At 56.8% G+C, this 57,671-nt stretch carries 47 protein-coding genes, 1 pseudogene and 3 riboswitches (1 of these 51 running past the window's edge); of the genes and pseudogenes, 11 read left to right on the forward strand and 37 right to left on the reverse strand.

All coding sequences use genetic code 11. From position 1 onward, the window contains the following. Together CE168_RS03705 and CE168_RS03710 are read left to right on the forward strand one after the other, a co-directional pair. Positions 1-304 (forward strand): annotated as a pseudogene (locus CE168_RS03705) (potassium transporter TrkG); the annotation flags it as partial. Between the two features lie 87 nt (positions 305-391). Further along, on the forward strand, positions 392-1,045 hold the full coding sequence (locus CE168_RS03710) for a potassium channel family protein (protein ID WP_033501112.1): 654 nt from the start codon (positions 392-394) through the stop codon (positions 1,043-1,045). Positions 1,046-1,164: 119 nt separating this feature from the next. Here CE168_RS03710 and CE168_RS03715 read toward each other — a convergent pair whose 3' ends face one another. From CE168_RS03715 to CE168_RS03805, 18 genes are all read right to left on the reverse strand, one after another. Continuing rightward, positions 1,165-1,947, reverse strand: a complete 783-nt coding sequence (locus tag CE168_RS03715; RefSeq protein ID WP_180753689.1) for a TlyA family RNA methyltransferase — start codon at positions 1,945-1,947, stop codon at positions 1,165-1,167. A gap of 10 nt (positions 1,948-1,957) precedes the next feature. Continuing rightward, positions 1,958-2,983 (reverse strand): HAD-IIA family hydrolase, encoded by a 1,026-nt coding sequence (locus CE168_RS03720; RefSeq protein ID WP_099571192.1) that lies wholly within the window; start codon positions 2,981-2,983, stop codon positions 1,958-1,960. 14 nt (positions 2,984-2,997) lie between these two features. Continuing rightward, a complete protein-coding gene (locus CE168_RS08995; protein ID WP_180753690.1) occupies positions 2,998-4,863 on the reverse strand; it encodes a helicase in 1,866 nt (621 codons plus the stop codon). A gap of 83 nt (positions 4,864-4,946) precedes the next feature. Next, positions 4,947-6,254, reverse strand: a complete 1,308-nt coding sequence (gene tyrS, locus CE168_RS03735; RefSeq protein ID WP_099571195.1) for a tyrosine--tRNA ligase — start codon at positions 6,252-6,254, stop codon at positions 4,947-4,949. 102 nt (positions 6,255-6,356) lie between these two features. Further along, entirely contained in the window at positions 6,357-7,184 is an 828-nt protein-coding gene (locus CE168_RS03740; protein ID WP_099571487.1) for a putative ABC transporter permease, read from the reverse strand. 10 nt (positions 7,185-7,194) lie between these two features. Next, on the reverse strand, positions 7,195-7,689 hold the full coding sequence (locus CE168_RS03745; protein ID WP_099571488.1) for an HD domain-containing protein: 495 nt from the start codon (positions 7,687-7,689) through the stop codon (positions 7,195-7,197). A 99-nt stretch (positions 7,690-7,788) separates the two neighbouring features. Next, on the reverse strand, positions 7,789-9,276 hold the full coding sequence (argH, locus tag CE168_RS03750) for an argininosuccinate lyase (protein WP_022244997.1): 1,488 nt from the start codon (positions 9,274-9,276) through the stop codon (positions 7,789-7,791). 110 nt (positions 9,277-9,386) lie between these two features. Further along, positions 9,387-10,643: an argininosuccinate synthase gene (locus CE168_RS03755; protein WP_003810287.1), complete on the reverse strand. Its 1,257-nt coding sequence runs from the start codon at positions 10,641-10,643 to the stop codon at positions 9,387-9,389. 77 nt (positions 10,644-10,720) lie between these two features. Next, complete coding sequence (gene argR / locus CE168_RS03760; protein WP_004222349.1) at positions 10,721-11,236, reverse strand: arginine repressor; 516 nt, start codon at positions 11,234-11,236, stop codon at positions 10,721-10,723. Continuing rightward, a complete protein-coding gene (gene argF / locus CE168_RS03765; RefSeq protein WP_099571196.1) occupies positions 11,236-12,204 on the reverse strand; it encodes an ornithine carbamoyltransferase in 969 nt (322 codons plus the stop codon). The genes argR and argF overlap by 1 nt, the downstream gene beginning before the upstream one ends. Before the next feature lie 50 nt (positions 12,205-12,254). Beyond that, positions 12,255-13,550: an acetylornithine transaminase gene (locus tag CE168_RS03770; protein WP_099571197.1), complete on the reverse strand. Its 1,296-nt coding sequence runs from the start codon at positions 13,548-13,550 to the stop codon at positions 12,255-12,257. Further along, positions 13,540-14,496: an acetylglutamate kinase gene (gene argB, locus CE168_RS03775; RefSeq protein WP_065435325.1), complete on the reverse strand. Its 957-nt coding sequence runs from the start codon at positions 14,494-14,496 to the stop codon at positions 13,540-13,542. The genes CE168_RS03770 and argB overlap by 11 nt, the downstream gene beginning before the upstream one ends. A gap of 10 nt (positions 14,497-14,506) precedes the next feature. Continuing rightward, positions 14,507-15,679: a bifunctional glutamate N-acetyltransferase/amino-acid acetyltransferase ArgJ gene (gene argJ, locus CE168_RS03780; protein ID WP_099571198.1), complete on the reverse strand. Its 1,173-nt coding sequence runs from the start codon at positions 15,677-15,679 to the stop codon at positions 14,507-14,509. Continuing rightward, positions 15,676-16,770 carry an N-acetyl-gamma-glutamyl-phosphate reductase gene (gene argC, locus CE168_RS03785; protein ID WP_099571199.1) on the reverse strand — a complete coding sequence of 365 codons (1,095 nt, stop codon included), beginning with the start codon at positions 16,768-16,770 and terminating at the stop codon, positions 15,676-15,678. The genes argJ and argC overlap by 4 nt, the downstream gene beginning before the upstream one ends. Positions 16,771-16,916: 146 nt before the next feature. Further along, on the reverse strand, positions 16,917-17,645 hold the full coding sequence (locus CE168_RS03790) for a DUF4190 domain-containing protein (protein ID WP_180753691.1): 729 nt from the start codon (positions 17,643-17,645) through the stop codon (positions 16,917-16,919). Between the two features lie 24 nt (positions 17,646-17,669). Next, positions 17,670-20,279: a phenylalanine--tRNA ligase subunit beta gene (pheT, locus tag CE168_RS03795; protein ID WP_099571201.1), complete on the reverse strand. Its 2,610-nt coding sequence runs from the start codon at positions 20,277-20,279 to the stop codon at positions 17,670-17,672. A 7-nt stretch (positions 20,280-20,286) separates the two neighbouring features. Beyond that, entirely contained in the window at positions 20,287-21,354 is a 1,068-nt protein-coding gene (pheS, locus tag CE168_RS03800) for a phenylalanine--tRNA ligase subunit alpha (protein ID WP_004222372.1), read from the reverse strand. A 65-nt stretch (positions 21,355-21,419) separates the two neighbouring features. After that, positions 21,420-22,292, reverse strand: coding sequence for a TrmH family RNA methyltransferase (locus CE168_RS03805; protein WP_099571202.1), 873 nt, complete (start codon positions 22,290-22,292; stop codon positions 21,420-21,422). Positions 22,293-22,426: 134 nt separating this feature from the next. Here CE168_RS03805 and CE168_RS09110 point away from each other — a divergent pair, with 134 nt between their 5' ends. Together CE168_RS09110 and CE168_RS03815 are read left to right on the forward strand one after the other, a co-directional pair. Further along, a complete protein-coding gene (locus CE168_RS09110; RefSeq protein WP_236824307.1) occupies positions 22,427-22,711 on the forward strand; it encodes a hypothetical protein in 285 nt (94 codons plus the stop codon). 68 nt (positions 22,712-22,779) lie between these two features. Next, positions 22,780-23,322, forward strand: a complete 543-nt coding sequence (locus CE168_RS03815; RefSeq protein WP_099571203.1) for a TIGR00730 family Rossman fold protein — start codon at positions 22,780-22,782, stop codon at positions 23,320-23,322. A 595-nt stretch (positions 23,323-23,917) separates the two neighbouring features. Here CE168_RS03815 and CE168_RS08915 read toward each other — a convergent pair. Beyond that, positions 23,918-24,097 (reverse strand): hypothetical protein, encoded by a 180-nt coding sequence (locus CE168_RS08915; protein WP_143433385.1) that lies wholly within the window; start codon positions 24,095-24,097, stop codon positions 23,918-23,920. Between the two features lie 386 nt (positions 24,098-24,483). Between CE168_RS08915 and CE168_RS03825 the strand changes: the two genes are divergently transcribed. Together CE168_RS03825 and CE168_RS03830 are read left to right on the forward strand one after the other, a co-directional pair. Continuing rightward, positions 24,484-25,077, forward strand: coding sequence for a uracil-DNA glycosylase family protein (locus CE168_RS03825; RefSeq protein ID WP_099571205.1), 594 nt, complete (start codon positions 24,484-24,486; stop codon positions 25,075-25,077). A 123-nt stretch (positions 25,078-25,200) separates the two neighbouring features. After that, on the forward strand, positions 25,201-25,746 hold the full coding sequence (locus CE168_RS03830) for a DNA methyltransferase (protein ID WP_099571206.1): 546 nt from the start codon (positions 25,201-25,203) through the stop codon (positions 25,744-25,746). Between the two features lie 150 nt (positions 25,747-25,896). Here CE168_RS03830 and glnA read toward each other — a convergent pair whose 3' ends face one another. The 4 genes from glnA to CE168_RS03850 form a co-directional block, all read right to left on the reverse strand. Continuing rightward, positions 25,897-27,333, reverse strand: coding sequence for a type I glutamate--ammonia ligase (glnA, locus tag CE168_RS03835; RefSeq protein WP_055063452.1), 1,437 nt, complete (start codon positions 27,331-27,333; stop codon positions 25,897-25,899). 333 nt (positions 27,334-27,666) lie between these two features. Beyond that, the gene (locus CE168_RS03840; RefSeq protein ID WP_099571207.1) at positions 27,667-28,449 is read right to left on the reverse strand and encodes a DUF4191 domain-containing protein; all 783 of its coding nucleotides are present in this window, start codon (positions 28,447-28,449) and stop codon (positions 27,667-27,669) included. Between the two features lie 103 nt (positions 28,450-28,552). Then, complete coding sequence (locus tag CE168_RS03845) at positions 28,553-30,034, reverse strand: FAD-dependent oxidoreductase (RefSeq protein ID WP_099571208.1); 1,482 nt, start codon at positions 30,032-30,034, stop codon at positions 28,553-28,555. A 111-nt stretch (positions 30,035-30,145) separates the two neighbouring features. Further along, the gene (locus CE168_RS03850; protein ID WP_099571209.1) at positions 30,146-30,748 is read right to left on the reverse strand and encodes a DUF3043 domain-containing protein; all 603 of its coding nucleotides are present in this window, start codon (positions 30,746-30,748) and stop codon (positions 30,146-30,148) included. 150 nt (positions 30,749-30,898) lie between these two features. Here CE168_RS03850 and CE168_RS03855 point away from each other — a divergent pair, with 150 nt between their 5' ends. Continuing rightward, positions 30,899-32,266, forward strand: coding sequence for a dipeptidase (locus tag CE168_RS03855; RefSeq protein ID WP_099571210.1), 1,368 nt, complete (start codon positions 30,899-30,901; stop codon positions 32,264-32,266). A gap of 125 nt (positions 32,267-32,391) precedes the next feature. Here CE168_RS03855 and CE168_RS03860 read toward each other — a convergent pair whose 3' ends face one another. The 6 genes from CE168_RS03860 to CE168_RS03885 form a co-directional block, all read right to left on the reverse strand. Next, the gene (locus CE168_RS03860) at positions 32,392-33,234 is read right to left on the reverse strand and encodes an energy-coupling factor transporter transmembrane component T family protein (protein WP_099571211.1); all 843 of its coding nucleotides are present in this window, start codon (positions 33,232-33,234) and stop codon (positions 32,392-32,394) included. Position 33,235: 1 nt separating this feature from the next. After that, a complete protein-coding gene (locus CE168_RS03865) occupies positions 33,236-34,741 on the reverse strand; it encodes an ABC transporter ATP-binding protein (RefSeq protein WP_099571212.1) in 1,506 nt (501 codons plus the stop codon). Positions 34,742-34,836: 95 nt separating this feature from the next. Beyond that, positions 34,837-35,448 carry an ECF transporter S component gene (locus CE168_RS03870; RefSeq protein WP_099571213.1) on the reverse strand — a complete coding sequence of 204 codons (612 nt, stop codon included), beginning with the start codon at positions 35,446-35,448 and terminating at the stop codon, positions 34,837-34,839. 25 nt (positions 35,449-35,473) lie between these two features. Beyond that, positions 35,474-35,576: riboswitch (TPP riboswitch) on the reverse strand. Between the two features lie 150 nt (positions 35,577-35,726). Further along, the gene (locus tag CE168_RS03875; RefSeq protein ID WP_039198599.1) at positions 35,727-36,848 is read right to left on the reverse strand and encodes an Mrp/NBP35 family ATP-binding protein; all 1,122 of its coding nucleotides are present in this window, start codon (positions 36,846-36,848) and stop codon (positions 35,727-35,729) included. Between the two features lie 93 nt (positions 36,849-36,941). Then, on the reverse strand, positions 36,942-39,617 hold the full coding sequence (gene ligA, locus CE168_RS03880) for an NAD-dependent DNA ligase LigA (RefSeq protein WP_099571214.1): 2,676 nt from the start codon (positions 39,615-39,617) through the stop codon (positions 36,942-36,944). A gap of 129 nt (positions 39,618-39,746) precedes the next feature. Then, on the reverse strand, positions 39,747-43,052 hold the full coding sequence (locus tag CE168_RS03885) for a tetratricopeptide repeat protein (protein WP_236824336.1): 3,306 nt from the start codon (positions 43,050-43,052) through the stop codon (positions 39,747-39,749). 93 nt (positions 43,053-43,145) lie between these two features. On the opposite strand from CE168_RS03885, the gene CE168_RS03890 reads away from it, so the two are divergent. From CE168_RS03890 to CE168_RS03900, 3 genes are all read left to right on the forward strand, one after another. Continuing rightward, on the forward strand, positions 43,146-45,365 hold the full coding sequence (locus CE168_RS03890; protein WP_236824308.1) for a hypothetical protein: 2,220 nt from the start codon (positions 43,146-43,148) through the stop codon (positions 45,363-45,365). Positions 45,366-45,503: 138 nt separating this feature from the next. Further along, positions 45,504-47,165: an aryl-sulfate sulfotransferase gene (locus tag CE168_RS03895; RefSeq protein WP_099571216.1), complete on the forward strand. Its 1,662-nt coding sequence runs from the start codon at positions 45,504-45,506 to the stop codon at positions 47,163-47,165. Between the two features lie 114 nt (positions 47,166-47,279). Continuing rightward, positions 47,280-48,080, forward strand: coding sequence for an ATP-binding cassette domain-containing protein (locus tag CE168_RS03900; protein ID WP_180753693.1), 801 nt, complete (start codon positions 47,280-47,282; stop codon positions 48,078-48,080). A gap of 77 nt (positions 48,081-48,157) precedes the next feature. Here the strand turns inward: CE168_RS03900 and CE168_RS03905 are convergent, their stop codons facing one another. From CE168_RS03905 to CE168_RS03915, 3 genes are all read right to left on the reverse strand, one after another. Continuing rightward, positions 48,158-49,321, reverse strand: a complete 1,164-nt coding sequence (locus CE168_RS03905) for a pyridoxal phosphate-dependent aminotransferase (protein WP_099571490.1) — start codon at positions 49,319-49,321, stop codon at positions 48,158-48,160. Between the two features lie 155 nt (positions 49,322-49,476). Beyond that, entirely contained in the window at positions 49,477-50,244 is a 768-nt protein-coding gene (ppgK, locus tag CE168_RS03910; RefSeq protein WP_003834570.1) for a polyphosphate--glucose phosphotransferase, read from the reverse strand. 243 nt (positions 50,245-50,487) lie between these two features. Further along, the gene (locus tag CE168_RS03915; protein ID WP_080788612.1) at positions 50,488-51,501 is read right to left on the reverse strand and encodes a glycosyltransferase family 2 protein; all 1,014 of its coding nucleotides are present in this window, start codon (positions 51,499-51,501) and stop codon (positions 50,488-50,490) included. Between the two features lie 116 nt (positions 51,502-51,617). Next, positions 51,618-51,728, forward strand: a riboswitch (TPP riboswitch). Between CE168_RS03915 and tenA the strand changes: the two genes are divergently transcribed. Next, positions 51,721-52,488 (forward strand): thiaminase II, encoded by a 768-nt coding sequence (gene tenA, locus CE168_RS03920; RefSeq protein WP_003834566.1) that lies wholly within the window; start codon positions 51,721-51,723, stop codon positions 52,486-52,488. Its footprint overlaps the riboswitch before it by 8 nt. A 125-nt stretch (positions 52,489-52,613) precedes the next feature. Here the strand turns inward: tenA and CE168_RS03925 are convergent, their stop codons facing one another. From CE168_RS03925 to CE168_RS03940, 5 genes are all read right to left on the reverse strand, one after another. Beyond that, on the reverse strand, positions 52,614-52,919 hold the full coding sequence (locus tag CE168_RS03925; RefSeq protein WP_033501017.1) for a YhbY family RNA-binding protein: 306 nt from the start codon (positions 52,917-52,919) through the stop codon (positions 52,614-52,616). A 66-nt stretch (positions 52,920-52,985) separates the two neighbouring features. Further along, on the reverse strand, positions 52,986-53,117 hold the full coding sequence (locus CE168_RS09235; RefSeq protein WP_272896518.1) for a hypothetical protein: 132 nt from the start codon (positions 53,115-53,117) through the stop codon (positions 52,986-52,988). Continuing rightward, entirely contained in the window at positions 53,111-55,495 is a 2,385-nt protein-coding gene (locus tag CE168_RS03930; protein ID WP_099571218.1) for an energy-coupling factor transporter ATPase, read from the reverse strand. The genes CE168_RS09235 and CE168_RS03930 overlap by 7 nt, the downstream gene beginning before the upstream one ends. A 77-nt stretch (positions 55,496-55,572) precedes the next feature. Then, entirely contained in the window at positions 55,573-56,217 is a 645-nt protein-coding gene (locus CE168_RS03935; protein ID WP_154035195.1) for an ECF transporter S component, read from the reverse strand. After that, positions 56,202-56,354: riboswitch (FMN riboswitch) on the reverse strand. Its footprint overlaps the gene before it by 16 nt. 90 nt (positions 56,355-56,444) lie before the next feature. Beyond that, positions 56,445-57,671, reverse strand: partial view of a DEAD/DEAH box helicase gene (locus CE168_RS03940; protein ID WP_236824337.1) — the end only. The gene runs 2,493 nt beyond the window's last position; only the last 1,227 of its 3,720 coding nucleotides appear in the window; the start codon falls outside the window, past its right edge; its stop codon occupies positions 56,445-56,447.

A 57,671-nucleotide genomic window follows, 5' to 3' on the forward strand; every position in this document is an offset into this window, starting at 1 on the left:
GGCGGTTATGACCGCCGTGGCCGTAAGTACGGCATGCCTCATGCTGGTCACCGTGGTGTCGATGGCGCTGATGATCATCACCGACTGCTCGCTGTGCGACGCACTGTTCGATACCTGCTCCGCGTTCGGCCTAGGCGGCTACTCGGTGGGCGTGGCCAGTGAAAGCAGTCCCACGGTGCTATACATTCTCGCCGCCACCATGTTCATCGGGCGTCTCGGACCGCTCACCATCGCCTACGCGATTTCGCGTCCACACAATCTCGAGGCCGTCCGCTACCCCACCGAGCAGATCGTGGTCGGCTGACGATACGGCTTCATATACTTGCAGTTGCCTGCAATCACACATGAATATAGTTTTTTGAAGACGGAATTTCGAAAGGTGTATAACATCATGGCTAACAACACCAGAAGCGTTCTCGTAGTTGGTTTGGGGCGTTTCGGCAGCTCTGTGGCCACCACGCTCGACATGATGGGTCAGGATGTGCTCGCCGTCGACAAAGATGGCGAACTGGTGAACCGTTGGTCTTCGCAGATTCCCACCGTGCAGGCCGACATGACCGATGTGATGGCGTTGGAGCAAATCAACGCATCCGATTTCGACACGGCCGTCGTGGCCATCGGCGACAGCGTCGAAGCTTCCGTCATTACCGCCGGCAATCTGCTCGACGCCGGCATTTCCGACATTTGGGCCAAGTCCGTGTCGAAGGAACACGCCCGCATTTTGCAGCGCATCGGCGCACGCCACATCATCAACGCGGAAACCGATGCAGGCAAACGCGTCGGACATCTTGTGTCCGGCAACTATCTCGACTACATCGAACTTGAAGGCGCATACAACGTCGTCAAAATACATACCCCCGCACACGTGGTCGGCTACACAATCGAAGACGCTCGCGTGCATGAACGTTTCGGCATCACCGTGGTCGGTATCAAATCCCCGGGCAAGGAATTCGAATACGGTTCGAAAGAGCTCATTATGCACCGCAACGACGAGCTCATCATCATGGGCAAGCAGGATCAGATCGACCGGTTCCTACGCGGCTGACATGCTCGTTCCATATGGAAAAATCCGGAATTTCATAATCATGATTTCCGGATTTTCTTTTACTTACCTTATTTGCCTTGCTTACACTGCAGACACGGTTTTCTCAATCAGCCACTGTTTCATTGCATGACCGCGTACAGCAGATATTCGATATTGCCATGCGTGCCTTCAATGGGAGATACCGTTGTGGCGCGCACGTCAAGCCCGTTGCATTCCGCGCATGCCACGACGGATGCCAACGCCTGTTCGCGTAATTCCTGACTTTCGACAATCCCGTTTTTCCCAAGGTTGCCTTTGCCGACCTCGAACTGCGGTTTGACCAGCAGCACGATCTGCGCCTGCGGTGCGGCGATTCTTGCGATCACCGGAATCACATATGTCAGCGAAATAAACGATACGTCGGAAACAATCATTTCCGGACGATACGGCAAATCCTCCGCATACACGTCGCGAATATTGACGCCGCTCATTTCGATAATACGGTCGTCATGCGCGATTTTCGGATCCAATTGCCCATGGCCGACATCCAAAGCGATGACCTGCGCGGCATCATTGCGCAATAGCACGTCGCAGAAACCGCCGGTGGACGCGCCGATATCCAAGCAACGTAATCCTTGCGCGGAACGCAATCCGACGTCGGCGAACCGTTCGAACGCGCCGACAAGCTTGTATGCGCCACGGGAAACGTAGCCGTCTCCCCTATCGGCGGCGATGGCGTCATCGCAACAGACTTTCGTTGACGCCTTGGTGACGGTGACACCGTTCACACTGACTTTGCCGTCCGCGATCAGACGTTGCGCTTTGGAACGACTGTCGGTCAGACCTCGTTCCAACAACGCAACGTCAAGACGAACCACTTGAACGGAATCACTGTTTCGCAATGGTTTTCCAATAATCGGCATGAACTGTTCGTTAGGAAATACGGAGTTCCGGAACGATGATGCTGCTCACGTCGCGTCCGCTGTCAGCAGCGGCCCACATGGCACTGCATGCGGCACGCAACCCGTCGACGCTGGTGACGTCGGTGACATACAGACGATCGCCGTCAACACGAGCCTTCGCATCGCGGCACAGCCATGCGCCCTCATCATGCACCACTTCAGGAGCAGGCTCGTTAAGGCCGCGCAAATCCTTGGCGATGTAGGTTGGGCGAAGATGCGCCGGCGCGAACATGAGTTCGTTCGGATTAGTGACGCCGGTCAACACCGCAAGGGAATCATATCCTCCACGATTGCCCGCCTCGATATCGGTGTCAAGACGGTCTCCAATGGCGAGGCACAGTTCCTTGGCCACCGGATCGTCACCATCATGGGCTGCGAGAACGCGCGCTTCATCATACATGGCGGATTCCGGCTTGCCTGCGGACGAGACCGGTTCCACACCGGTGGCGTTGATCACCGCCATGATCATGGAACCGCATCCCGGGGCGATGCCAAGCTCGCGGGGAATGGTCAGATCACGATTGGTAACGAAATAGGTCGCGCCATGCTCGACTGCATAAGCAATCTGCGCCATCTCATTCCATGACATGTCGGGATACCAGCCTTGAATGGCGGCAACCGGCTGCTCTTCCGCACGATCGACGACCTCAAGTCCCTGCTTGGACGCTTCCTCACGCAGATGTTGGGCGCCAAGCACGAAAACCTTCGAGCCTTCAGGCACGGCACGCGCCACCATTCGTGCGGCGACAACCGACGAGGTGATGACCTGCCATGGTTCGACTTCCAGATCGAACCCTTTCAGCTGGTCCGCCACCACGGACTGCAATCTGGACGAATTGTTGGTGGTGTATTCCACCGTCATGCCCAAGGATTCGGCCTTGCGAATATTCTCGGCGGCATGTTCCACAGGGTTCTTACCACGGTAAACCACACCATCAAGATCGAGCAACGCCAGCTTGTATGTCTCACTGAGCGGCTGATTCGTGGACTTCAGCATGTGGGCCACGCACCTCACTCGTTGTCTTCGGAGGCTTCGGAAGATTCCTCGGCCTCATCTTCGGCGCTGTGGGCTTCGTTTTCCACGATTTCATCCGCTTTGTCGGCTTCGGATGGTTCAGCGTCGGCCTGAGTCGCCGGCTCGTCATCGGATTCCGCGCCAGCTTCCGCCTCCTCGGCCTCAAGCTGGGTTTCATCGCTGGTTTCGCCGTTCTCGTCGATGGCTTCGGATTCGCCTTCCTCATCCTCAGGATCTTCCGGGGCGTACTGCGCGTCATCTTCGGAAATGCCAAGCACATCCATGAGTTCGTCGTTCAGCTCCTGCATATCGTATTCGACAACAAGATCATCGGAAGTCTCATCATCCTCAACATCGGCATACTGCAGTTCGAGCTTGTCAAGCAGACGATCCAATGCGATGGCCTCATCGGTACGACCGGCCTCTTCAAGGAAGTACTGTTCGGCCTGCACCGCACGCATGCGGTATTCGCCGGCCAATCCCTTGGAACGACCCAGCGTATGCACGATCTCAATGGCCTTGTCCCACATCTTCAGATCGCCCAAGGCGCCCGCGTAAACCAGGAACATTTCAGCCTTGGCTTCGCCGCGCAGATACTTGGCGTCGTCGCTCGCTGCCACTTCGATGGCCTTCTTCGGCTCGCCCATGCCACGCTCGCAGTCGGCGATGAACGGCAGGTAATCCAGGAAACCGTTCATGCGGAACGCGGTACGGAACTCGCGTAGTGCAAGCTTATAATCACCCTGACGGTATGCCACGAAGGCGAGCGTCTCACGAGCAAAATCAATGCGGGAAGCCTGACGCGCCACCCACTTGGCGTGTTCGAGAGCCAGTTCCGGATTGCTTTCCTCAAGCGTGTATGCGGCAAGAATGTGCAGACCGATGTTCTCCGCGTGCTCCTTCGACAGTCCACGCAGGCGTTCACGATCGTCGGTGGTGAGCATGCGCCATTCGATACCCTTCGGCATCTTCGGCTCGTCAGGACGACGATGCGTATATGGATTCTGAGAGGGGAAGCTCACCGTACCATCGGAATTGCGGCGTGGCTTGGCCATATACTCGCCACGCTTCTCCTCGCGGTAAGCCATCTTCTCTTCGCGGGTGAACTCGCGGCGTTCCTCACCCTGCTGCTGGTTACGATCCTTGTGGAAGTCGCGGCGCTGGTCGTCACGATGGAAGTCCTTACGATCGCCATCACGGAAATTACGGCGGCCGCCGTCACGACGATCATTGCCACGATGGTCATCGCGGCGGAAGTTGCGGCGCTGGTCGTCACGATGGAAGTCCTTACGATCGCCATCACGACGATCGTCACGATGGAAGTCACGACGCTCGCCATCACGGTAGTTGCGGCGTTCACCGTCACGACGGAAGTCCCTACGTTCACCGTCACGATGGAAATCTCTGCGATCGTTGTCGCGGCGGAAGTTGTGGCGATCGCCGTCACGATGGAAGTCCTTACGATCGCCATCACGACGATCGTCACGACGGAAACCGGAACGCTCGCCATCGCGCTGATAGCGCGGATTGTCTCCACGACCGCCACGATAACCGCGATGATCGTCGCGACGCTCGCCGTCACGGTTGAACTTGCGTGGACCGTTATGGAAGCGGCGCTCCTGACCTTCCCCCTCACCATCACGACGGAAATCGCGGTCGCGGTGGAAATTGCCGCCATTGCCCTTGCGGTATCCGCCCTTATGGTCGTCGTTGTGGAAGCCGCCGGACTTGTGGCCGTAGGACTTGCCGCCATTGCCACGCGGCTTGAATCCCTTGCCGCCGCGATTGCCCGGCCTGCCCGAGCCGTAGGACTTGTGGTTGCCGTAGGACTTGCCGCGCGATCCGCGCTGTTCTTCTGCCATGCTGTTCCTTATATTCCTTGTATTTTTTGAGGGTGGTCTTCGTTTGTTCTTTGCTTACGCTTGTTTGCGCCGTTCGCGATCGCTTACGCGTTTTCGACGACGCCGAGGGCCTTCTTGCCGCGACGAATCAATGCGAAACGGCCATGCAGGAAGTCGTTTTCGTTGAGGATCTGCTCTTCGTCTTCAACACGGGCGTTGTTCAGATACACGCCGCCGGCCTTGATCGTCTTGCGCGCTTCGGAAATCGACTTGAACAGTCCGGCCTTCATGCCGGCTTCCGCCACACGGTCGCCCACCGCAGCCTTGGCGAACTCGCCGTCGATCTTCACGCCGTCAAGAGCGGCTTCAAGCGTGGACTCGTCAATGCCTGCAAGATCGCCGCCACGGCCGAACAACGCGCCGGCGGCCTCAATGGCCTGTCGGGTGGCTTCCTCACCATGCACCAGGCTGGTGACCTCCCAAGCCAAGGTGCGTTGCGCCTCGCGTGCGCCCGGATTGGTCTTGCTTTCCTCCACAAGACGTTCGATCTCCGCCTTCGGCAGGAACGTGAACACCTTCAGCAGGTTCTCCATCTCGCTGTCGGGGCGGTTGAACCAGAACTGGTAGAACTTGTACGGGCTCAGCATAGTGCCATCAAGCCAGACGGCGTTACCTTCGGACTTGCCGAACTTCTTGCCTTGAGCGTCGGTGATGATCGGACTGGTGAACACGTTCACATCCGCGCCACGTACCTTGTGGATCAGGTCAAGACCGGACGTGAGGTTGCCCCACTGGTCGGATCCGCCAAGCTCCAGCACGCACTGGTATTCGTCGAACAGATGCAGGAAGTCGTTGCCCTGCAGCACCTGATAGCTGAACTCGGTGAAGGAAATGCCCTCTTCAGAATTCAGTCGACGGGCAACGGTGTCTTTGGCAAGCATGGTGCCTAAACGGAAGTTCTTGCCGACGTCACGCAGGAAATCGATGACGTTCATGGAGGCGGTCCAATCATAGTTGGATACGAAACGAACCGGATTGCTGCCTTCCACTTCGAGAATGCCGCCGATCTGCGCCTTCAGACGCTCGGCCCAACCAGCCACGACATCCTTCGGGTTCAACGTGCGTTCGCCCGACTGGCGCGGATCGCCGATCAAACCGGTGGCGCCGCCGACCAAAGCAATCGGATGATGACCCGCAGCCTGAAGATGGCGCATATTGATCAGCTGCACCAGATTGCCGATATGCAGGGAAGCTGCGGTCGGATCAAAACCGCAATAATAGGAAATGGGATCTCCATTCAACGCTTCGGCGAGTCGATCCCTGTCAGTGGACTGGGAAATCAACCCGCGCCATTCCAGTTCATCGAGGACGGACTCGAAACCGGCCTCCTTGAAATCGATGACGTGAGCCATAGCTGTGCTTTCTCCCTATTGAATTGCGGATGATACTGCGTTTTACGCATCCTACAGTTTCGCAGAAGATGAAGACAGCCACACTCGGCGTTTTTCGTGGAATTATTTGATGTCGGCATTATTGTGCGATTGCCTGCGACGCAGCATTTCACGTACGGTTTCGATGATCTTGCTGTATTTGGTGGAATCCGTGGAGCGCAAACGCGGGAACGCACTGATCATACGACGCTGCTGTCTGTTCAAAATGGAAGTTGCAGTGGCCTGCATGTTGGCAAGAGCCTCAAACGCCTCCTGGGAGGATTCCGACAGGCCTTGGAACGTACCACGGAATTTATCTCGGAAAGCATCCCTACCCCATTGCAACGAGTCGCCGGCCTTTTCCGCATATGTTTGGACGGTTTCGCTGAACTTCGCAAGATTGTCGGCAAGATCGATGACGCCAAGCACTGTGATGACGGTATCTGTAATAACGATCACAGCGAAAATCGCACACATCCAATGCACGGCCGGCAAAGGAATCATCCGTGTTATACGTTCCACCACCGGCTGGGTGACGTCAGTGATGATCACGCCCGCAAAGCCGAACACCACGGCTCCCAGTAGGCAGATTCGCCCCTGAATGTTGAACCGGTAGTGGCTGTAGTCCCACCATCGGGCGTGGAACAGCTTTTCCATACCCCAAGAGGTAACGTATTCGAGCGTGCATGCGCCAAACGACGAAATGAAGAAAATCACCACGGGGTTATGCAGATCGCGCAACAGCACAATCGCCAAAACCGCGCCGCAACCGTAGATCGGACAAAGCGGACCGTTGAGGAAACCTCGGTTCACCCAACGATGTTCCGAAATGGATACCAGAATCGACTCGTACACCCATCCGACAAATGCATACAGCAGGAACCATAAAAACAGGTATTCCAATGCAATCATGCCATGCATTTCACTTTCCACTCTCCGGATTGCCAAGCGCCGGCTTGTTGAAACGGTCCAGAGAAAACGTCTCCTGCGTGGCGCTGATCTTGTCAGCCACAGTCACCAGATATCCTTCGATATACCTTGGTGGGCAAGGCGTCAGCGGGAACATATGGTTTTCGATGCTGTCGCGTTCCACACGATTGAGGCGGAAATCGCGCATGGCATTGCGCATGGCGGTGCCACCATGAGTGAAACCATGCATGCGATGCACACCATCGTCCCACTCGTGCCAATCATAAAGAAAATAATCATGCAGCAAAGCGGCGCGAATCAGCGAACGCAAATCCACCCTATGCCATAAGTGCAGCCTGTCTGCGATCCATACGGCCAGACAGGCCACACGGATGGAATGCGCGAATGTGGTGACCACGCCATGCTGGTAGCATTCTCTCTCGATCCGCATATGTTCATGGTTAAGGATTTCCCGCCCGTGAATACGGACAAGATGTTGTATCTGCATGCGTGTCAGCAGCACCGCTTTGCCTTGCCTATTCGATTGGTGTCGATTGGTTTTCGTTTCGTCGACTTCGGAATCGTTTGTTTGGGATCCGATTAAAGCTCACTTGAGCAATGATTCCGGCGTCTTGTATGCAGGGCCATCGCTGACGGAGTTCGCGAACGCGCGCAGCTGTTCGATGGCGGTTTTCGCGGAAACGATCTGCTCGCGCACGCGCAGCGGAGACGTGCCTCCCTTGCCGTTACGGGCGGAAACCGAACCTTCGGTGGACAACACCTCACGCACTTCAGGTGCCTTGTCGGCCGGAAGGAATTCCTTGAAGACCTCGACGAAGTCATCGTCGGTCAAATCCCAAAGTTCCTGACCACGGTCTTCGGCGATCTTCACGCATGCGCCAGAAAGCTCATGCGCATGACGGAACGGCACGCCATTCTTGACGAGCCATTCAGCGATGTCGGTGGCAAGGGCGAAGCCGGTCGGAGCTTCCGCTTCGAGGCGCTCCTTGTTGAAGACCATGGTGCCGACCATACCGGTGAAGGCCGGAAGAAGCACTTCCAACGTGTCGACCTGGTCGAACACCGCTTCCTTGTCTTCCTGCAGATCACGCGCATAAGCGGTAGGCAGGCCCTTTAGCGTAGTGAGCAGACCAGCCAGATCGCCGATGAGACGGCCGGACTTGCCTCGTGCGAGTTCCGCGATATCCGGGTTCTTCTTCTGTGGCATGATGGACGAGCCGGTGGAATAGGCGTCATCAAGGCGCACGAACGCGAATTCCTGGGTGTTCCAAATGATGATCTCTTCAGACAGTCGGCTGATGTCGACGCCCGCCATGGCTGCGATGAATGCAAATTCGGCGACCAGATCACGGCTGGCGGTGCCGTCGATGGAGTTCGCGGTCACCTTGGAGAAACCGAGCTCGCGGGCCACGGCCACCGGCTCCAAGCCGAGAGTGTTGCCGGCGAGGGCGCCGGAACCATACGGGCTGGCGTCGATGCGCTTATCCCAATCGGCAAGACGTTCCACGTCGCGCAGCAACGGCCACACGTGGGCCATGAGCTGGTGTGCGAGCAGCACCGGCTGGGCGTGCTGCATGTGGGTGCGGCCCGGCATGACGGTGCGTCCGGCCTTTTCGGCCTGTTCGGTCAGTGTGGCTGCGAGACCAAGCAGCATTTTGGCGATGACGCGACTGTGGCGGCGGAGCCACATGCGAATCAGCGCGGCGATCTGATCGTTGCGGGATCGACCGGCGCGAAGCTTGCCTCCAAGCTCATCTCCGGCGATCTGAAGCAGCCCACGTTCCAATGCGGTGGCCTCGTCCTCATCGTCTTCGATCGGAGCGAACGCACCGGAGTCCACACGGCGCTGCAGTTCGTCGAGAGCGTCTTCCATACGCTGCAATTCATCGGCGGTCAACAGTCCTGCACGTCCAAGCGCACGGGCATGGGCACGTGAGCCTGCGATGTCGTCATCGGCAAGACGCCAATCGAATTGGGTGGACTTGCTTAGTCGCGCGAGTTCCGGAGACGGGCCGGACTTGAAACGGCCGCCCCACAGGGCGAGGTGTTCACCATTGGTTGTGCTCTCGGTCATTGTTACTTCATTCTCCTTGCAGATATGACTGAGGGAGAGAATACCAGTCAGGATGGTCCTAACGGTACGCTCTCCCCCATTATCGAGACGATTCAGCGTAAAAAACTCGCTTACTCGACGCTGTTTTCCGGAACCTCGATGCCATTGCCGAACTTGACGTCGCGGGCTGCGGCCACACGGCTCGGCAGACCATAGATGTCGATGAAGCCGTTGGACGACTTCTGATCGAAGCTATCACCGGAATCGTAAGTGGCCAGATTGTAGTCATACAGCGAGGTGTCAGAACGACGACCGGTCACGACGGCGCGCCCACCGTGCAGGATCATGCGGATTTCGCCGGAAACGTACTTCTGGGTGTCTTCGATGAAGGCGTTCAGGGACTGCGTTGCCGGGGAGAACCACTGCGCATCGTAGACGAGTTCGGCCCAGCGCTTGTCGATATCGCGCTTGATGCGGTGCTGCTCGCGCTCGAGGCAGCAGTTTTCGAGTTCCTGGTGGGCGGTGATCAGTGCGATAGCGCCCGGAGCCTCGTACAGCTCGCGGGACTTGATGCCGACCAGACGGTCCTCAATCAGATCGATACGTCCGATGCCCTGTGCACCTGCGCGACGGTTCATCTCTTCGATAGCCTGCAGCGGGGTGACGTCATGACCGTCGATCTTGACAGGGATGCCCTGCTTGAATTCGATGACGACCTCATCTTCGACCGGCGGGAATGCCGGATCATCGGTGTAGGAATAGCAGTCCTTGGTCGGGCCGTTCCACGGATCCTCGAGGAAGCCGGTTTCGATGGCACGGCCCCACACGTTCTGGTCGATGGAGAACGGGCTCTTCTCGGTCTGCACAATCGGAAGCTTGTGCTCCTTGGCGAAGGCGATTTCGACGTCGCGGGTCAACGACAGGTCGCGGATCGGGCTGATGGCCTTCAACGTCGGGTCGATGGAAGAGATGGACACCTCGAAACGAACCTGATCGTTACCCTTGCCGGTGCAGCCATGGGAAATGGTGTCAGCACCAAACTGGTGTGCGGCACGTACAAGATGCTTGGAGATGAGTGGACGGGAAATGGCGGAAACCAGCGGATACACGCCTTCGTACAGCGCATTGGCCTTCAATGCCTTCATGCAGTATTCATTGGCGAATTCGTCACGGGCGTCGACCACGTAGGCTTCGACGGCGCCGCAGGCAAGCGCGCGCTGCTTGATGGTTTCGAGGCTTTCGCCACCCTGACCGACGTCGAGGGACACGGCCACGACATCCTTGCCGGTGCGTTCCTTTAGGTATGAGATGGCGACGGAGGTATCCAGACCACCGGAATATGCCAAGACGAGACGATTCTGATCGCTCATGGTTTCCCTTTCTAACATCAAACGTTATTCATCAGTATATGCAATGCTCTGTATATTTATGCATATACGGTGCGTCGCGTCCACTATACGGCTATTCAGCCTTTGGACACGACGTCCAACAGCCATTGCGCACGCTGTTTCGCATAATCGTCATCGGCGCAGATCACCATGACGGTATCGTCCCCGGCAATGGTGCCGAGCACGCCATCGATGGGCTGCTTGTCGATCACACTTGCCACATACTGGGCCGCGCCAGACGGCGTGTGGACCACCACCAGATTCCTAGCCGCCGCGACCGAAGTGACCAGTCCCGAAAGCACACGATTCATCTGTTGTTCCGTTTTTGCATCAGGATTGGCCGACGCGCTTTCCTCCGGCTGTCTGCCCAGCGCATAGGCCACGGTTCCGTCAGCCAAACGGGTTTTGGTGGCATGGATCTCGTCAAGATCGCGGCTCAAGGTGGCCTGGGTCACTTCGATGCCCTGATCCGCGAGAATCTGGGACAGCTGCGACTGCGAGGTGACGATGCGCGTCAGCAACGCCTGCTCGATGGCGCTCAATCGAGCGGCCCGTGTGGCAGGACGTTGCAGCGCAGGTGTTTGGTCCGTCATCAGGCCAGCAGGCTTTCATCGCCGCGGGTCTTGCCGGTAAGCCAAGTCAGCAGTGCCTTCTGCGCATGCAGACGGTTGCCGGCCTCGTCCCACACCACGGACTGTGGTCCGTCGATGACTTCGGAGGTGACTTCCTTGCCACGGTATGCCGGCAGGCAATGCTGGAAGATAGCGTCTTCCTTGGCATAAGACATGAGTTCGGCGTTCACCTGATAATCCCAGAACGGCTTGGAACGGATGGCGTATTCCGATTCTTCGCCCATGGAAACCCATGTATCGGTGAACACACAGTCGGCACCGGCGACCGCTTCCTTCGGATCGGTGGTCACCAACACGGAACCGCCGGTTTCGGATGCGATGGCTTCGGCATCGGCAACGATCTGCGGATCCGGCAGATAGCCGTTCGGCCCTGCGACACGCACGTTCATGCCGGCCACGGCGCCACCAAGCAGATAGGAGTTCGACATGTTGTTGGCCGCGTCGCCGAGGTAGGCGATGGTCTGGTTTTTCAGATTGTCGACGCCACCACGATGTTCTGCGATAGTCTGGAAGTCGGCAAGAATCTGGCAGGGATGGAATTCATCCGTCAGAGCGTTCACCACCGGATGGGTGGAATACTTGGCCATTTCCTCCACACGATCCTGGCCAAAGGTGCGCCACACCACGCCATAGGCCATGCGGTCAAGCACGCGTGCGGTGTCGGCGACCGGTTCGCCACGGCCAAGCTGGGAGCCGGACTTGTCGATGACCAGCGGATAGCCGCCCAGTTCGGCAACGCCAATGGAGAAGCTGGAACGGGTTCGGGTACTCGGCTTGTCGAAGATCACCGCGATGCCCTGCGGGCCGGCGAATGGCTGATGGTAGAAACGATCGTTGTGGAATTTGATGGCGAGTTCGAGAACCTGCTTCTGTTCTTCATGGTTGAGATCGTCATCGCGCAACATGTGGCGCAATTCAGGAGTTGCCATTGTTGGCTCCTTTCAAAAGAGTTTCAGTTCGTTGTGATTGCCGGCTATGTTCAGTCGTTGGGAAGATTCGCGGGGATCTTCGCGAGGATGGAGATGGCCTGATCAATATCCTGTTCAGTCACCACCAGCGGAGGAACAAGACGAAGCGCATCTGGCGCCACCGCGTTGACGATCAAGCCGTGCTCCAACGCCCAATTCATCGCCGCATGCGCACATGGATGGACAAGTTCGACCGCATCGAGCAAGCCACGTCCACGCACGGAGACGAAAAGCGGATTGCCGCAAGCCATGATGCCGTCACGCAATTGCTGGCCACGCGCCTCGGCGTTGGACACAAGGCCGTCTTCCTCAATGGTTTCCAACGTGGCCATCGCGGCGGCCGCTCCGAGCGGATTGCCCGCAAAGGTGGAGCCGTGGGAGCCTGGGGTGAACAGTGCGGAAAGCTTGGCGCCGAAGGAGATCATGCCACCCATCGGGAAACCGCCTGCAACGCCCTTGGCGAAGGTTACGATATCCGGAACCACTCCGCCCGAGAGATCCTCACGCTGGAACGCGAACCAGGATCCGGTACGCCCGATACCCGTCTGGACCTCATCGATGATGAGCAGCGCGTTGTTGTCGTCGCACATCTGACGGGCCTTCTTCACATAGCCGGCCCCAAGCGGACGCACGCCAGCCTCACCTTGGATCAGTTCCATGATGACGGCGGCGACAGGTCCCTTGCCGTATTTGCCGGGACCGGTTTCGGCAAACGCGTCATGCAATGCGGCCTCGTCACCAGCTTCGACGAATTCGATATTGGGAACCAGCGGCTCGAACGCTTCTCGGATGGAGGGCTTCCACGTTGCGGACAGCGCGCCCATGGTACGCCCATGGAAGCCGTGGGTCATGGCGATGATACGTGCCGGCTTCCCGCCAATGGCAGGCGATGCGCCCGGCAAGGTGCGTCCATACAGTTTGGCAAGCTTCAATGCCGCCTCGTTGCCTTCCGCTCCGGAGTTGCCGAAATACACATGAGATCCCTCGGGAGCGTCCGCAAGCTCAATGAGCTTCGACGCCAGTTTGATCTGCGGCTCCGTGGCGAAGTAGTTGCTCACATGGGCGGCTTTGGCGGCCTGCTCGCTGACGGCCTTCACCCATTTCGGGTGGGCGTAGCCGAGTGCGTTCACCGCAATGCCCGCAAGGAAGTCGAGGTATTCATTGCCATCGACGTCCCAGACATGCGCGCCTTCTCCGTGGTCCATAACGCGAAGCGGCGTGCCGAACACGTTCATGTGCACTCGGGAGTACTTCCCCAGCCACTTGGCGTCCTCACTGCCGAGGTTTTCCAATTGTTCAGTTGCCATACGAGCTCCTCATTTCAATACCGTCTTCGGGAACGACCATGGTTCCGATGCCATCTGTGGTGAAAATCTCATTCAGGATGGAATGCGGCTTGCGTCCGTCGATGATATGGGCGCGAGGCACACCTCCGTCGATGGCCCTGACGCAGGCCTCCATCTTGGGACGCATGCCGCTTTCCAAATCCGGCAGCATATCGCGTAGGTTCTCCACGCCGATGCGTCCGATCAAAGAGTCCTTGTCTGGCCAATCGGCGTACAAGCCATCCACATCAGTCAACACGACCAGCTTGCTGGCTCCAAGGGCGGCCGCAAGCGCCGCAGCCGCGGAATCGGCGTTCACATTCAACACTTCGGTAGCATCATCCTCATTTGGAGCCACCGAGGAAACAACAGGAATGCGTCCGGCATTGATCAGATCCTCAACCGCGGATGCGTCGACGCTCACCACGTCGCCGACCAAACCAATATCGGTTGGAGAGCCATTGATGATCGGCTTGCGCTGCATGGCGGAAAAGAGCGCACCATCCTCGCCGGAAAGACCGACTGCGAACGGGCCATGGGCGTTGATCAATCCGACAAGTTCACGGGAAACCTTGCCCGTCAAAACCATACGCACCACATCCATGGCCTCCGGCGTGGTGACCCTCAGACCTCCCTTGAATTCCGACTTAATGCCCAAAGCCTTAAGCATGTGCGAGATCTGCGGGCCTCCGCCATGCACCACAACCGGATGCAAGCCGACCTGTCGCAGAAAAACCATATCTTCAGCGAAACAGGCTTTGAGATGATCGTCGATCATCGCATTGCCGCCATATTTGATGACGATGCGCTGTCCGGCGAATTCCTCAAGCCATGGCAGTGCCTCAATCAGCACTTCCGCCTTTTGGTCGGCGCGCAAATCGGTATGCACGTCAAAATGGAATCCAGGTCCTTTGAGTTCCTTGGTCATTACCGTTCAATCAGCTTTCGTAATCTGCATTAATGTGTACGTATTCGTGGGTCAAATCGTCGGTCCAGACAGTTGCTTCCGCATTTCCCGCATGCAAATCTATGTCGATGTGCACCTCGCGCGGAGTCATGTCGACTTCGGATCGGTCGCGTCCGGCTCCGCCGTTCTCACAGATACGCACGCCATTGACATCAACCGTGACTTTAGTGGAATCGTATGGCGCGACTTCCGGCGGCACGGTGCCCAACGAGCTGACGATACGTCCCCAATTCGGGTCATTGCCGGAAATGGCGCATTTAAGCAGGTTGGACGCGGCCACCGCACGACCGCAGGCAAGCGCCGCATCCTCCGTGGTGGCGCCGATCACCTTGACACGGATGTCGTGGCTCGCGCCTTCGCCATCGCCGATGATCTGGCGTGCCAGAGACGCCGTGGCCTGCGCAACGAGATCGTTGAATTCGTCCGGATCGGGTTCGATGCCCGAAGCGCCGGATGCGAGCAGGAGCACCGTATCGTTGGTGGACATGCATCCATCCACATCGATGCGGTTGAACGACATCTCCACTCCGGCATTCAATGCCGCCTGCAACTGGCCGGCGCTCACCACGGCATCCGTAGTGATGACGCACAGCATGGTGGCCAACTGCGGGGCAATCATGCCCGACCCCTTGACCATACCTCCGATATGGAAGCCGTTGGAGCCTTCCAACTCAACGGTTTTCGGCTTGGTGTCGGTGGTCATGATGGCATGGGACGCATCCGCACCGGCCTGAGCGGTATCGGCAAGGGCCGCGAACGCTTTGTCTGCGCCAGAAAGCACATGGTCAAGAGGCAGAAGCTCACCGATCAGGCCCGTGGAGCAGACCGCGATATCACTGTCTTTGGCACCTACAAGCGCCGCGACCTTTTGGGCCGTGGCCTTGGACTGCTCATATCCCGGCTGGCCGGTGCATGCGTTTGCGCCTCCGGAATTAAGGATGACGGCTTTCACATGACCGTCGGCCACGATCTTGCGCGTCCACTGCACGGGAGCTGCGCAGAAACGGTTCGAAGTGAACACTCCGGCAGCCATATCCAGCGGACCGTTATTGACCACAAGAGCCAGATCCTTCTTACCTTCGACTGCGGAAATACCGGCTTCCACGCCAGCCGCGGAAAAACCTTGCGCAAACGTTACGCTCATGGCGCCACTCCAATCTTTGTCAGTCCTGCATCTTCAGGAAGTCCCAGTGCTACATTCAACGACTGCACCGCTTGTCCGGCCGTGCCACGGTTGAGGTTGTCAATTGCCGCGAAGGCCAGCAAACGACTTGCCTTGCGGTCGACGGCCACCTGAATATGGGCCGCGTTCGATCCGATGATGTTGGCGGTGGCCGGCATAACGCCTTCAGGCAAAACAATCATGAAATCCTGATCCGCATATGCGTCAGCCCAAACCTGCCTGATTTCAGCATCCGACATGCTCAATGCTTTATCGGTTAGTTTAGCGGAAACCGAGGCAAGAATGCCACGGGCCATTGGCGCAAGAATAGGAGTGAATCCCAGCGTGAACTCATTTGCCGCAGCTGCGTTCTTTCCTGCAGCATGGGCGAAGTTCTGCAAAATCTCAGGAATATGACGATGAGTGCCGCCGACAGAATACGGTAATGCGGAACCGAATGCCTCAGCTGCAAGCAAATTGACGCGCTTCAGATTCTTCCCTGCGCCGGAGTAGCCGACCACCAGATCGGCAACAATATCCGTCGGCTCAACAAGCCCTTGGGCAATGCCCGGCTGCAGCGCCAATGTGGTTGCGGTCACATTGCATCCCGGACCGGCAATACGCGTGGTTCCTGGAATCACTTCACGTTGGCGCCGGTAAGAACCATCTTCGGATATGCCGGTAATAAGCTCAGGCATGCCGTAAGTCCAGTGCTCATAGAAGTCACCGCCGTAGAACTCATCCCATGCGGTTTTTTCCTCAAGCCTATGGTCGGCCCCCAAGTCCACCACCACGGCATTCGGATCAAGCTGCGAGGCCAATGCGCCGGATGCCCCATGAGGCAGAGCAAGAATGATGACATCGTGCCCATTAAGAACTTCCGGAGTGGTGTCTTCCACCACAAGGTCGGCAAGTTGCGGAATATGCGGCATATGCTTGCCAAGCTTGTCCCCAACGGACGAATGCCCGGTCACGCACGTCACTTCGAAATATGGATGGGCCGCGAGGATACGGAGGGCCTCGCCTCCCGCATATCCGGTCGCGCCGGCCACGGCTACTGTGTATTTGGCCATAGTCACGTCTCTTTTCATTGACTCACTGAAAACACATTCAGCATACACTTTATGCACTATATTGCATAATTATGCATTCGTTTCGTGTCGCATAGTGGTCATTGCGTGACTATGACGATTATCAGAAGACAAGGAAACACGCCGAATCAGGCGGTGATTGACTCGTCTCCTTGGCCTGATCCCGCACCGCCAAGCATGTACTGCAAGGTCTCGTTATACAGGTCGGCGACGGATAGTCCATGCATCGCCAACCAAATCACGGCCAAAGTATACAGCACGTTGATGATCACCGCGGCGAGAGCCAAGCCATGCCCTTTCATGTGGAGCTTCTTGGTGCGCCACATCGAGATTGCGCCGACCAACGCAGGAAGGACCGGCACCGGCATCAGCACGGCAAACACGAGAGACATGATCGCATAGGCATCCCAATGGCCGTATGCGGGATTCTGCCGGGGATCGTTGAGATCCAGATTCGGCAGATAGGGCATATTGCCCTGCTGTGGATATTGGTTCGGATCATACGGATTTGACCCATACGGATTGGCGCCGTATGGATTCTGTTGTCCGTTCGCATTGTACGGAGGCATTGGCTGCTGCCCGTTTGGAGGGTATTGCCCCGTTTGATATTGCATATTCTGCTGCTGGACGGCATCCACAGGTTGCGGTTCAGGTTCAGGCGCGCCATACACGTACGGATCGTAGCCGGCTGGCAGCTGACTGCTCATCGCGCCATATTCGGGTTGGTTGATTTGACCATACTCCGGCTGTGAAGGCGCAGCGGCACCAGAAGATGACGAAACCGGAGCAGCATCAGCCGTCTCCTGACGTTCGTCGGTGTTGTTCGGCTGATACTGTTCCGGTTCGTTCATAATCATCCTCTGTTCTTGGGAAGGTCGAGATCAGGCGCGCAGCTGCGCACCCAGTTTGGACGCTTCATCCACAATACGCTTGCGGATAGCTTCGCTGTCTTCGGAGGCGAGAGTCTTATCCGAAGCACGGAATGTGACCGCGTAGGCCAAGGACTTCTCTCCTTCGCCCAGCTGGTCGCCGGTGTACACATCGAACAGCTCAATGCTTTCAAGACTGTTTCCGGCGGCTTCGACGATGACCTGCTTGAGTTCAGCGGCCGTAACGTCGGTGGACACCGTGAAAGCCAGATCCTGTTTGACCGGCGGGAAGGTGGAAATCGGCTTGGCCTGCACCGGCTTGCCGCTCAACGTGGCGAACAGCGCGGTCAAATCCAATTCGAAGGCCGCGGAATGGGCAGGGAAGCCCAACGCCTCGTTGACATGCGGGTGAAGCTCGCCGACCATGCCGACGAATACGTCACCGGCCATCACGCGGGCTGCACGGCCCGGATGCCATTGTGCCGACACATCTTCAGCCTTCGGCTGATCCAGTGTGAGAGCTGCGCCAATACGGTCGGAGATGCGCTGCACCGCCTCGACGGCGTCAGACCAATCCACTGCGCGGCGGTCGCCCAGCCAACCGGAGTCAACGGCGTTGCCGGTCAGAATGCCAGCAACGTGCATCGGCTGTTCCGGAAGACCGGCATCAAGCGCGGCAAGCTGCTCGTCCGTCGGCTTGACGGCACCCGGCAGCGCCGGAATCGCCGGAGCGTTCGGATTCCACAGATACACGTGGCCAATCTCATACAGCGACACATTCTCCACACCGCGACGCAGATTGCGCTGAACGGTCTGTGCCAGCGTTGGAATAATGTCACGACGCAGGAACGGACGATCACCGGCGAGCGGGTTGGCGATCTCCACGCTGATGTTCTTCGTCTCAGCGGCGTCCAACGCGAAGTTCTTGTAATCCTCATCGCCGACGAATGGATAGCTCAACGTTTCCACCATGCCGTATTCGGCAAGTTCATCGGCAACCTGACGCTTACGCAGCTGCTCAGCAGTCAGACCGACCCTGCCTTCGACCGGTGCCGGCGGCACGGTGACGGGAATCTCGTCATATCCGACAAGACGTGCCACTTCCTCAACCAGATCGCACGGCTCGTTCAAGTCGGGGCGCCAACTCGGAGGCACCACGGAAAACTCGCCGTTGCCGCCTCCTGCGACAGAGCAACCGATATCGGTAAGAATGTCGCTGATGGTGTTCACGTCCGTATCAAGTCCTGCCACACGAGCCACTTCCGAAGCTTTGAACAGGATCGGACGGCGGTTAGAGACGGTATTGAAGTCGGTCGGGTGCTCGCTCGGCTCGCCATTGCCGTACTTGACCATCAGTTCGGCCGCCATCTGGGCGGCTGCCGGCTGCAGCTGGTCGTCCACACCGCGTTCGAAACGACGGGAGGCTTCGGACGGAATCTTGTGACGGCGTGCGGAACGCGCGATCGACACCTGATCGAAGTGCGCGGATTCCAGCAGGATGTTCTTGGTCTCAGCGGTAACCTCGCCGTACAGACCACCCATGACGCCGGCGATGCCGAGCACACGGGAACCGCGCTCACCGTTCGGGGAATCGGTGATCAGCAGATCTTCGATGCTCAGATCATGGTCCTTGCCATCCAGTGTGGTGAGTTTCTCACCCTCATTGGCGCGGCGCACCACAATCGGTCCTTCGATCTTATCCAGATCGTAGGCGTGCATCGGCTGTCCCAAGTCGAGCATCACATAGTTGGTGATGTCTACAGCCAAGGAGATGGAACGCATGCCTGCACGGGCCAGACGGCGACGCATCCAGTTCGGCGTATGGCTGGCCGGATCGAAGCCCTTGACCGCGCGAGCGTAATAGCGATCGCATCCGACCACACCGTGAATCGGATTATTGTCGTCGACGATCACTTCGATATCGGTCTTGGTGCCTTCCGGCAGACCCTTAGTGATCGGCGCCTTCTCATTCAGAGCGACAGCAGGATCAGTGTAGGCGGCACCGGTGGAATGATGGTATTCGCGAGACACGCCACGGTATGAGAACGCGTAGCCGCGATCCGGAGTGATGTTGATTTCCAGCAGCGGCTCATCCAAGTGCAGCAGGTGCATGGCGTCGTCGCCCGGCTGGAGCTTCTCATACTCTTCCGGGGTGAAGCCGTACTTGCGCAACAGGATGATGCCATCATGGTTATCGCCCAAACCAAGCTCACGCTCGGAAGCGCACATTCCGTTGGAGATATGACCGTAGGTCTTGCGCGGCTCGATCTTAAAATCGCCCGGAAGCACAGCGCCGGGAAGCGTCACGACGACCTTCTCGCCTGCGGCCATGTTCGGAGCGCCGCAGATGATGCCGCGCGGCACCTTGTTGCCGTTCTCATCGGTTTCGTTGTATTCGTCACCGACGTCGACATGGCACCAGTTGATGATCTTGCCGTTCTTCTGCGGTTCCGGAGTGGCATCGACCACGTAGCCGACGACGATCGGACCAACCAGCTGGGAGGTGTGAATCTCTTCCTCTTCGAGACCGACCTTCACCAGATCCTTGGCAAGCTGTTCGTACGTAAGGCCTTCCGGAACCTCGACGTGGTCCTTGAGCCAATCAATGTCAACCATTGGCATGGGTCAATCACTCCCCCATCACAAACTGTTCGCTGAATCGCACGTCGCCTTCGACCAGGTCGTGCATGTCGTTGATGTCATGGCGCAGCAGCAGGGTACGCTCCACGCCGACGCCGAAGGCGAAGCCGGTGTAGACCTCGGGATCGAGGCCTGCGGACTTCAGCACGTTCGGGTTGACCATGCCGCAGCCGCCCCATTCAAGCCAGCCTGCGCCACCCTTCTTATCGGGGAACCACAGGTCGAGTTCGGCGCTCGGCTCGGTGAACGGGAAATAGCTCGGGCGCAGACGGGTCTTGGCTTCCGGACCGAACATGGCCACGGCAAGCTTATCGAGCACGCCCTTCAGGTCGGCCATGGTCAGATGCTTGTCGACCGCAAGAGCCTCCACCTGATGGAACACCGGCGTATGGGTGGCGTCGAGCTCATCGGTGCGGAACACACGGCCTGGGCATGCGATGTACAGCGGCACGCCACGGGTGAGCAGACCACGCACCTGATCGGAGGAGGTCTGGGTGCGCAGCACCATGTTGGATCCGACGAAGCCTGCGGCATCCTTGGCCTGATTGCCCTTGACGTAGAAGGTATCCTGCATCTGACGTGCCGGATGATCGGGACCGAAGTTCAGCGCGTCGAAGTCGTACCATTCGGTTTCCACTTCAGGACCGTCGGAAATCTGCCAGCCCATGGAGATGAAGAAGTCTTCGACATCCTCCATCAGCTTCGGCAACGGATGGCGCGCGCCAAGCGGCTTACGATTGACCGGAAGGGTCATGTCCACGGTTTCGGCGGCAAGCGCACGGGCCTCTTCCTCGGCTTTGACCTGCTGTTCCTTGGTGCCATACGCACGACCGAAATCGGCGCGCAGCTTGCCCATAATCTTGCCGGCGTCTTTCTTCTGGTCCTTCGGCAACGCGCCGATGGCCTTGCTGGCCTGCGTCATCGCGGATTCCGCTCCGGCGTACTGCGTCTTGATGGCTTTCAATTCCTCCATGCTGGAGGCGTTTTCGATTTTCGCGATGCCCTCGGCAACCGCATCGGTTACCGCTTGGGCGTCGAATACCGCACCTTCTGCCACGAGATACCTTTCTCATTTCCCGTTTGTTTTACGCGAAAAACGCGCAATTTCAACGTTTTCCGACTTTACATTCTTTCAACATGACTCGACATAGCCAAGCTCAGCAGCATTACCGCCGAACTGGTGCCGAGGTTCAAGGATTCCGCTTTGCCATAGAGCGGTATGGACACGATCCTATCGGTTCGTTCCAAAACTTCCTTGGTCAATCCACGCGCCTCATTGCCAAACAACACCGCTTTGGCTCCGGCAAGCGTTTCCGGCGCGGCGATTACATCCGTCAGGGATTCCGGCTGTCGGGAATCCGTGCCATATACATCGGCCGCATACACTGCCAGCTCGTGAGTATCGCACCATGCAAAGAAGTCGTCTGTTCCCATGGCCAGAATCGGAAGGTGGAACAGTGATCCCGCAGTGGAGCGGATCACTTTCGGATTGAACACGTCCACGCAGTCGTCGACCAATACCACGGCAGAGCAGCCGGCCGCATCGGCGGAACGGATCACGGTTCCAGCGTTACCGGGATCGCGGACCTGCCAAAACGCGGCGACCATCGCATGTCCGTCGAAATCGTCTGGAACAGCGGATGAATCAAGGAAAGCCTGCATGTCTGCGACGGCAAGCACGCCTTGCGCGTCGGCGCTCATACGGTGCATCACCGCATGAGTGACCTTGTGCACATACACGCCGGATTGCATGGCCTTGCCCGCCATCTGCGCGACGACAGGTGTCGCAAACGAGGCATCGGGCTGTGCTGACTCGACCTCAACGTAAAGGTCCTCGACAATCCCAGGATGGTATGTCAGCAGCTCACGCACCGACTGCGGGCCTTCCACCATGAAATGGCCGGACCGTTTCCGCCCTTTTCGATCGGCAAGTTCGGACACGCGGTGGACGCGCTCCGACTTGGTGTTCGCAATGACTTCGGATTTTATAGGCATACGCGTTAGCCTAACACCATTGCCGCAACGAATGCCCCGTTCATGTCGTGTTTTTGATTCAGAAAAGTGGAGAATCGCGAATCCAACCTGGTACGCTCAACAACCTGTCGAAGTTCGCGTTGACGCTGCTCATTGTGGTGCTGGTGGTCATCACATTGCTGAACGTACGTGAAAGTAAGTATGAGATCGGCGTACTTACCGCGATCGGTGCGGACAAAGTCAAGGTTGCGGCGCAGTTCGGTCGCGATATGCAGGGTGTCGATGGACGCTTCGCTCCCCTTATTTCGCCCCATATTCGGCATGTCATGAATTTGGCAGGCCGAGTATGGGGCTTTTGCACATCCATGAAAGATATGCACAGCTTGCGAGTGTGTCTCACCGCTTTCGATTGGTTTGCGAACATCGGTTCGTTACACTGATTGTCTGACTTATTGTCTGATTACGGTTGGGCGCGCGACATCATCCCATGAATGTTGGAGGTACAAGCATGAACGTCACGGTGTATTTAGGAGCTCACGAAGGCAACAACCCCGTATACAAGCAGGCCGTGGCGGAGCTGGCCATATGGATTGCCGAGAACGGGCACCGTTTGGTGTATGGCGGTTCCAACGAGGGGCTGATGGCAGTCATCGCCGACACTGTGCTTGAGCATGGCGGCAAGGTGACCGGTATCGAAGCGCAGATGTTCGTGGACAAGGGTGTCGCGCATAAGAATCTGACCCAACTCACCATCGTGCCGAACATCACCGAACGACGCACGCGCATGATCGAGCTTGGCGACGTATTCATTGCATTCCCCGGGGGCACGGGAACGTTGGAGGAGATCAGCGAGGTCGTGTCCAAAGTCTGTCTTGACCAGTTGGCACAGCCTTGCATTTTCTATAATCTCAACGGTTTCTACGATGATATGAAGGCGCTGCTGCATCGCATGATCGACGATGGCTTCTCCACAGGGGAACGCCAGCATGGTATCTATTTCGCTTCGGATCTTGCCGAGATAGAGCATATTATCGCCATGCACAAGGCATAGGCGGCTCAGTCAGGCCGTTTTTATTCGACAGGTCTTTTTCAAGAAAACGGGGACGCCCAAACGACCCTCATAATCGGCCGGAATATCCTCCAACCGGCCCATCACAACCGGCATGCACCCACATGCCCCGCAGCGCATCCGGTCAACTCCGGGATGCTTTGTTTGCCGAACCTGCTGATCGGATGGAACCCGTATCCGTCGGCCACGCGAAGAATGGATTTGCGTTTTTATTGTCTGCATGTTTTACAGTTTCGTTACCATGAACATCCCGTTTGTCCTGCTGTACATTTTCCTCGGCGGCGTGTTCCTGTTCTCCGCCTATTCGCTCTGGGAGAAAGACAAAAACAATCGGAGGTAATGCAGAATGGACAGCAAGGCACTTCTTTCCTTGAACCATTTAAGCGTCTGGTACACCGCAGATCACCCCTTACTTTCTGATTTTTCACTGGATTTAGGGGCAGCGGAAGATCAGTCATTTCGGTATTTCACATTCCGGGAATATCTAACGTATGTGGCGGCGTCCTATGGTGTCCCGCTGCCAGATCTGTCTGGCCTCATAAGGGGATTTCACTTTGAGAACTATGCCAATGTTCTTCTATCGGTCGCGGATCTTCTTCCACTGCCTGCCATAGCGCTTGCCCGCGGAGTGGCCGCGCGTGAAATGCTCGTACTGCCGCTCAGCTTCCTTGCGATGCTTCTCACAGTATTGCTCGCCGTCCTCGCAAAGGTTCGGGCAGTCGGGGTGGCGGCAGGGGCGTCTTGGTTTTCTCGGCATGCGTGCCGCCTCCTTTCGGACAATAGAAAAGCCCCGAAAGGATTACTCCTTTAGAGGCTTGAAACAGGCCGTCCGGACCGCGTTCTCCTTCTTTCGGCTTGTTATCTACGATGGGCGCCATGGGTGCTTATAGAGAGCGGTTCGCGGTAACGCTACGCTTGCAGGACGGTTGAAACCTGAGTATTTATTTAATCCAGTTAGACGTAGTGCTTTGTGATACACATTGGCAATAAAAATCTTGAAAGACGCTAAGCAGCTATGCGGGAATTACTACATGAGGATAATTTCCTACGATATACCCTGCAGCGCAAAGGCAAGGTATATTTGTGGGAAACGAGCAATCAATATGCATGAACGGCGCATGTCACCAAGGAGATGGTTTCGACATGAACAAGGATTTCCTTGCGATTTTTAATGCCATAAAGGCTGATGGGGCGAATGCAGACTATACCAAGCGCGGCATCGATCCGCTCTACTCCGTCGGGGCTGGCGCTCGCATCGTGATTATCGGGCAGGCACCAGGCGCGGTGGCGGAAGAGTCGCGCATCCCCTGGAACGACAAGTCAGGAGAGCGTCTGCGCGATTGGCTGGGTGTTTCTCGCGAGACGTTTTATGATCCTGAGCGAGTGGCGCTTCTCCCCATGGACTTTTATTTTCCGGGACATGGCAGGTCGGGCGATCTACCGCCGCGCAAGGGATTCGCCGAGCAGTGGCATCCTGCACTCTTGGCGCTCATGCCCAATGTTCGGCTCACTGTGCTTGTGGGCGCATATGCCGTCCGCAGGTACCTGCATCTCAAGAATTCGGACAGCCTTACAACCGTGGTGCGCGATTATGATGCCTATATCGGCCGGGGATTCTTCCCTTTGGTGCATCCGTCGCCGCGCAACCAGCTATGGATGAGCAGGAATCCTTGGTTCGAGGCCGAGACCTTGCCTGCACTCAAGGCACAGGTCAACGCGGCGCTTGAACAGAGGTAAGTGGTTACGAAATCATCTGTGACGATAACTTCTAGCCATACAAGGAGGTTCATTCATGCAGAGAAGGACGTTGGGGACTCGTGAGGCGCTTGAAGGCATCCTCGAAGATGCCGCGACGCCAAGGTGGCGAGAGCGTTCGCGAGTGACTATGGCTATGACCTCGTCAGTCTTCTGCTGACCGGTGATGAATGCTCGTATGTGATGGGAAACCCGCCGTTCATCGGCCATCAGCAGCACACGCAGCAGATCAAGGATGATATGGAACTGGTGTGCGGCAAGGCCGGAGGCTCGCTGGATTATGTGGCTGGATGGTATTTTAAAGCTATTGATTTCCTTGACGGGAATCCCTCCGCGCAATTCGCGTTCGTACCCCCGAATAGCATCACACAAAGCCAGCAAGTCGCCCCGCTATTCAAGCATGTGATCGAACGAGGGTGGCGTATCCGGTTCGCTCACCGTACGTTCTGCTGGGACGCTCAGACTACGGACAATGCGAACGTGCATGTCGTCATTGTCGGATTCGACAGAGGCACAAACGCTCCTGCGTTGTATGAATACGACGACATTAACGGTGAACCTGTGGAAGCACGTCCGGCTCATATCAACGGTTATTTATTGGATGCGTCTGATGTGTTCGTGGAGGCGAGGAGTCAGAAGACCGGTCCGTAAGGTCTTTGCCGTCCCAGATGGAAGAAATTCTGTAGGAATAAGGAGAGCCTCCCCAATTTGGAGAGGCTCTCCTTATAACCAATCTGGCTACCTTCTGATTACCCTTGGAGTCCAAAACAGCTTGATTTCAAGGGAAACTGGGTATAGGCCTCAGATGTGGAAGTACAGCTCGTACTCCAGCGGGGTCGGAGCCAGACGAGCCTGGTCGATTTCGCCGCGCTTGATGCCGATCCAGGTTTCGATCAGGTCATCGGTGAAGACGTCGCCTGCGGTGAGGAAGTCGTGATCTTCCTCAAGGGCGTCCATGGCCTCGGCCAGGGAGCTCGGAACCTGCTTGATGCCTGCGTGCTCTTCCGGCGGCAGCTCGTACAGATCCTTGTCGACCGGCTCCGGCGGTTCGATGTGGTTCAGGATGCCGTCCAGACCTGCCATCAGCTGTGCGGAGAAGGCGAGGAACGGGTTGCAGGACGGATCCGGAGCGCGGAACTCGATGCGCTTTGCAGCCGGGGAGGTGCCGGCCAGCGGAATACGGATGGCGGCGGAACGGTTACGTGCGGAGTACACCAGGTTGACCGGCGCTTCGAAGCCCGGAACCAGACGGTGGTAGGAGTTCAGAGACGGGTTAGTGAAAGCAAGCACAGAGGAGGAGTGCTTGATCAAGCCGCCGATGTACCAGCGGGCGAGGTCGGACAGGCCACCGTAGTTCTTCTCATCGTAGAACAGCGGCTTGCCATCCTTCCACAGGGACTGGTGGCAGTGCATGCCAGTGCCGTTGTCGCCTGCGATCGGCTTCGGCATGAAGGTTGCGGCCTTGCCTGCCAGAGCGGCGGTCTCGTGAACGACGTACTTGTACTTCATCAGGTCATCGCCTGCGTGCTGCAGGGAGTTGAAGCGGTAGTTGATCTCCTGCTGGCCAGCGCCGGCGACCTCGTGGTGGGAACGCTCGAGGATCAGGCCGACCTTCTGCAGGTTGGCGACCATGTCGTCGCGCAGATCCTGAGTGTGGTCGATCGGCGGAACCGGGAAGTAGCCGCGCTTGACGCGGTTCTTGAATGCGATGTTCGGGGTGCCGTCGTCTTCGGTGTCGATGCCAGAGTTCCACGGAGCTTCAATGGAGTCGACCTCGTAGAAGGAGCGCTGCATGCTGTTCTCGAAGCGCACCTTGTCGAAGATGAAGAACTCAGCTTCCGGAGCGAAGGAAGCGGTGTCGGCGATGCCGGTGGACTTCAGGTAGGCCTCGGCCTTGCCTGCGACCTGACGCGGATCGCGAGAGTACGGCTCGTCAGTCAGCGGGTCGACGATGGAGAAGGCCACGTCGAGGGTCTTGTGCTTGCGGAACGGATCGACGAATGCGGTGGAAACGTCCGGCACCAACTTCATATCGGACTCGTTGATGGCCTGGAAGCCTTCCACGGAGGAGCCATCGAACGGCATGCCGTCGGTGAAGGCATCCTTCAGGAATTCGCTTGCCGGCACGGTGAAGTGCTGCTGAACACCGATCAGATCAGTGAAGCGAACGGAGACATACTCGATGCCTTCCTTGTTGATAAGGGCCTCAGCATCAGCCTTGGTTTCAAGTGCAGTCACGGGACCGCTCCTTTCGAATAAGTAACTTACAGGCTCTTAGTCTAAGAACGCGCGTTTCGCTCACTCGCCAATTGGGTTACGAGAATGTTTCGTAATGACATATTCGAAGGATGATTTCGCGGAAAACTGGGATTCAATTGTTACGAACACGCATATTCGCCTGCGCAAAACCGTTCAATTTGCGGACACTCGTGTCGTCACACCGTCCGTAACGCCAGTTCTTTTCCAGGCAACACCCTTACGTAGGCTCGTGGAACGATGAAATAAAAAGAACCTCGATTGACATGCCAATCGAGGTTCCTGCACGTTATATCGGATTATCAGTCCTAGGCATCAGCGGCCGCGCATGGCACGACGGCTGACACGCTGCGGATGCATCGGGTCGACACCCTTCGGAATGCCCATGCCGTTCTTCATCTGCAGAGTGCGCAGACGCTCGTTGAGAATGCTCAACTCGGTTTTGGTGAGCACGAAACGGCTCTTCGGATGGATGGCAGCCACCAGCTTGTTCTTGTGGTGGGTCGGCAGGTAGCTCTTGCAGTCGAGCACGGTCTTACGCAGGTTCTTCAGGCTCGTCTGGTTCTTGCCCTGGCCGACGTAGATGCGGTAAACAGGAATATCGGATCCGGCGGTCACGCCCTTGATGTTCTGTTCCTGACGATCCATGGCACGCTTGACACGGCCGTATTCGCCTTCACCCAACAGATAAATACCGTTGTAGCCGGTACCGCGCCAGATGGCGTCCTTGGTCTTCGGATCAACCCACACCGGTTCCTGCGGAAAGTTGAAGCCAGCCTTGTTGACGTTGCCGAGCACGCTGATGGCAGCTCCATGACGGCCTTCAAGCTTGGCGTATCCAACCTTGTCGGCACGGTTGGTGAGCATCATGGTGGCGAACAGCAAGCCAAGCATGACGGCCAGGATCATGGACGTGACCCATCCGATCACCGACCACTTGAATACGATGCCAAGCACTACGAATACGATGATCGGCGCCACGAACACGCCTCCGCACAGCCACGGAAGAGCCTTGTCTTCGGCATGGGTGTACTTGAAGATCTGAATGACCTGTTTGATGGTGCTCTGCTTCTTCTTTGGCTCTTCTTTGTCTGCCATCGACTTCCTCACTTGGTTATGCGGTTACTCACACTGGAACGGTAGTTTATCAGGAACCATGCCATATCGCATGATTGCCGCCGTTTCCCTTGATTGACGGTGATTATCGGGTGTGCAAAGGCCTGCCATCCGCTTTGAGCAGCGCCTCTCCGAACGTTTCACTGAACGTGGGATGCGGGTGGATGAGCCTCGCCGCGTCGGCAAGCGGCACATGATTGCCGACCAGCTGTTCGGCTTCCGCGATCAGATCGCTGGCTATCGGACTAACGATGTGCACGCCAAGCACAAGAGGAATATCGGGAGCGTCAGCCATCGCACCGCTGACGATGGTCATGGATCCGCCCTCTCCACTCATGAGCATACGCGAGTTGGACAGCATCGGATATGCGGTTTCCTGCGGATCGACAATGGTATCACGGGCTTTCGCTTCGCCGAGCGTAAGCCCGACGCTTGCCGCCTCGGGGAAGGAAAACACGACTTGCGGCACGGTTTCGTCGGCAACAGGTTTAGGATCAAGTCCCGCGATGGTTTCGGCGATGGCGATGCCCTGCTCGAACGCACGGTGCGCCAAGGCATGCCCCGGCGTGATATCTCCCAAAGCCCATATGCCTTCCACGTTCGTACGCCCGTACACATCGGTCAGAACATAGCCACGTTCATCCAATGCGATGCCGTTGGATGCGAACCAGTCGACATCGGTGTTCGGCATGCGGCCAATGGCAGCAAGCACCACTTCGCCATACGCGGTGCGCTCCTCACCGCCATCACCCTGCCTGTAATGCACGGTGGCCCCCAAGTTCGTGCCGGTGTCCACATGATTTACCGACGTGTGCGTCACCACATTCACGCCACGGCGTTTGAGCTCACGCGTCAACGTCATCGAAGCCCGCTTCTCCCAAGACGACAGCACGCGGTCCTTGCGAATGAGCAAGGTCACCTCGCATCCCGACGCATTCCACAATGATGCGAATTCCAACGCCACCGCGCCAGCGCCGACAATCACCGCGCTGGATGGGAACGTGTCCAATTCCAGAGCCTGCGTCGAATCAATCAACGCTCCGGAAAACGGATCGTCAGGCAACGGCATCGGGCGCGAACCAGTCGCAAGAACAATATCGTCTCCTGCGATCGTCAGTTCCGACCCTACAGGTTCCTCTATTCCCGCCTTGATGGAACGCAAAACCTGCGTCCCTCCCCCGGACGGCGCAACATGCACCTCATGACCATTTTGCAGCTGTGCCTCGCCATGGAACACGGTGACGCCACGGTGCGACAGCAATCCCGCCAATCCTTTCGTCATCGTCTTCACCGTGGACGTACGGAAGTCACGCAACCTGCCGAAGTCAATGCTCTGCAATGCGGCATTGATGCCCATACGCTCCGCCTGACGTACGTTCTCCACGCTATGCGCGGCCGTCAGCAACGCCTTCGATGGAATGCATCCACGATTGAGGCAAGTGCCTCCCAAGGTGTTGTCACGCTCGACCATTGCCACCGTTTTGCCAAGTTGAGCAGCGCGTAGTGCCGTGGAATATCCGCCCGGTCCCGCTCCGATGATGACGATGTCGAAATGCTGTTCAGTCATGTCTGTCCTCGTTGATTCGTGCGTTACAACTGGTTACATGGTAATGGAAAAGCCGCCGGTTTTCGCCGACGGCTTGAAAAAACGATGGCCGCGATTCCCGGCAGGAGCCGATCACTCCGGCCAGTGTCCACGCTTCGGATAGCGCGGCTTCGGCAGACGCCAACGACGCATCTGGATGGCACGACTCCACGCATAGGAGCCGGAACGCATGCCCTTGGCCACGGACCGCTCGCCGAACTTCTCGATAAGCTTCTTCTTGAGCTTGCGCCACATGATCACCACGTCAATGATCACCGCGAACAGGTACACATACATGAGCACCATCAACGGCAATGCCAGCGCAGGCCACTGATATGTTACGAAAATCGAACCGATCAGAATGACGAACGCAACCGGAATGAAGAACTCACCGAGGTTAAAACGAGCGTCGACGTAGTCACGGATGTAAATGCGCCATGGCAGACGCTCTGCCTTTGGCATGTGGTTGATGTCGCCCTTCTGCATGGCATCGTACTCAGCGTTCTCACGCTCGCGCATACGCGCCTTGGCGGCCTTACGGCTCGCCTCACGATCCTTGGGAACCAACGGGCGAAGATTCTGCGCCTGAGCATCCTTGCGCTTCGGCGTCGGACGACCCTTGCCGGAAGTGGTTTCCGCAACCTTGGTCTCGACAGGCTCCTGCGTCGTCTCTTCCTTCTTGTTAAACAAACTCATGCCTATAGAGCGTAAAGTGACGTATCGACGCTTTAGCCCTGCCCTGTCAACAATTGGACGTGCCGATTGAGACCGATACAATGGTCATTCGTTACACGCATATGATCACGCTGCGTTGTTGTATGGCAGCACGTCTTTGTAAGGAGCAATATGGCAGCTTTACCTGTCGAAGAAGTTCGATCACGAGTCGAAGCGGATTTTGACCGCATCGTCAACGTGCTTAACAAGAAAATCGCATTACAGTCCATTTCGGCAAAAGGCATCACCGCGGATCATATGAAACGATCCGCCGAATTTGTGGCCGAAGAGCTCAGCAAGGTCGGCGTAAACGCCCAAGTGGTGCAGTCCCACAATCCCGATGGCACGCCAGGCGCATGGGAAGTCATCGGATCGAAATTCGTCAACGCCGACGCACCGACCGTGCTTCTGTACGCTCATCACGACGTACAGCCGGTACCCGACGCAACCGCGTGGAACACCGACCCGTTCGTCGGCACTGTAATCGACACCCGCCTGTACGGGCGAGGCGCGGCCGACGATGGCGGCGGCATCGCCATCCATTCAGGCGCATTGCAGGCCCTCGGCGACGATCTGAAAGTCAACATCAAAGTCTTCATCGAAGGCGAAGAGGAAATGGGCTCACCAAGCTTCATTCCCTTCATCGAAGAGCACAAAGACGAATTCGACTCCGATGTGATCATCGTCGCCGACTCAGGCAACTGGTCCGCGGAAATCCCCTCCCTTACCACATCACTTCGCGGCAACACCGACATCGACGTACATGTCAAGGCATTGCACCATCCGGTGCATTCCGGCCAGTACGGCGGACCGATCCTCGATGCGAACACGCTCGCAGCCATGCTGATCGCATCCATGTATGACGAACACGGCGATCTGGCGGTACCGGGCGTCGCCTCAGAAGAGCCAGTCGGCGGACTGCAGAGAGACATGGACGAGACAACCGTGCGTGCGGATGCCGGCATCGTCGGTTCCTACCGTCTGGCCGGCACCGGTTCTTTGGCCGCACGCCTGTGGACCAAACCAAGCGTGACCGTCATCGGTTTTGATGCGCATCCAGTGGAAGGATCCTTCAATGTGATCTCCCCTGAAACAACGTTCCGCCTCAGCCTACGCACCGCTCCGAACCAGCGTCCGGAAGAGGCCCAGGAGGCACTCGCCGCATTCATGGTCGAGCACGCCCCATTCGGCGCCGAAGTGTGGGTAGACAAGCTCGACAATGGCATGGGCTGGGCCATGGATCCGAATGCCGAAGCCACCAAGGACGCCATGGAAGCCATGGAAGAGGCTTTTGGCGTGGCTCCTGTCAACAAGGGCGAAGGCGGTTCGATTCCGTTCATTCCGGAATTGCAGCGTATTTTCCCAAAGGCCCAAGTCTTGGTTACCGGACCGGAGGATCCGAAGGCCAATGCGCATAGCCCGAACGAGTCCATCAGCCTGCCAAGTCTGAAAAACAATGTGATCACCGAAGCGCTGTTGCTTGACAAGCTTGCCAAGTAGCGGATGCCACGCTTTTTATAATAAAAAATACAAAAAAGGACGTTCCATTCCATACAACGAATGAAACGTCCTTTTTGCAATCGCCGCAAATCCAACAATCTCTCGCTATGAGATCATGCGTTCGATCAATTGCCGGTACCGGTAAAAGCCCAATGCCAGTAACCCGTGAAGTAAGCACAAGACAACGCAATCACCGGCACTGCCACACAAATCGCATAAAACAGCCAGTCGACGGCATGCAAACGTGATTCCCGGGCCTGGCTACGTGGAGCATCCGCTCCGAAAGCACGCGCCTCCATGGCGGTGGCAAGCTTCGTGCCGCGTCGAATCGACACAACCAATAGGCTGAACGCCTGAGAAAATACGCGCTTGATGGCACTACCGTCACCCAGTCCACGAGAGCGGCGGGATTGTCCAAGCGCATACCAATCATTCTGCAGCAACGTGAACATGCGCATACCAGCCAAACCGCCATATACGAATCGCGACGGCAAATGCAAAATCTGCACCAAGCCATCGGCCAGATCGGTCGGGTCAAGGCCAAGCGCGAGAATCACGCCGGGAACGGCAATGGCTGCCACACGTAGGAACGTAGCCAACGCCAAATACAACGATCCCTGCGAAATCACAATGACATTGCCAAGATTGACCAGCACGGCACCGGAGGTTTTGCCATACAATGCCACGGAAATGAAACTTCCCGAAGCTGCGATCCATACCGGCCAGGTTTTACGAAGCACCGTCCATGGAGCGACGCCTCCAATCCAGAGCAGCAACATCTCCAACACGAACGCCACCGATGCGGAAACCACGTCCAACGTCACGAACATGGGAATGCACAATATCAGCGCGCCGATGAAACGACTGACCGGATTGATCTTCGCGACAAACCATGACGGAGACGCCGGCCTGGCGTCATCATGACGTTCCTTATGCGGCACCACGCTGATGGTTTCCAACTGTTCCATCTCACTCCCCCTCGCTTACGAGAATGCGACGCGCTCCCAACGCTTCGATCAACGGTTCGTCATGAGTGACCATGATGACGGAACAGCCCTCATCGCGTACGCCCGCTATCAACCTGACCATTTCCGTCCATGTGGTGAAATCCTGACCGAAAGTCGGCTCATCCATCACCAACACCTTCGGCGCCGCGGCAAGCATGGACGCCACGGAAAGACGACGCTTCTCACCGCCGGATAACGTGAATGGATTGGCTGGGGCGAACCGTTTGAGGTTCAACCGTTCCAGCATCATATCGGCGATGGCGTAGGCCTCGTCATCGGTTTTTCCCATGGATTTAGGGCCGACCGCCACTTCGTCGCGCACACTGGATGCAACGAACTGGTGTTCCGGCTCTTGGAACACCATGCCGATTCGCCCAAGAAGATCCCTGCTTTTCCACGTGAAGACGTTGTTCTCCCTATGTGCGGGAACCATGCTTTCATCCATACTTACCCGCCCGGAAATCGGTTTGAGCAAGCCAGCCAAAGTCAAAGCAAGCGTGGATTTTCCCACACCGTTTTTGCCGGTCAGGGCAGTAATCTCGCCGGCATGGAACGCGAGGTTCACATGCTCGCCAAGCGCGAATTCACGTCCGAAGCTGAGATCCTCGGTTCGCAGAACAACCTTTCCCGATGACTGCTTGGATTCGGGAATATGGCTTTCAATGGTGCGCCCCGGAACCCAGGCACCGCCTTTTGCCAACACCGTCGCCATGCTGCCGAACACTTCCTCAGGAGTGCCATCGGCGATGACTCCGCTGACATGCGAATCGGCTTCCGGCTTGCCAAGCACAATGACGCGATCCACCAAATCAAGCCATACGTCAATGTGATGCTCCACCACCACCAAGGTTTCATGGGTTCGGTCAAGCACATCACGTACCGCATCATGCACCTCCTTGACGCCTTCCGGATCAAGGTTGGCGGTCGGCTCGTCAAACAACAGCAATCCGGGGTGCATGGCGAGCACGCCAGCCAAAGCCAGACGTTGACGCTGCCCGCCAGAAAGCCTGCGCGTGGAGCGATCAAGTTTCATATAGCCAAGTCCAACAATGTCGAGTGAGGAACGGACCCTGCTCCAAATCTCATCTTTTGGCAGATTCAGATTTTCACAGCCAAAAGCGGTATCGTCTCCCACACGTTCCAGAATCGTCTGTGCATCGGGATCCTGCAATACCAATCCTGATCGCCCACGCGAATGGCGGGCATCCGTTCCGTCGATCAGCAGCTCACCTTCGAGTTCACCTTCATCATCACCGCCGAGCACGCCGGCAAGACCGGCCATCAACGTCGATTTTCCGGCACCGGAAGCACCCAACAGCAACACACGCTCCCCCGGCTGTATGGTGAAGTCCACATGCCTTAACGCAAAATCCTTACGTGAAGCATGTCGCCATCCCCAATCGCGTGCGACCACCCCGGCTGCGGAAAACGATTTTTCTGCATCAGTACCCATGAATCGTTCTTTCATTCCTTTTGCATTTGGCGTTCGTAAGGCGAACACGCATCAAAGAAGTCCCGTATCCACCCACCGTGAATGCGATACGGGACTTCACAAACGAATCGTCAGACCAGAGTCTGCGCACGACCGGATTCGAAACGGTCAAGCACGCCTGTTTTGGCGATAGCCTGCTGCAGCAGATACATCAGGACTCCAGCCACCAAAGCGCCGGAAATAACGGAAGTGACGCAGTTGACGGCAATACGCAAGCCTGCCCAGGCGGGGTTTACGGTCCAGTTGTAGAGGAAGCATCCCAAACCGGCGAGGGTGCCGGAAATGGTGGCCGACAGCAAATCCCAACGCTTGTACGCGAAAATCGCAAAGCCGATTTCGGCAGTAAGACCTTGGCAGATGCCAATGATCAGGGAACCGCCGATGCCCCAGGGATTGCCCATGGCGAGTTCTATAGCGGCAGCAAGGGTTTCGGTGAACAGCGCAGCACCAGGCTTTCGCACAATAAGGGCGGCCAGAGGTCCTGCAAATAGCCAGATGCCGTTCAGTAGGCCTTCGAAGCCAGGCGTCACCGCTTCGAACAGCGTGATCGGAGCCGCGCAGATAACATCCCAGCCCCAGAAAATCACACCAGCTGCAACCGCGACGATGGCGGCCACAACGATATCAACGACTCGCCATTTGTTGTTGTGCTTCTTCACCGCGGAAGATTCATTTACGGTCATGAATGTGCCTTTCTTTATGTCAAGGCACGGGAAAAGAGAGACGTCCGTGCGCCGGCATTACCCGGTATACGTTCATACGGTCGAAGCGTTTGCTTCCTCTCAGCCATACGGCCCCCGTGTCTGCGCTTGATACTACACAAGGCACAAGATTTTCACAAGGGCTGTTTCATTTTCGCTTCGTTTCCGGCATAGAACACGCTCGGATTTTTGCAATGGCCTGTCTTCACGGGTTTCCCTCCCGTACTGAATGCAGCACGGAAACACGGTTCCATAGAGTTTTACAGAGGTCTGCACATCAATGATTCAGCTAGGTTCCTGAATGTCTCGCCAATACCGTCGGCACGTAACGAGCCATCCTCATTCAGCACGGCCGGGCGTCCGTCCTCACCAGTCTCCCGCAATTCCGGTTCCAGTGGAAGCTGAGCGAGCAAAGGAACGTCATAGCCGAGGCTTTCGGTCAGCTGTTCCGATACGCGCGTACCACCGCCTTCGCCGAAAATCCGCAGACGTTCACCCTTATGCTCGTAATAGCTCATGTTCTCTACGACGCCGCGCACTTTCATCGGCACCTGCAGCGCCACCAAGCCGGAGCGTACTGCGATGTCGGATGCGGACGGCTGCGGCGTGGTGATCACCACCAGTTCCGCATTCGGCAGGGCCTGGGCCACGGAAATCGCCATATCGCCGGTACCCGGAGCCAAGTCAAGCAGAAGCACGTCGGGCTCGCCCCACCACACATCCGAAAGGAATTGTTCGAGCGAACGCTGCAGTCGCGGCCCTCTCCAAAGGATCGCACGATCGGCGCCCGCGAACATGCCGATGGAAATCAGTTTCACCCCCCAAGCGGTGACGGGCATGAGCATACCATTCAGATTGGTGGGTTGCGCATGCACGCCGAACAGTCGCGGCAGCGAGAACCCGTAGATGTCGGCGTCAATGGCGGCCGTATCATAACCGAGCGCCGCGAAAGTGGCGGCAAGATTCGCGGTGACGGACGATTTGCCGACACCGCCTTTGCCAGATGCTATGGCGAAAATACGGGTTTTGATGCCCGGCTTATTAAAGGGGTTCTGCTTGCGATCGGCTTTGAGACCTGCAACGAGTTGGGTGAGCTTGTCTTGGCTCATGGATCCGACTTCGATACGCGGCAGCAGCGTCGCATCCGGGTAGGATGCCACCGCTCCGTTGATTTGGTTGGTGATGGTCTGCGATAATGGGCAGCCTTCCACCGTCAGCTCGACTTCCACACGGACTTCGTAAGTGTTCGTTTTGCCTTCCACCGGTATCGCATCGATGGCTGCGATCATGCCCAGATCGGTCACGGACCGCCCCAGCTCGGGATCGATCACTTTGCTGAGTCGCTCATAGATGCGCGCTTCAATGGTACGCTCGTCGGTCATGGTTCCTCCTTTAACCGCGTACCAGACTAGCGTCTGGAGGCGCGGCATGCCAGAGCCTTCTTGCGATTATGTTGCCAGCTTGACGTTCCGACGTCACACCGTTCCGTTTTCCAGCAGTATTTTGAACTGGTCCTCGTTTAACATGGGAACGCCTAATTCCTCTGCCTTGGCGGCCTTGGCGCCGGCGTTTTCGCCAACGACCACCCAATCGGTTTTCTTGCTGACGGATCCTGAGGCTCTTCCACCGCGAGAGATAATCGCTTCTTTGGCGGAGTCACGCGAGAAATCAATCAACGAACCGGTGACGACCACTGTCTTGCCTTCAAGTGTCTGTGGTAGTTCACTGATTTCAGCTTGCTCCACGCCAACTCCAGCAGCCTTCCATGCTTCCAACACCGTGCCGCGCCAATCGCCTGGTTCCTTGGCCGATGTGAACCACGTGACCACCGATTCCGCAATCTCCGGACCGATGCCGTCTATCTGAGACAGTTCGTCCACACTGGCGCGTTCGATGGCGTCAAGCGATCCGAACGTATTGGCGATAACACGTGCCGTGGGCGGTCCGAGGCGCCGGATCGACAGGGCTACAAGCACACGCCATAAGTCGGCGTGGCGTGCCTTGTCCATTTCGTCAAGCATTTTCCTTGTATTTTCCGCAGGGCGTATATATACCGGCTGCACGCTGGATGCTCCGGAACGCGATACTTTGGTTTCCTCTCGGATCACCATGGCATCCTCAGGCACGTCATATCCGGGATATTCCGCGGATTCATCGACTTCGTCCTTACGCTTTCTCGCCGCTGTCGGAGTCGTCCAAAACGCCGGGACCTGATGCCATAGGCCTGATCCGCCGATACGTTTGCGCGTTTTTTTCGGCTTACCGTTCTTGCCGACGGTTTCGTGGATTTCGATGATTGGCGCTTCTCGCCATACGCGAACATCCTGCAGGTCGGAGGCTGTCAGCGAGAACAGGCCGGCCTCACTGGACAACACCGGCGTTTGCCGGGCCGGCAGTTCCAGCCCTTCCACCGGCTCGTACGGTTCGGGCTCCTGCCCCGGTGCCACTACGATTTCGGTGATGTTCGGCGCGTAGGTCGCCACCGAATCGGGGCGATCCTCTTCCGGATTCGTCAACGCGATGGCCGATTGGTCACCCAGATGTTCGATATCGAACGCCTTTCTGGATGCCAGGTTGATGATGCGTTCGGTTAACTGTGCCGGGCAGGATTCCACGTTCGGACAGCGGATGTCCTTGTCCCCCTCTTTGGCTGGGGCGAGTTGTGCCCCACAGCTCGGGCAATGCGAAGGCATCACGAAACGGCGCAGCTGGTCTTCGCACCCTTCCCTACGCTCCAACACTGGACCTACAAGTTCAGGAATCACATCGCCTGCCTTGCGCACCACAACGGTGTCGCCGATAAGCACGCCTTTACGTTCCACCTCGAACGGATTATGCAAAGTGGTTCTCGACACCGTTGAACCCGCAACATATACGGGCTTCAGAATGGCCACCGGCGTCACGCGGCCGGTACGCCCCACTTGCACGGTGATGTCGAGCAACTCCGTATTGACTTCCTCCGGCGGATACTTGTAGGCGATGGCCCAACGTGGCGCACGCGAGGTCGCACCCAGCGACCGCTGCAACCCCAGATCGTCCACTTTCACGACGATGCCGTCGAGCGCATGCTCGATGTCACCGCGATGCTCACCGTAATAGTCGATCATGTCGAGGATTTGGCTGAATGTGGTGACTTCACGATTGTGCGGAGAGACCGGTATACCCCACTTCTTGTATAGCTCGTACGCCTCGGATTGGTTGTTGACGATATCGTGGCCGTCGCCTCGTTTGGCGCCCCATTGGAGCGTGCCGATACCGTGCGCGTAGAAACTAAGCCTTCTGGTGGAGGTGATGCGCGGGTCCTTCTGACGCAGGCTTCCTGCGGCCGCGTTGCGCGGATTGGCGAAAGGCGCGCGTCCCGCATCCTCGCTTTCCCTGTTGAGCGTGTTGAAATCATCCCATCGCATGAAAACCTCGCCGCGAATCTCCACGAATTCAGGAATATCCTCCTCTGGCCCGGCAAGATTCTGTGGAATGGTGGAGATGGTGCGCACATTGAGTGTGATATCTTCGCCAGTCACACCGTCGCCTCTGGTCAGGCCCTGTTCAAGCACGCCATTACGGTAAATGAGATTGAGCGCAAGTCCGTCAATCTTCACTTCGCAGGTCATTGGCAGGGGCTTCGTGTCCGACCAATCAAGACCTCGGATGACACTGTCATACCATTCGCGCAATTCCTCAAGCGAAAAGACATCGTCAAGACTCATCATGCGTGACGGGTGACGCACTGATGCGAAATCGTTGGAGAAGGTGCCCCCAACACGATGCGTCGGCGATTGCGCGGAGTCAAGGGATGGAAACTGCGCTTCCAAAGCCTGTAAGCAGCGCATTCTCGCATCGTAGGCCGCATCAGATGAGACCGGCGCATCATCGATATAGTATGCGATCTGATCGGATTCCACCCATGCTGCCACTCGCGCCCACAATCGTGCCGCGGCCTCGGCGCTCATCGATGAAACGTCGATCCTGTCCAGTCGCATGGCGTCCGCATCTGTCGGCTGCAATGCGGCGATCCACTGTTCGCTTCCCGGCGCATATGAGGCGGCTCCCTCGTCTGCCGACACGGGCGTCGACGTGCCCATGGCGCCGCCATCCGTTTCGGGAGCGTCAAAATCCCATGCGAGCTGTTCGGAATCGTCATGCCTTGTCATTGTCACTACCTTGTCAACATTGTTCGATGTGCTTTCAGTGCTGTCGGTCGGCGACGCTTCGAACAGTATCGCACAAATGTTCGACTAACGTGCCGTCGACGCTGAATTGTTCGCCCCGGATGGTGCCGGTCAGTTGTTCAACGACCTCAGGAACTGCATCTGCACCACATCGGCACCGTCGCGCTCCTCATCATCCATCCTTGAAGCGGCAACCGAAAGCGTACGTGCCGGCACGAACATGCCCTCGTCCACGCAGACTCGCGCGGCCTTGCGTACCAAGGATGCAACCTGTGTGTTGGGCCATACCGGCAGTCCAGCCTGCGTAAGCACATGCATGGCTTCCGACACATTGGTAGGCACCGGAATGCACTGCGACTGCGCACGTCCGATCAATTCCTGAAGCTCACCCTCCAACATGGCGATACGCGCCGGTGCGATCTCCTCGCTCATGATATATGCGGCGGCCGCGATATCGAAGTGATCGCACATCCATTCCGCATAGGCGAGTCTGTAATAGGCGAATGACGCATCCTCACGGTCAAGCGCGACGTGCAACGCGTTGAGGCAAGCCGCTCTGGCCGGATCCCAATCCTCGGCGCGCGCCAGTTGAACCGCCAACTTGAGATGGGAAAGCGGATAGGCCGGCGCGTATCGCACCATCGCGTTGAGATGCGGCAGCGCGGCCTTGACGCCTTTGACCTGTGCGAGCACGTCGGCGAGTTCCATATGCGCATAGAACAGGTTGTCAGGGATAAGCACGGTACGTTCGCCTTCCGTGGCAAACATACGGTTATAGATGACACGTTCCGCATACGAGTTGAAATACCGTGGCACGCCCGGATTCGAAGCGAACAGCTGATCCATTCGTTCCAGCGCTGCTTCGACCAATTCCACGCTCTGATCGACCTGCCCGGAAAACAGCAGGTCCCTCGCCTTGATGCGTTCCGCATCGAGCTCGTCGGCCACGCGGAACGAGAAATCCGGCGTGTCCTTGCCATCGATAAGAGCGCTCGTCACTTGCGGAGCCAAGGCCGTTAACTCAGGGTCGGCGATGGCGTTGATGATGTCCATGGCCTGCTTCGCTTTGGCCACCGATTCCAGATGGGGATCCTGCGCGATCCTATGGAATTCACCAACCGCGCGCTGCAGCAGGTCCACACGCTGGATGGACAGCCCCGACATGTCGCGGCAGCCGAACAGTTGCGCCGTATTATGGTCGAATGTAACATCGGAAAGCTCGGGCTCCTCTTGGCTTCCCGCCGGAGAGAAACGGCTGTCACGCAGGTTGAGCGCGGCATCCACTGGTTTCAATGCGCCAAGACCATCCACATCCATTTCCGCGTCGAACATGCGGTACGTACCTGTCGGGTCAGACAGTCCGCACTCACCCAACCGTTCCATGAACTCGCCTCTGGTAAAGGTGACCGTCACCAGATTGCGCACGGTCGGATTCTTGCGAAGCTGGCTCAACGGATCGTCGCCATCCCCGTCGAAATCGTTATAGCCAATCAAACCAGCATCAAGACCGTCATGCGTGAAATGCTCGGAATCGCCCTCCTCTCCGGTGGACTCGTTTGCAGCTTCGTCAGGAACCGCAAACGTCATCTCGTCGAAGTCGATATCCTTTATCAAATCCTCGAACTGTTTGTTCAGCGAATCGTCCGCATCATCACCGTCACCGCCATCGACACCCAAGTCAGCGGTTTTCGGCGTCACCGGCCGAGACGGATCCCCATGGAAATCGCCGTCTTTCGGATCGGCTTTGGATCCGGAAACGCCCATATCTCCGGTACGGATTCGTTCGAACGCGGCCAATGCCTCGCTCATCAGCTCGCTGATGGCGGAATCCTGCTCGACCACGGCCTCTTCCAAACCAATCGAATCGATATGCATCGATACGCGCTGGATGCCTGGATCGGCACCGAAACTCAACGCAGCCATCATCAGTCCGACACGCAGATTGTAGTCCGCGCTCATGCGAGCGCGTTCGGCGTCCGTCATATCCACCCATGCATGGCGTGCCGCATCGTATCTGGTGGACGGCATCATGGAAACGCCTGCGGATGTGAAGCCGATCGCCATATTGCCGTCCTTGAGGCTGCATCGGAAATCCACGTCGAAACGGTACGGAAGGCGCATGCTGCGTAGCAGCCGAGACATTGTCTGGCGGTACACCCATTCCGAACCGCCTTCGCTGCCGAAGGCGACGCTGTCCGTGCCGACCGTCGTGTTTTCGGCAATGGAACGCCTGGTTTCCGAGGCAATGTCCATCAAACGCATGACGGCCTGCACGCCATCATCCTGTTGGGAGTCGAGGATTGCGCCGAATTCGTCATCCGGTTTCAATGCGATCAACGCCGGATTTTCCAGCAGCGCCATGTCGATCTGCGCCGCTTCGGCTCGTGTCACGGTGTCTTCCGTGGGCAGCTTGCCGATACGGGCGTTGCGTTCCAACCATGAGCTGACTGCGGCGAAACGGTTGAGATTGCCTTCGATGTTCAACGCACGCAACGATGCTGAGAACGGCAACGTGGAATCCCATGCGAAGAAGTAGCAGCCGGAATAGCTGGACGTGTACAGGTGCAGCGGTTCCGCGCCATGCACGGACTCAAGGCCTTGGTCTTTGTCGAGCGCCCCGGCCTCGCGCATGAGGTCGGCGAAATAATCCTCGAGTCCGGAGGCGCGCATGCCGTGCGAGCGGGCACTCATCGTGTCTCTGATGGATCGGCGGATCGCGCCCATAGGCGCTTCTCTGTTGAGTCTGCGGAAGATGTTGCCAGTGCCGAATCCTACGAGTAGTCCGTTCATTTGCGGCAGCATGTAGGCCGCGAAGAACGCGATGGTGATGGCGTCACGGTATTCCAGGTCGAATCGCATGGCTTCCGGCAGGTTGGCGCGCATCTGTTCGAGCGTGTAGCGGTTGCCGACTTTGAGCCAGGATGCGAGCCACATCATGCGTCCTCCGGGCATGCGCCCTACGACACCGCCTTGTGATGCGCGTACCATTTTTGGCGTGCCGTTCGCAGCATGCCCGAATCGTGGGCCGTCCGGCAGAGTGAGGGTCTCCTCTTTGACGAAGATGAAGCGTGGATCCAGTTCCTGCACGTCCATTTCGGGATCGGTGCCTGCGAAGACGCGCGCTTTGCTGTCGGCGAGCGCGATTTGTGCGAAGTGGTTGGTGTCGGTGAATAGGCCGATGGAGAAGGCTTTGCCTTGGGTTTGCGGTAGTTGTGCCCAGCCGAGTTGGAGTGTGTTTGGTACGCCTTCGAAGCCTTTGATGATGTGCCGTTTGATGAGTGGGTTGAGTTTGATGGCGTTGCGGGTGAGTTCGGCGACGATGTCGTCTGGCGTGTTGAGGGCTTTGCCGAAGGGGTTGGTGTCGGTGGTGTTGTGGGGGTGTTTGTTGTGGTTGATGAGTTGTCGTACCCCTTGCATGGCGTGGTTGAGCATGGTCCGTCCTTGGTGTGGATGGTGTGCTGATGGCGATGCTGGTGTGAGGTGTGACATGTGGGCTATTCTTTCAATTCAATGCGACATGCAGCCTTTAGAATAATATTTGTGGTTTTTTCGAAACAGCGTTTTCAGGCGCGTCATCGTGTGCGCGCAGCTATTGTAGTCGCTTTTGTTGTGGTGGCGTTGGTTGAGTGCGTGTTGTGTAATGTGCCTTTTTTCCAGTCGTTGGCGGCGTCGGGTGATTCGGCGGCTGCGTATAACACGTTGGGGCCGGGGCTTGAGCGTCGTGATGATGGGTTGTTGGAGGTTACTGATCCGACGCAGGCGTATTTGCAGGTGGCGGCGGATGGTTCGTCGGATTATGTGCGTGTTGTTCCTGTTTCTGATGAGGTGTTGCAGGGGGCTGAGCGGCAGGGTGAGCGCGTGTTGCGTACGGTGCGTGTGCGTCCTGATGCTGATCGTAGGGCGTGTGAGCTTACTTCGGTGTCGTTGGATTCGTCTCGTTCATTGTATGTGAGGGCTGCGGCTGGTCGTACGGTGCGTGTGCAGGTGGTGGAGCCGAAGGGGTCTTTGATTCCGTTTGAGGCGGTGCGTGCGAATGTGCGTGTGCCTTTTTCGGTGAGTCCGCTGCGTGTGGCGTTGTTGGTGTTGGTGATGGTGTTGGTGGCGTTGTGGCGTCCGGGTTCACGCTTGTGGAAGGTGCCGTTGGATACGTCGAGTGTGCGTCAGCGGGTGGCGTTGGGCGTGTTGCTGACGGTTCCTGGGTTGGTGACTGCTGCGGTGGTGGTGTGGCAGTTGGTGTATGCCGTGCCGTTGAGCTTTCATACGGATGGCATGTATACGTATGATTACGATCAGTATGATCATGTGGCTCGGGCGTTGCTTGATGGTCATGCGTGGCTTGATTTGGATGTGCCCCAGGGGTTGCGTGATGCGGATGATCCGTATGATGTGGCGACCCGGCAGCAGTTGCTTGCCGATGGCGTGAGTCCTGTGTATTGGGATTATGCGTTTTTCAATGGACGTTGGTATTCGTATTTTGGTGTGGTGCCGGCGTTGCTGTTGTTTGTGCCGTATCGTGCGATGACGTCGTTGTGGGTTGATGGTGGTCTGATGATGCCGTCGGGCGCTGCGGTGCCGTTGCTGATGTTTGGTTTTTTGGTGTTCGCGTGCCTGTTGACGATTCGTGTGATCAAGCGTGTGCGTCCGCATGTTTCGGTGGCTGCGGTCAGCATGTTGTGCGTGTTTGTGTTGTTGGCGTCGAATGCTCCGTATTTGTGGTATCGGACGAATTTCTATTCGGTGCCGATCGCGGCGTCTTTGTTGTTGAGCACGTTGGGCTTGTGGCTATGGTTGGGAGCCGAACGTCCATCCACGGCCTACGCTGGCGAGGACGGCGAGGGGAATGCGGTCGGATTGTTATCGCTGCCTCGTTTGGCTGCCGGTTCGGTGTGCATTGCCGCAAATGTGGGTTGTCGTCCGTCGTTTGTGGTGGTGGCGTTCGCCGCGTTTCCTTTGTTCTGGCCGCAGATTCGTGCGATTGCCAAACAGTTGCGTGATGGCGTGTTCGCTTCCGGTAAGCATGGGCGTGCCTGCGCCATGTTGCATGCGTTGCGTGCGCCTTTGGCCGTGCTGGTATCCGCATTGGTTGTGGTGGTGCCGTTGTTCGCCTATAACATGGTGCGTTTCTCCTCGCCATTCGATTTCGGTTCGTCGTATCAGCTGACGGTCACGGATATGACGAGTTACCATCAATCGTGGTCGAATTTCATTTGGACGGTCGCATACTATCTGTTTTTGCCGTTGCGTTGGACGAATATGTTCCCGTTCCTTGCCGTCGAACCCGCCCCGTTGAAGGATTGGGGGTTCACGGAGGCGATGCCTGGAGGCTTGTTCGTCATGGCACCTCTCGCATTGGCTTCGCTGGCATGCCCATTCCTGCGCCGGCATATGCACGCTCGTGACCATGCCGGCATGTGGCGCACGCTGACGACATTCCTGCTGTTGGGTTTGCTGATTGTGGCGCTTGACGCGCGGCTGGGTGGTCTTGGATGGCGTTACATCGCCGATTTCGGTTGGCTGTTCGCCTTGGCTTCGTTGCCTCTGCTGCTCATTGCGCTGGATTGCGATCGTCCGCGGCTGCGCTGGCTGTTGCGCGTACTGGTGCTGGCGCTGCTGCTGTTCATGTTGGCGGTGACAGTGTTGTCGTTGTTCCTATATGGTCGCGACGACGAAATGATACGCAATGATCCCGGTTTGTTCCACGACGTGCAGTCGTGGTTCACCCTGATATGAGGCACGGCGTTTTCAGGGTTATTTCAGGGTTTTATTACGATTTGTCCAATAAAATCTTCGGTTTGTTCCGAGTTTTGCGAATAATAGTGGTGTCGTAACTGTTCGCTATGAGATGAACCCTTGTTGGAGACATCAGTTATGAAATCGCTTCCACTTCTGTCAAGCCATCCTCGTGTTAGACGCTGGACCGCGGCCGTGGTAGCATCGGCCATCGCATTGGGCGTCTGTCTCGCCAGCTATGACAACGTCGATGCGGCCATCAGACAAAACAGGATCGAACGGCTGAACGCACGTATCGAGAATGTGTACACGGCCGACTATCAGAATATGGCCGACGACAAGCTCGAGCAGGGAAAAAGCAAGTCCTCCGCAACAGAGGATGACATGTTTGTCACCGAAGATCCGTACGGCACCAACACCACGTCGCTGTATGTGTATTTCACTACCGACGACGCGGTTGCCGTCTCCTATACCGTGCATGCGGACGGCTACACGGATTTCACCCGTGACGCCTACCAGCAATCGCAATACAGCAAAACCCATGAATTCCAGCTACTCGGCCTTATTCCCGGCGAGAAGAACACCATCACCATCACGTTGACCGACGCCGACGGCAAGTCCCGCACGCATACCATCGAACACAGGGGCGCATCCCTGCTGGGCAATGAGGAGGTGCAGCTGGAGCAGACCGTCGCAGCCGATTCAGGTGAGGATCTGGGCGATGGCCTGTATGCCATTCTCGGCAACGATTCCGACGAACAGGATTTCATGTTCTATTACGATACGAACGGCGTGCTGCGCGGCGAGATCCCCGTGCTCTACTATCGTTCGCATCGTCTGCTGTTCGACGATGACGGACTCATGTGGTTCTCCGCTTCCACGCACCATATGGTGGCGATGAACCGTCTCGGCAAGTTGGAGAAGATCTACGATCTGGGATCCGACTACATTCTGCATCATGATTATGCGATGGATTCCAACGGCGACATCGTGCTGTTGGCCACCGAGATAGGCCGCGATGACAATGCCGTGCAAGATCAGGTCATCAAGCTCAGCACCTCCACCGGCAGTGTGACGAGCTTGGTGGATTTCGGTGAACTGTTCGCCGACTATAAGGGCTCCACCACGCATGCGGGAACCGACGAGTCGGATTCGAATGCCAAGAATCGTTGGGATTGGCTGCACTGCAACACCATCCAACTGTTGAATGACGGTTCCGCATTGTTCTCCGCACGCGAAACGTCCACCATCATCAAGGTGGATGATATGGAATCGGATCCGACGCTCGACTATATGATCGGTGAGCCGTCCGTGTGGGCAGGCACCGATGAGGCCAGCAGTTTCCTGACGAAGTCCGGTGATTTTTCGGATACCGGCGGACAGCATTCCATCACATACGTCGCCGATGATTCACTGCCTGACGGCCAATATTACCTGTACATGTTCGATAACAATTTCGGCACTTCACTGACGCGTCCTGATTTTGACTGGACGGTGATTGACGGCATCTCGACCGAACTGTCTTCCGACACGGCGGAGTCGCAGTATCGCAAGTATCTGGTCGACGAGAATGCAGGCACGTATACGGAAGTGTCGTCGTTCGACGTGCCATATTCGCCGTATGTCAGTTCCGCACAGGAATTGGACAACGGCCAGATTCTCATCGATTCGGGCATGAAGGGCCTGTTCGGCCAGTACGACGAGGATGGTGATCTGTTGGCGCAGTTCCATATGACGTTGAACAGCTCATACATCTATCGCGTGTACAAGTACGATTTCTCGGGATTCTATTTCGCCTGACGCGTAGGCATTCGCGAATCTTGACGGGACTGGAATCTGAACTCCTTGTAGGGGTTTGGGTTTCTGTCCCCGTTTCGTATGCAATGGGTTCGGCACGCCCGTACAATGGTTGCCATGGGTTTTTTCGATTCGCTGTTTTCATCTAAGCGTCCCGAAGTGGCGCATGATGTCACGTTCACGCTCGATCAGGCTGGCCACACGTATGAGGATGGCAATGTCGGTCTGGAGCCGACGTCGTTGACGATCACTCCGGAAAGCAAGCGTGTGGCCGTGATCGGGTTGAATGGTTCTGGTAAGACCACGCTATTGCAGTTGTTGGATGGCGCGTTGACAGCGACGTCCGGTTCGGTGCGTATCGACGCGAATGGTGCTGCGTATGATCCGTCGGTGAAGCGTGATCTGAAACGTATCGAGTCGATGATCGGCCGTGTTCGTCGCGAGGAAATTCCGAACAGTTATTACAAAGCGGATTCCATTCGCGAGGCGATTGATGAACCGTTGAAGAAGCATAAGGTGCCGGAAAGCGAACGCCAGGCGATCATCGGCAATCTGTTCGCGCATTTTGATTTGGCTGCGGTCGCGCGCGAGACTGCTTCCGCGTTGGATAGCGAGAAGCGCCATCTGCTGGCGATCGCTTCCGCATTGAGCTTCTCCCCCGCGGTGATCGTTGCCGACGAGCCGACCAAGGGTTTGGACGAGGTGGCGTCCGCGCATGTGGCGAAAGCTCTGTTCAGTTACGACAAACAGGTAGTGTTCGCCACGCATGACACGGAACTGATCACACGCGCGGAGTATGCGATCGACCGCACACTGGTGGTCGACGACCATCAGGTTGTGTTCGACGGTGGCCCGCATGAGGCCGTCGCTTTTTACACGGACCTCATCCGCGCTAAATATGAGGCTTCCAAAGCCTGACCATACCCACGGATTATTCCCGTTCCCCACATGTTGCGGCTCCTTCATCGGTGTCGACGATGGAACCACAACATGTTTCAGCCGATCATTGTGTTGACGGTGTCAAGCACCGTCTGAACGTTATGCCTGAATTCGTCGGGTTCCGGCAATAACGAGATCGCGAGATAGCCGTTCGACGTCATATCGAAGAAATAGCCGGGCTGTCCTGAAATTCCGTGCTTTTCGATCATGGACAACACCAGTTCGTTCTCGTCAAGCACGCTGGGCACGTGCAAAAGCACATTCCATCCGCCTTCGGCACGCAACACGCTGACCATGCCCTGCTCGTCATCATCCAGCATGGTATGCAAGGCTGCGAGGTTGGTTTGCACGCGCTCTCGCACGCGCGCGGTCTGCGCGGCTGCGGCGCCCAGCATGGCGGGGATCTGTTTGGCGATGATCTCACTCATTGGCAGATAGTCGTCGGCGACCACGTCGAGTCTGCGCTTGGCCTCATCCACTTCAGCCGCCGGGCCGGACACTTGGATCCAACCGACTTTGGCATGTGGCGCGGCCAACGTCTTCGAGAACCCATCCAATGCGAATGTGAGCGTGCCGGTCTCCCCCGCAAGACGCGCGTTGCCATCGAATGGTTCAAGATCATAGTCGTAGAACACCTCATCGGCGATGATGGCCACCTCATGGTCATGACAAAGCCGCACAATGGCCTCACGTTCCGACGCTTTGACGTACGATCCGGTCGGATTGTTGGGATTGATGAGCACCAGTGCGCGGATACGTTCGCCTTCTTCACTTTCAAGTGCTTCGCGCAGTTCGGCCACATCGATGTACCAAGATCCGTCGAATCGCTGCTGGTATTCGATCATGTCGGCACATTCAAGTCGTGCGATCGATTCGATGAGCGGATAGCCGGGTTTCGGCGCGAGCACGGCATCGCCGGCGTCGCACAGGAGTTTGATCAGCCACGAGTATGCTTCGGATGTTGAGCTCAGTATGTACAGGTCTTCGACGTCAACATCATTGCCTCGCCCTTGAAGGAATGCGGCCAGCGCTTCGCGCGCATACCGTTGGCCGCGTGGCTCAGCGCCATATATGTCTGGCAGAAGTTCCGGCGCGAGCGCATGCTTGGTTGGATTGGAGTCGTTGAGTTTGCCGAGCGTGATGCCGCTTGTTTTGGCTTCCGCTTCCGCTTTGGCGATGGGATTGGGCTCGCTGATATCGACTCTGGAGGAAAAACGCATAGTCTCCACCATACTCCTTGGATTGCGCAAGTCGTTACGTCAAGCAAGATGGCATGCCTTCGCCTCACAAATGTTGACGGAATAAGCGAGAGCCGCCCGACGAATCGGACGGCTCTCGCTTATACAAAAGTTGGGAACCTTAATGGTTCACGGCATCACTTCTGCTTGGTGCTTGCGTAGTACGCGGCACCGATGATGCCAGCCTCATTGTGCAACTTGGCTGCAACGATCGGGGTCTTGATGTCGATGTACGGCAGGAACTTCTCAGACACACGAGACACGCCGCCGCCGACAACGAACAGCTGCGGATCCAAGTAGAACTCCATCAGGGAATAGTACTTGGTCAGTCGCTTGGCCCACTTCTTGTAGCCCATATCAAGCTTTTCACGGATGGAGGATGCCGCGTACTTTTCGGCGTCGCCCTTGCCCTTGAGCAGTTCCAGGTGACCAAGCTCGGTGTTCGGGATGAGTTCACCGTTGAAAATCAGCGCCGTGCCGATACCGGTACCCAGCGTGGTTGCCACGACCAGACCATCCTGGCCCTTGGCCGCGCCGAACTGCTGCTCGGCAAGGCCTGCCGCGTCAGCGTCGTTCACCACGGTGACTGGACGTCCGCAGGCTTCGGAGAACACTTCGGTGACGTCCACGCCGACCCAAGACTGGTCTAGGTTGGCCATGTAGCCGAGCTTCTCGCCCACGTGGATCGGCGCCGGGAAAGCGATGCCGACCGGAGCGGATTCGGGAACCTCGAAATGCTCGAGCTGCTGGCGAACGATTTCACCGACGGCCTTCGGAGTGGAAACTTCCGGGGTAAGAATCTTCAGACGCGGTTCGGCAAACTCGCCCTTTTCGAGGTTAACCGGGGCTGCCTTAATGCCGGAGCCTCCAATGTCAACGCCAAACGCCTGTGCAGTTTCAATCATCTTCGACCTCTCCTATCAAGGTACATAGTGGGTGTTATCGAACCGGTAAGCGCCATAGTAACTCGCCCCATGCCCCAAAACGCGCCGAAAAAGCATAAATGGTGAATACGATTGCATAATTTTTCGCAATGAAATGATTCATTCTGCAACTTTTTTCTGCAAACGATTCGCCCCATGTCAACTCAACGCATCGGCATGGGGCGAATCGTAAGAAGATGACCGTCTGAAGACGGCGCAACCGCATCACTTGAGCGGCGGCATCGGCTTCCAATCCGGATCATGCAACAGCTTGCGTGAATCCCACCAACCCTTGGCTATCTGCACCAAGCCGGTCTTCACATGCTCTCGGTCCACCATCACCAGACGGATGACTTCCTTGGCGGCGGTCAGCAGCGTACCCAGACCGAACATCAGCGGACGGTAATCGCCGAACGCCATGAAATAGCGCGCCATGTAGCCTCGGTTACGCATGATGTGGTAACGGTTCATGTCAGAGGTGGAGTTGAGCTGGCGCACGCCGGCGATATCCCAATTGCCGATTTCACGAGTGCGGCGCAGGATCACGTCAGGCACCACGATCGGGTTGGTGACTTTGCTGGCGCGGTAGCCGTACATCGTGTCGTCCCAGTAGATGAAGAAACGCGGATCCGGCAAGCCGATCTGTTCGACGATGTTGCGGCGGAACAGACCCCCCTCGAAGCACAGGGTGTCCATCACGCGGTAGCCGGGGCGTCCGAATGCGGCCGGAGCGATCGGATTGGGGATGCCGAGGGGAATGATGAAATCGTATTGCCAGTAGAACGGACCGCCGTCATAGTCGTATCGGCTGCCTTGGATCACATCATGGCTGCCGGTCCACTTGGCGAGTCGTTCGATGGCTTCGGGCATCACAGCCACATCGTCGTCCATCACCCAGAACCATTCGGATCCCAGCTCATATGCCTTCTTCACACCTGCGGAGAATCCGCCTGCGCCGCCGAGGTTGTCGGATTGAGGTGCATACACCACGCGACTTTCGTTGCCCGACTGGTCGGCGATGGTATTGCCCCACTGCGCGGTGACCGCTTCACGGAAATCGTCGACCATGCCTTGGGTCGCATCGCTGTGCTCGTTGTCAACGACGACGATACGCCATGGTGCCACAGTGAGTTTTTCGATGGATTCGAACAGGGTGGCGAGCAGCTGCTGACGCTTGTATGTCACCACGACGATAGCCAGCTTTTCGATGGTGTTCTTCGCAACTTGCTTTTCAGTCATACGTTCTATTCTTGCACTCGCCCTCAACCGAACATCGCCTGTGTTCGCATCATGCGGCACGATTCCATTCGGCGGACAGGCTCTTGCACATTTCGGACGGCTTTGCCATAATGTACGGCGTAATGCAGGGGAACCCGTGTTTGTCGGGTTGAGATAGGCCAAGTGAGGCCTGAACCCTTTGAACCTGATGGTTAATACCAGCGTAGGGAGGCATGTCTAATGACTGCTGTGACATCAACAACCAATTTCGATTATGAGTTCGACGCCGCCAAAGGCATCCAACGCAACAATCTTCCTCCGTTCGCGCAGCGCATGCGCAAGGCTGCTGACCTGGTTTGGGAGGAAGGCTACCAGCAGCCGTTCATCCGCGAGCTTGGCGAAGGCACACTGCAACGCGAGCGTTTCGCCTTCTATCTGCTGCAGGATTTTCGTTATGTGAACGATTACGCCAGAGTGCACGCTTTGGGATTAGCCAAGGCCACCGACCCTGAAATCATGGCGTTCATGCTCAAAGTGCAGAACGGCGCCCTGCAGGTCGAGACCGAAGTACACCGCTCCTACTTGGCCAGCTATGGCATCACCGAAGAGCAGATGAACAATGTGCGCCAGTCGGCCTTCGCGCGTGCCTACACGTCGAATATCCTTTCCATCGCCTATGGCAAGGATATTCTCGACATTCTTGTGGCCGTGCTGCCGTGCGCCTGGGTGTATGCGGATTATGGTTACCGTCTTGCCGCCGAGTTTGCCGACACGCTTGACGACAATCCGTACAAAAGCTGGGTCGACATGTATAAGACCGACGAGTTCTGGCAGGATTCCGTGTGGCTGCTCGAACATATCGAGAAACTGGTAGCCGACGCGAGCGAAGAGCGCAAGCGCGAGCTGATTGACATTTTCGTGACCGGCGTGGAGAACGAGTACATGTTCTGGGCCAGCGCGTACGACATGCAGTACACGTGGAAGCCCGAATGGAATCAGGAGCGCTGACACCGCTCCATCGCATGTTTTCCTGACTTCCGATTGTTTATTTTCATTGCAATAGGGCGGGTGCCTTCTGATTGGTTTTCAGAAAGCACCCGCCCTGTTATGTTTGGTCGCGTCAGTTTCCCGCTTTATTCGCGTACGAGACGAATATGCTCCACATCATCGCGATGGGAGCGGCGATAGAGCACGAAACGGTTGCCGATAACCTGTACGAGTTCCGCGTTCAGTTCTTCGGCCAGTCCCTCGCCCGCTTCCTTGGCAGTCAGTCCGGATCCGTCAAGCACGGAGCATTTGATAAGCTCACGCTTTTCAATGGTCTCGTCCGCCTGCTTGATAGCGGTTTCGCTCAAATCGTTCTTGCCGACCTGGATGAGCGGATTGAGCTTGGTAGCCAGGCCACGCAGCTGCTTGACCTGCTTCTTGGTTAATGCCATAACTTGTTCCATTCCTATCTATGATGCTTGCTCAAGAGTAGCGTGAGGGCAGTAAAATCTTGCATATCACTCCCCCGCGCCTTTGATGGCGTTCACACCGTTTTCGATGTTCTTGCGCATGTTCAGACGTGCTTCTTCGGCGGTTTCGCTTTCCAATACGATCAGTGGAGCGCCATGCCCGTCCGGAATGCTCAGCATAGTCCAGCGATCAGGGTCAATGCGGCAATGTATGACACACCCACACCGACTACGGCGATGTCACGTTTGGCGATCCGCATGATTCGCCAGTGCGTGCGCATGATGCCTTCCTCGTAACATCGTGCGTCGAGTGCAAGGCTGAGATTATCGGCATGGCGTATCGCTCCTGCGAATACCGGAATGATAATGGCGGTCATCGCTTTGATCCGCTGCACGAATGTTCCCGTTTCAATGCTGCCGCCTCGGACTGATTGCGCATCCACAATGGCTTTCGCTTCGCTTCCTAACGTGGGCAGGAACCGCAATGCGAGGCTCATCACCAACGCGATCTCCTGCGCATGTATGCCGAATTTTGCGAAAGGTTTGAGCAACGCTTCGAATGCGTCGGTGATGGCCGTGGGCGTGGTGGTGGCAAGGAATACCGCTCCGACGATAATGACCGCAACGAATCTGCAGGCGTACAGTATGGCGATACGCACACCGTCGTCGGTGATTGGAATCGGCCCGATGTTCGTAAGAACGTTGCCGGATCGGACGAAGAATATATTGAGCAGTCCGCAGAACACGAACAATGCGAGGAACATGTGAACCGATTTGAACAGTTGTTTCACGCCGATGCCTGATGTCGCAACGATCATGCCGGTCAGCAGTGCGGCCACAAGCAACTGCCAGAAGGATCTGATGGCGAACGCGGAGAACATGATCGCCAACGCACTCACCATCTTCACGCGCGGGTCAAGCCGTTCCATAAAACTGCGGTTTTCACGGACGTCTCCCTTTGCACGTCCGGAGTCAATCGCGTGCGGATTCTTCGAACCTGCCGTTTCGGAAGTGCCATTGGCTTCGATATTTCGAGTAGCGACATTACCGTTTTGTCTGCGATCAAGCGCGATCACTCGATCTGCGAGCACGTCGATTTCCGTTTGTGAATGGGAAATGATGAGTACGGTGACGCCTTGTGCGTGGAGGGTTTGGATGAGATCGTGCACGCGGGTTGTAGCCGCCTCGTCAAGTCCTGCGGTCGGCTCGTCCATAATAAGGATCTGCGGTTGGCATGCGATGACGCCCGCTATGGCGGCAAGTCGTTGTTGTCCGCCGGAAAGGTCGAATGGCGAACGATCGGCAAGATGCTCGATATGCAGCAGCGTCATGGCTTGATTGACGCGTTCGGATACCTGCGTTTCGTCAAGATGTTGGTTGCGTGGTCCGTAGGCGATATCCTCGGCTACGGTTTCGGCGAAAAGCTGACGTTCGGGATGTTGCATGACGTAGCCGATGGTGGCGTGCAGTTTCTCACGGTCCGCACGTTTGAGCGACTGCATATTGCCGTTGGTGCGTTGGCGTGCGACAGGAATGGTATTGATGGTGATGTTGCCGGATTGCGGCTGGTCAAGCGCGCAGAGAAGACGCGCGAGGGTGGTTTTGCCTGCACCGTTATGCCCTGTGATGGCCACGGTTTCGCCCGCATTGATGGTTATGGAAAGCTTATCGAGCACAGGCTTGTTACTGTTTGGATATTGGTATGTCAGATTACGGATTTCAATGATTGGTACAGCCGATGCTGGCTTTGATGCGCCATTTGCGATATTGGATTTGGCAATTGGGTTGTCTTCTTGCGCCGTGTCTGATTCGTCCATTTCCGGAATACTTGCAGTATCACCGTGAGCGCTTTGCACGATACTCCCGTTATCTAGGCGAATGATGCGGTCAGCATTGGCGAATTCGTCACGATGGTGGGTGACGAGAATGATGGTTGTGCCGTGCTGCTGCAATTCGTCAAGAATATGCATGATGTCGGCGCGGCCTTGCGGATCGAGCATGGCGGTAGGCTCGTCGAGCACGAGGATTTCAGGATTCATGGCAAGCATGCCGGCGATGGCGACGCGCTGTTGCTGACCTCCGCTCATTCGCGCGGGATCGGCTTCTCGCTGTTCGCTCATGTCAACTGCGTCAAGTGACATGGCGATCCGCATATCGATATCATCATGCGCAATGGCAAGGTTTTCCGGACCGAAGGCAACATCATCCTCGGTAATGGTGGTGACGATCTGATCTTCCGGATGTTGGAAAACCGCCCCGATACCATGCCGGGCGCTGCGGTAAGCGTCAGCGTGCGCACCGCTTTCATCGAATACGTTGTTTCCCAACAACGTGACATGTCCGGCATCGGGTGCGGCAAGCCCTGCAATGATGCGTGAAAGTGTGGATTTTCCTGATCCGTTTGGGCCTGCCAAGCATACACGTTCTCCTTGGCGGATGGTCAGGTTCACACCGTCGAGCGCCCAGGTCGCGCCGGCGTCATACGTGAAACGAATATCACGCAATTCGACCGCAACGATGTTCGTGTCGCTATCAGGATTCATGGAATCGTCTTTCATAAACGGAAGGAACCTTCCATACGTCGAAAGGTTCCTTCCTATTCATCAATATGCGGAATCGATATGGTGAACGAGGCTCAGCGGTTCAACAGGTTGGAGATCGGCTTGTAGATCAGGAAGGTGATCACGCCATGGATGGTGAATTTCAACGCGTTGAACGGCAAAAGCGCCGGCACGATCAATGCCACGACCTGTGCGGTGGTCATGTGCGCGTAGAACGGCGTGACGATCAGGTTGCCCACAATCGCCACCACCAAAGCCACGATAGCACCGACGATGATGCCGATGACCGCGCCCTTGCGGGTCTTGTTCCTGCGGTAGATCAGTGCTGCCGGCACGGATAGCGCCAAAGCCACGAGTACGGCCATAAGCGTGCCCCATGGGTTGGTGAACAGGTGCGGCAGGAAACCGAGCACGCTGACGATTGCCGCCGCTGCTGGACCGTAGGCGAAACCTGCTACCAGGCTGACAATGCCGGACGGATCATATTTCAGCCATTCCACGCCTGGCATGATGGGAAAGTCCACGAAGCTGACGGCCATCGACAGCGCCACGAACAGCGCATACATGGCGATGCGTTTGGTGGACCAGCGTCCGGAATCGGCCACGCCTGTGGAATGCGCGTTGTCGGGACGCGTCATGCTTTCGCTGGCGATTTCGGCGGTGTTGTTTTGGGTATTATTTGGTGAGGATACACTCATGTTGAGCCCCGTTTCTTCCATCCGGACTTTGACCGTTGGCCCCGGATTCTCACCGGATCAGCCGCTTTCGCGGGTCGCGGGCTTCGGCATGGGACTGTTATGAACGTCAGTCGTACCGTTACCGCCAGTAAGGATTTTCACCTTCCCTGAAACTTGCACGACAATATATACGCCCACCATGCGATATTCGCAACCTGTGTTCCGTTTTTATCTTGCGATTTGGAACGCAAGATTCCTCCGACCGCACGTCACGACAACAGGCCGAGCAGGTCGTCCTTGCTGAGTGTGCCGACACCTCCGGATGCGGTGCCGTCGGTGAACTGCTGGGCGAGTTCGCTTTTCTTTTCCTGAAGTTTGAGGATGCGTTCCTCGATGGTGTCTTTGGCTACGATCTGGTACACGTTCACATCCTGCGTCTGGCCGATACGATGCGCACGGTCGGTGGCCTGGTTCTGCGCGGCGGCGTTCCACCATGGGTCGGCGTGCACCACTACGGATGCGCCCACAAGGTTCAGTCCCGTGTTGCCTGCCTTGAGCGAGATGAGAAATACGGGAACATCGTTGCCGTTGAATTCGTCCACCAGTTCCACACGGCGTTTCTTCGGCGTCTCGCCGGTGATGGTGTAGAAGTCCACGCCCTGTTCAGCCAAACGTGTACCAATCAGGTCAAGGAATGAAGTGAACTGCGAGAATACGAGCACTTTCTTGCCTTCGTCCATGCACGTGGATACGAGTTCGCAAATGGCGTCAAGTTTGGCGGAAGCATTTTTCGCATCCGCATAGACGAGTCTCGGATCGCAACAGATTTCGCGCAACAGTGTGAATTCCGCAAGGATTCGAATCTTCTTCGTATTGAAGTCGGCATCCTTGGTTTTGGTAAGGGTGGCACGCAACCGTTGCTCATGTGCCGCATAGAGCTTGCGCTGTTCGCCTTCCAATTTGACGGTGAGCACGTTTTCGAACTTGTCAGGTAAATCGGTCAGCACGTCTTTTTTCAGACGTCGCTTAATGAACAGTCCGACCAAAGCCTGCAGTTTGTCGGCCATGACGGAATGTTCCGAACCGGGTGCCATGATCGGCTGTTCGTATTTTTCTCGAAACTTCGTGTAGGTTCCGAGCAATCCGGGCATGAGGAAGTCGAAGATGCTCCACAGTTCACTCAACCGGTTTTCGATGGGCGTGCCGGTTAATGCGAACCGGTGTTCGGCGGTGATTTGCTTGACGGCTTTGGCTAGTTTGGTGGCATGGTTTTTAATATATTGAGCTTCGTCAAGTGCCATTAATGTGAACCGGCAGTCGGCATAATCGTCCACATCTCGACGCAGCAAATCGTAAGAGGTGATCACCACATCGGTTTGCTGCGTTTCATTGGTTTCAGGCGAATTATTCCATTGCTGCGCCACGGTTGCGATGAGTTTGCGTCGTTGCGCCTTCGTGCCTGCCACAACTTCGATGGTGAGATCCTGCGTGAATTT

The sequence above is a fragment of the Bifidobacterium sp. N5G01 genome, assembly GCF_002742425.1.
Lineage (GTDB): Bacteria > Actinomycetota > Actinomycetes > Actinomycetales > Bifidobacteriaceae > Bifidobacterium > Bifidobacterium hominis.

What these genes read in the sequence shown, in the direction of transcription:
- CE168_RS03710 (WP_033501112.1), top strand. Translation starts at nt 392, where the DNA reads ATGGCTAACAACACCAGAAGCGTTCTCGTAGTTGGTTTGGGGCGTTTC.
- CE168_RS03715 (WP_180753689.1), bottom strand. Translation starts at nt 1,947, where the DNA reads ATGCCGATTATTGGAAAACCATTGCGAAACAGTGATTCCGTTCAAGTG.
- CE168_RS03720 (WP_099571192.1), bottom strand. Translation starts at nt 2,983, where the DNA reads ATGCTGAAGTCCACGAATCAGCCGCTCAGTGAGACATACAAGCTGGCG.
- CE168_RS08995 (WP_180753690.1), bottom strand. Translation starts at nt 4,863, where the DNA reads ATGGCAGAAGAACAGCGCGGATCGCGCGGCAAGTCCTACGGCAACCAC.
- tyrS (WP_099571195.1), bottom strand. Translation starts at nt 6,254, where the DNA reads ATGGCTCACGTCATCGATTTCAAGGAGGCCGGTTTCGAGTCCGTCCTC.
- CE168_RS03740 (WP_099571487.1), bottom strand. Translation starts at nt 7,184, where the DNA reads ATGATTGCATTGGAATACCTGTTTTTATGGTTCCTGCTGTATGCATTT.
- CE168_RS03745 (WP_099571488.1), bottom strand. Translation starts at nt 7,689, where the DNA reads ATGCAGATACAACATCTTGTCCGTATTCACGGGCGGGAAATCCTTAAC.
- argH (WP_022244997.1), bottom strand. Translation starts at nt 9,276, where the DNA reads ATGACCGAGAGCACAACCAATGGTGAACACCTCGCCCTGTGGGGCGGC.
- CE168_RS03755 (WP_003810287.1), bottom strand. Translation starts at nt 10,643, where the DNA reads ATGTTAGAAAGGGAAACCATGAGCGATCAGAATCGTCTCGTCTTGGCA.
- argR (WP_004222349.1), bottom strand. Translation starts at nt 11,236, where the DNA reads ATGACGGACCAAACACCTGCGCTGCAACGTCCTGCCACACGGGCCGCT.
- argF (WP_099571196.1), bottom strand. Translation starts at nt 12,204, where the DNA reads ATGGCAACTCCTGAATTGCGCCACATGTTGCGCGATGACGATCTCAAC.
- CE168_RS03770 (WP_099571197.1), bottom strand. Translation starts at nt 13,550, where the DNA reads ATGGCAACTGAACAATTGGAAAACCTCGGCAGTGAGGACGCCAAGTGG.
- argB (WP_065435325.1), bottom strand. Translation starts at nt 14,496, where the DNA reads ATGACCAAGGAACTCAAAGGACCTGGATTCCATTTTGACGTGCATACC.
- argJ (WP_099571198.1), bottom strand. Translation starts at nt 15,679, where the DNA reads ATGAGCGTAACGTTTGCGCAAGGTTTTTCCGCGGCTGGCGTGGAAGCC.
- argC (WP_099571199.1), bottom strand. Translation starts at nt 16,770, where the DNA reads ATGGCCAAATACACAGTAGCCGTGGCCGGCGCGACCGGATATGCGGGA.
- CE168_RS03790 (WP_180753691.1), bottom strand. Translation starts at nt 17,645, where the DNA reads ATGATTATGAACGAACCGGAACAGTATCAGCCGAACAACACCGACGAA.
- pheT (WP_099571201.1), bottom strand. Translation starts at nt 20,279, where the DNA reads ATGCCAATGGTTGACATTGATTGGCTCAAGGACCACGTCGAGGTTCCG.
- CE168_RS03805 (WP_099571202.1), bottom strand. Translation starts at nt 22,292, where the DNA reads ATGCCTATAAAATCCGAAGTCATTGCGAACACCAAGTCGGAGCGCGTC.
- CE168_RS03815 (WP_099571203.1), top strand. Translation starts at nt 22,780, where the DNA reads ATGAACGTCACGGTGTATTTAGGAGCTCACGAAGGCAACAACCCCGTA.
- CE168_RS08915 (WP_143433385.1), bottom strand. Translation starts at nt 24,097, where the DNA reads ATGCCGAGAAAACCAAGACGCCCCTGCCGCCACCCCGACTGCCCGAAC.
- CE168_RS03825 (WP_099571205.1), top strand. Translation starts at nt 24,484, where the DNA reads ATGAACAAGGATTTCCTTGCGATTTTTAATGCCATAAAGGCTGATGGG.
- CE168_RS03840 (WP_099571207.1), bottom strand. Translation starts at nt 28,449, where the DNA reads ATGGCAGACAAAGAAGAGCCAAAGAAGAAGCAGAGCACCATCAAACAG.
- CE168_RS03845 (WP_099571208.1), bottom strand. Translation starts at nt 30,034, where the DNA reads ATGACTGAACAGCATTTCGACATCGTCATCATCGGAGCGGGACCGGGC.
- CE168_RS03850 (WP_099571209.1), bottom strand. Translation starts at nt 30,748, where the DNA reads ATGAGTTTGTTTAACAAGAAGGAAGAGACGACGCAGGAGCCTGTCGAG.
- CE168_RS03855 (WP_099571210.1), top strand. Translation starts at nt 30,899, where the DNA reads ATGGCAGCTTTACCTGTCGAAGAAGTTCGATCACGAGTCGAAGCGGAT.
- CE168_RS03860 (WP_099571211.1), bottom strand. Translation starts at nt 33,234, where the DNA reads ATGGAACAGTTGGAAACCATCAGCGTGGTGCCGCATAAGGAACGTCAT.
- CE168_RS03865 (WP_099571212.1), bottom strand. Translation starts at nt 34,741, where the DNA reads ATGAAAGAACGATTCATGGGTACTGATGCAGAAAAATCGTTTTCCGCA.
- CE168_RS03870 (WP_099571213.1), bottom strand. Translation starts at nt 35,448, where the DNA reads ATGACCGTAAATGAATCTTCCGCGGTGAAGAAGCACAACAACAAATGG.
- CE168_RS03875 (WP_039198599.1), bottom strand. Translation starts at nt 36,848, where the DNA reads ATGACCGACGAGCGTACCATTGAAGCGCGCATCTATGAGCGACTCAGC.
- ligA (WP_099571214.1), bottom strand. Translation starts at nt 39,617, where the DNA reads ATGACAAGGCATGACGATTCCGAACAGCTCGCATGGGATTTTGACGCT.
- CE168_RS03885 (WP_236824336.1), bottom strand. Translation starts at nt 43,052, where the DNA reads ATGCAAGGGGTACGACAACTCATCAACCACAACAAACACCCCCACAAC.
- CE168_RS03890 (WP_236824308.1), top strand. Translation starts at nt 43,146, where the DNA reads ATGCGACATGCAGCCTTTAGAATAATATTTGTGGTTTTTTCGAAACAG.
- CE168_RS03895 (WP_099571216.1), top strand. Translation starts at nt 45,504, where the DNA reads ATGAAATCGCTTCCACTTCTGTCAAGCCATCCTCGTGTTAGACGCTGG.
- CE168_RS03900 (WP_180753693.1), top strand. Translation starts at nt 47,280, where the DNA reads ATGGGTTTTTTCGATTCGCTGTTTTCATCTAAGCGTCCCGAAGTGGCG.
- CE168_RS03905 (WP_099571490.1), bottom strand. Translation starts at nt 49,321, where the DNA reads ATGCGTTTTTCCTCCAGAGTCGATATCAGCGAGCCCAATCCCATCGCC.
- ppgK (WP_003834570.1), bottom strand. Translation starts at nt 50,244, where the DNA reads ATGATTGAAACTGCACAGGCGTTTGGCGTTGACATTGGAGGCTCCGGC.
- CE168_RS03915 (WP_080788612.1), bottom strand. Translation starts at nt 51,501, where the DNA reads ATGACTGAAAAGCAAGTTGCGAAGAACACCATCGAAAAGCTGGCTATC.
- tenA (WP_003834566.1), top strand. Translation starts at nt 51,721, where the DNA reads ATGACTGCTGTGACATCAACAACCAATTTCGATTATGAGTTCGACGCC.
- CE168_RS03925 (WP_033501017.1), bottom strand. Translation starts at nt 52,919, where the DNA reads ATGGCATTAACCAAGAAGCAGGTCAAGCAGCTGCGTGGCCTGGCTACC.
- CE168_RS09235 (WP_272896518.1), bottom strand. Translation starts at nt 53,117, where the DNA reads ATGCTGAGCATTCCGGACGGGCATGGCGCTCCACTGATCGTATTGGAA.
- CE168_RS03930 (WP_099571218.1), bottom strand. Translation starts at nt 55,495, where the DNA reads ATGAAAGACGATTCCATGAATCCTGATAGCGACACGAACATCGTTGCG.
- CE168_RS03935 (WP_154035195.1), bottom strand. Translation starts at nt 56,217, where the DNA reads ATGGAAGAAACGGGGCTCAACATGAGTGTATCCTCACCAAATAATACC.